The 57,031-nt window shown below is 71.2% G+C and carries 50 protein-coding genes, 7 tRNA genes and 1 pseudogene (1 of these 58 cut by a window edge); 43 read left to right on the forward strand and 15 right to left on the reverse strand.

Features of this window, described 5'->3' with window-relative positions; translation table 11 throughout:
* The 3 genes from cobT to ACFY0P_RS30930 all read left to right on the forward strand — a co-directional run.
* On the forward strand, nucleotides 1-3,274 hold the 3' portion of the coding sequence (cobT, locus tag ACFY0P_RS30920) for a nicotinate-nucleotide--dimethylbenzimidazole phosphoribosyltransferase (RefSeq protein WP_388920314.1). The gene continues 485 nt to the left of window position 1, outside the view; the window shows 3,274 of its 3,759 coding nt (coding positions 486-3,759); its start codon lies beyond the left edge, outside the window; its stop codon occupies nucleotides 3,272-3,274.
* 421 nt (nucleotides 3,275-3,695) lie between these two features.
* Nucleotides 3,696-4,928: a uroporphyrinogen-III C-methyltransferase gene (gene cobA, locus ACFY0P_RS30925; RefSeq protein ID WP_388920317.1), complete on the forward strand. Its 1,233-nt coding sequence runs from the start codon at nucleotides 3,696-3,698 to the stop codon at nucleotides 4,926-4,928.
* A 92-nt stretch (nucleotides 4,929-5,020) separates the two neighbouring features.
* Nucleotides 5,021-5,839 (forward strand): RNA methyltransferase, encoded by an 819-nt coding sequence (locus tag ACFY0P_RS30930; RefSeq protein ID WP_089103193.1) that lies wholly within the window; start codon nucleotides 5,021-5,023, stop codon nucleotides 5,837-5,839.
* A gap of 6 nt (nucleotides 5,840-5,845) precedes the next feature.
* On the opposite strand, the gene ACFY0P_RS30935 is transcribed toward ACFY0P_RS30930, so the two are convergent.
* Entirely contained in the window at nucleotides 5,846-7,186 is a 1,341-nt protein-coding gene (locus ACFY0P_RS30935) for a protein kinase (RefSeq protein ID WP_388920857.1), read from the reverse strand.
* Nucleotides 7,187-7,382: 196 nt separating this feature from the next.
* On the opposite strand from ACFY0P_RS30935, the gene ACFY0P_RS30940 reads away from it, so the two are divergent.
* From ACFY0P_RS30940 to ACFY0P_RS30955, 4 genes are all read left to right on the forward strand, one after another.
* Nucleotides 7,383-7,658: a hypothetical protein gene (locus tag ACFY0P_RS30940; RefSeq protein WP_294001445.1), complete on the forward strand. Its 276-nt coding sequence runs from the start codon at nucleotides 7,383-7,385 to the stop codon at nucleotides 7,656-7,658.
* Nucleotides 7,659-7,867: 209 nt separating this feature from the next.
* Entirely contained in the window at nucleotides 7,868-8,044 is a 177-nt protein-coding gene (locus ACFY0P_RS30945) for a hypothetical protein (RefSeq protein ID WP_123978469.1), read from the forward strand.
* 412 nt (nucleotides 8,045-8,456) lie between these two features.
* Entirely contained in the window at nucleotides 8,457-9,380 is a 924-nt protein-coding gene (locus ACFY0P_RS30950) for a phosphotransferase family protein (RefSeq protein WP_388920322.1), read from the forward strand.
* A gap of 121 nt (nucleotides 9,381-9,501) precedes the next feature.
* Entirely contained in the window at nucleotides 9,502-9,807 is a 306-nt protein-coding gene (locus tag ACFY0P_RS30955; RefSeq protein WP_351958815.1) for a zf-TFIIB domain-containing protein, read from the forward strand.
* A 50-nt stretch (nucleotides 9,808-9,857) separates the two neighbouring features.
* On the opposite strand, the gene ACFY0P_RS30960 is transcribed toward ACFY0P_RS30955, so the two are convergent.
* The 5 genes from ACFY0P_RS30960 to ACFY0P_RS30980 all read right to left on the reverse strand — a co-directional run bounded on the left by ACFY0P_RS30960 (nucleotide 9,858) and on the right by ACFY0P_RS30980 (nucleotide 10,328).
* Nucleotides 9,858-9,929 (reverse strand) — tRNA-Val (locus ACFY0P_RS30960).
* A 34-nt stretch (nucleotides 9,930-9,963) separates the two neighbouring features.
* Nucleotides 9,964-10,035, reverse strand: a tRNA-Val gene (locus ACFY0P_RS30965).
* A gap of 35 nt (nucleotides 10,036-10,070) precedes the next feature.
* A tRNA-Val gene (locus tag ACFY0P_RS30970) sits at nucleotides 10,071-10,142 on the reverse strand.
* Nucleotide 10,143: 1 nt separating this feature from the next.
* Nucleotides 10,144-10,217 (reverse strand) — tRNA-Cys (locus ACFY0P_RS30975).
* Between the two features lie 38 nt (nucleotides 10,218-10,255).
* Nucleotides 10,256-10,328 (reverse strand) — tRNA-Gly (locus tag ACFY0P_RS30980).
* Nucleotides 10,329-10,506: 178 nt separating this feature from the next.
* Between ACFY0P_RS30980 and ACFY0P_RS30985 the strand changes: the two genes are divergently transcribed.
* The 3 genes from ACFY0P_RS30985 (at nucleotide 10,507) to ACFY0P_RS30995 (ending at nucleotide 13,437) form a co-directional block, all read left to right on the forward strand.
* Entirely contained in the window at nucleotides 10,507-11,577 is a 1,071-nt protein-coding gene (locus tag ACFY0P_RS30985) for a chorismate-binding protein (protein WP_388920325.1), read from the forward strand.
* A gap of 82 nt (nucleotides 11,578-11,659) precedes the next feature.
* On the forward strand, nucleotides 11,660-12,481 hold the full coding sequence (locus tag ACFY0P_RS30990; RefSeq protein ID WP_388920328.1) for an aminotransferase class IV: 822 nt from the start codon (nucleotides 11,660-11,662) through the stop codon (nucleotides 12,479-12,481).
* 131 nt (nucleotides 12,482-12,612) lie between these two features.
* On the forward strand, nucleotides 12,613-13,437 hold the full coding sequence (locus tag ACFY0P_RS30995) for a GNAT family N-acetyltransferase (protein WP_388920331.1): 825 nt from the start codon (nucleotides 12,613-12,615) through the stop codon (nucleotides 13,435-13,437).
* A 21-nt stretch (nucleotides 13,438-13,458) separates the two neighbouring features.
* Here ACFY0P_RS30995 and ACFY0P_RS31000 read toward each other — a convergent pair whose 3' ends face one another.
* Complete coding sequence (locus ACFY0P_RS31000) at nucleotides 13,459-13,977, reverse strand: DsbA family protein (protein ID WP_388920334.1); 519 nt, start codon at nucleotides 13,975-13,977, stop codon at nucleotides 13,459-13,461.
* A gap of 525 nt (nucleotides 13,978-14,502) precedes the next feature.
* Here ACFY0P_RS31000 and ACFY0P_RS31005 point away from each other — a divergent pair.
* Together ACFY0P_RS31005 and ACFY0P_RS31010 are read left to right on the forward strand one after the other, a co-directional pair.
* Nucleotides 14,503-14,958: a hypothetical protein gene (locus ACFY0P_RS31005; RefSeq protein WP_388920337.1), complete on the forward strand. Its 456-nt coding sequence runs from the start codon at nucleotides 14,503-14,505 to the stop codon at nucleotides 14,956-14,958.
* Between the two features lie 257 nt (nucleotides 14,959-15,215).
* Nucleotides 15,216-15,368, forward strand: coding sequence for a hypothetical protein (locus tag ACFY0P_RS31010; RefSeq protein ID WP_167450005.1), 153 nt, complete (start codon nucleotides 15,216-15,218; stop codon nucleotides 15,366-15,368).
* 87 nt (nucleotides 15,369-15,455) lie between these two features.
* On the opposite strand, the gene ACFY0P_RS31015 is transcribed toward ACFY0P_RS31010, so the two are convergent.
* A complete protein-coding gene (locus ACFY0P_RS31015; RefSeq protein WP_388920340.1) occupies nucleotides 15,456-16,016 on the reverse strand; it encodes a CGNR zinc finger domain-containing protein in 561 nt (186 codons plus the stop codon).
* Between the two features lie 271 nt (nucleotides 16,017-16,287).
* Nucleotides 16,288-16,701 (reverse strand): SsgA family sporulation/cell division regulator, encoded by a 414-nt coding sequence (locus ACFY0P_RS31020; RefSeq protein WP_004002642.1) that lies wholly within the window; start codon nucleotides 16,699-16,701, stop codon nucleotides 16,288-16,290.
* Nucleotides 16,702-16,892: 191 nt separating this feature from the next.
* Between ACFY0P_RS31020 and ACFY0P_RS31025 the strand changes: the two genes are divergently transcribed.
* The 10 genes from ACFY0P_RS31025 (at nucleotide 16,893) to ACFY0P_RS31070 (ending at nucleotide 26,223) form a co-directional block, all read left to right on the forward strand.
* Nucleotides 16,893-17,357, forward strand: a complete 465-nt coding sequence (locus ACFY0P_RS31025; RefSeq protein ID WP_388920343.1) for a TIGR02611 family protein — start codon at nucleotides 16,893-16,895, stop codon at nucleotides 17,355-17,357.
* Nucleotides 17,358-17,432: 75 nt separating this feature from the next.
* Nucleotides 17,433-17,504 (forward strand) — tRNA-Val (locus ACFY0P_RS31030).
* 895 nt (nucleotides 17,505-18,399) lie between these two features.
* A complete protein-coding gene (locus ACFY0P_RS31035) occupies nucleotides 18,400-19,686 on the forward strand; it encodes an ABC transporter substrate-binding protein (RefSeq protein WP_388920346.1) in 1,287 nt (428 codons plus the stop codon).
* 11 nt (nucleotides 19,687-19,697) lie between these two features.
* The gene (locus ACFY0P_RS31040) at nucleotides 19,698-20,660 is read left to right on the forward strand and encodes a carbohydrate ABC transporter permease (RefSeq protein WP_388920349.1); all 963 of its coding nucleotides are present in this window, start codon (nucleotides 19,698-19,700) and stop codon (nucleotides 20,658-20,660) included.
* The gene (locus tag ACFY0P_RS31045; RefSeq protein WP_388920352.1) at nucleotides 20,657-21,553 is read left to right on the forward strand and encodes a carbohydrate ABC transporter permease; all 897 of its coding nucleotides are present in this window, start codon (nucleotides 20,657-20,659) and stop codon (nucleotides 21,551-21,553) included. Before ACFY0P_RS31040 ends, ACFY0P_RS31045 begins: the two co-directional genes overlap by 4 nt.
* Before the next feature lie 4 nt (nucleotides 21,554-21,557).
* Complete coding sequence (locus ACFY0P_RS31050; protein ID WP_388920355.1) at nucleotides 21,558-22,160, forward strand: hypothetical protein; 603 nt, start codon at nucleotides 21,558-21,560, stop codon at nucleotides 22,158-22,160.
* 96 nt (nucleotides 22,161-22,256) lie between these two features.
* Entirely contained in the window at nucleotides 22,257-24,995 is a 2,739-nt protein-coding gene (locus ACFY0P_RS31055) for a Tat pathway signal sequence domain protein (protein ID WP_388920358.1), read from the forward strand.
* A 118-nt stretch (nucleotides 24,996-25,113) separates the two neighbouring features.
* The gene (locus tag ACFY0P_RS31060; protein WP_388920361.1) at nucleotides 25,114-25,560 is read left to right on the forward strand and encodes an SRPBCC family protein; all 447 of its coding nucleotides are present in this window, start codon (nucleotides 25,114-25,116) and stop codon (nucleotides 25,558-25,560) included.
* A gap of 39 nt (nucleotides 25,561-25,599) precedes the next feature.
* Nucleotides 25,600-25,674 (forward strand) — tRNA-Val (locus ACFY0P_RS31065).
* Between the two features lie 144 nt (nucleotides 25,675-25,818).
* Nucleotides 25,819-26,223: a nuclear transport factor 2 family protein gene (locus tag ACFY0P_RS31070; protein ID WP_388920364.1), complete on the forward strand. Its 405-nt coding sequence runs from the start codon at nucleotides 25,819-25,821 to the stop codon at nucleotides 26,221-26,223.
* Between the two features lie 33 nt (nucleotides 26,224-26,256).
* Here the strand turns inward: ACFY0P_RS31070 and ACFY0P_RS31075 are convergent, their stop codons facing one another.
* On the reverse strand, nucleotides 26,257-26,982 hold the full coding sequence (locus ACFY0P_RS31075) for a 3'-5' exonuclease (protein ID WP_388920367.1): 726 nt from the start codon (nucleotides 26,980-26,982) through the stop codon (nucleotides 26,257-26,259).
* Between the two features lie 168 nt (nucleotides 26,983-27,150).
* Between ACFY0P_RS31075 and ACFY0P_RS31080 the strand changes: the two genes are divergently transcribed.
* From ACFY0P_RS31080 to thrS, 3 genes are all read left to right on the forward strand, one after another.
* The gene (locus tag ACFY0P_RS31080; protein WP_388920370.1) at nucleotides 27,151-27,717 is read left to right on the forward strand and encodes a DUF4365 domain-containing protein; all 567 of its coding nucleotides are present in this window, start codon (nucleotides 27,151-27,153) and stop codon (nucleotides 27,715-27,717) included.
* The gene (locus ACFY0P_RS31085; protein ID WP_388920372.1) at nucleotides 27,714-28,940 is read left to right on the forward strand and encodes a hypothetical protein; all 1,227 of its coding nucleotides are present in this window, start codon (nucleotides 27,714-27,716) and stop codon (nucleotides 28,938-28,940) included. Before ACFY0P_RS31080 ends, ACFY0P_RS31085 begins: the two co-directional genes overlap by 4 nt.
* Nucleotides 28,941-29,060: 120 nt before the next feature.
* Entirely contained in the window at nucleotides 29,061-31,037 is a 1,977-nt protein-coding gene (gene thrS / locus ACFY0P_RS31090) for a threonine--tRNA ligase (protein ID WP_388920375.1), read from the forward strand.
* 27 nt (nucleotides 31,038-31,064) lie between these two features.
* Here the strand turns inward: thrS and ACFY0P_RS31095 are convergent, their stop codons facing one another.
* Nucleotides 31,065-31,724 (reverse strand): potassium channel family protein, encoded by a 660-nt coding sequence (locus ACFY0P_RS31095; protein ID WP_388920378.1) that lies wholly within the window; start codon nucleotides 31,722-31,724, stop codon nucleotides 31,065-31,067.
* Between the two features lie 67 nt (nucleotides 31,725-31,791).
* On the opposite strand from ACFY0P_RS31095, the gene ACFY0P_RS31100 reads away from it, so the two are divergent.
* Nucleotides 31,792-32,355 carry an HIT domain-containing protein gene (locus ACFY0P_RS31100; RefSeq protein WP_351960534.1) on the forward strand — a complete coding sequence of 188 codons (564 nt, stop codon included), beginning with the start codon at nucleotides 31,792-31,794 and terminating at the stop codon, nucleotides 32,353-32,355.
* 113 nt (nucleotides 32,356-32,468) lie between these two features.
* Here ACFY0P_RS31100 and ACFY0P_RS31105 read toward each other — a convergent pair whose 3' ends face one another.
* Nucleotides 32,469-34,112, reverse strand: a complete 1,644-nt coding sequence (locus ACFY0P_RS31105) for a hypothetical protein (protein WP_388920380.1) — start codon at nucleotides 34,110-34,112, stop codon at nucleotides 32,469-32,471.
* Between the two features lie 153 nt (nucleotides 34,113-34,265).
* On the reverse strand, nucleotides 34,266-36,464 hold the full coding sequence (locus ACFY0P_RS31110; RefSeq protein ID WP_388920381.1) for an elongation factor G-like protein EF-G2: 2,199 nt from the start codon (nucleotides 36,462-36,464) through the stop codon (nucleotides 34,266-34,268).
* Between the two features lie 223 nt (nucleotides 36,465-36,687).
* Between ACFY0P_RS31110 and pgsA the strand changes: the two are divergent.
* The 15 genes and pseudogenes from pgsA to ACFY0P_RS31185 all read left to right on the forward strand — a co-directional run bounded on the left by pgsA (nucleotide 36,688) and on the right by ACFY0P_RS31185 (nucleotide 52,494).
* Nucleotides 36,688-37,423, forward strand: a pseudogene (pgsA, locus tag ACFY0P_RS31115) (phosphatidylinositol phosphate synthase).
* On the forward strand, nucleotides 37,420-38,328 hold the full coding sequence (locus ACFY0P_RS31120) for a phosphatidylinositol mannoside acyltransferase (protein WP_388920383.1): 909 nt from the start codon (nucleotides 37,420-37,422) through the stop codon (nucleotides 38,326-38,328). The pseudogene pgsA and the gene ACFY0P_RS31120 overlap by 4 nt, the downstream one beginning before the upstream one ends.
* A complete protein-coding gene (locus ACFY0P_RS31125) occupies nucleotides 38,325-39,485 on the forward strand; it encodes a glycosyltransferase family 4 protein (RefSeq protein ID WP_388920384.1) in 1,161 nt (386 codons plus the stop codon). The genes ACFY0P_RS31120 and ACFY0P_RS31125 overlap by 4 nt, the downstream gene beginning before the upstream one ends.
* A gap of 164 nt (nucleotides 39,486-39,649) precedes the next feature.
* Nucleotides 39,650-40,201 carry a hypothetical protein gene (locus tag ACFY0P_RS31130; protein WP_388920386.1) on the forward strand — a complete coding sequence of 184 codons (552 nt, stop codon included), beginning with the start codon at nucleotides 39,650-39,652 and terminating at the stop codon, nucleotides 40,199-40,201.
* 104 nt (nucleotides 40,202-40,305) lie between these two features.
* Nucleotides 40,306-41,211, forward strand: coding sequence for a pyridoxal 5'-phosphate synthase lyase subunit PdxS (gene pdxS / locus ACFY0P_RS31135; protein WP_388920388.1), 906 nt, complete (start codon nucleotides 40,306-40,308; stop codon nucleotides 41,209-41,211).
* A gap of 20 nt (nucleotides 41,212-41,231) precedes the next feature.
* Entirely contained in the window at nucleotides 41,232-41,837 is a 606-nt protein-coding gene (gene pdxT / locus ACFY0P_RS31140) for a pyridoxal 5'-phosphate synthase glutaminase subunit PdxT (RefSeq protein WP_388920391.1), read from the forward strand.
* A gap of 52 nt (nucleotides 41,838-41,889) precedes the next feature.
* The gene (locus ACFY0P_RS31145; RefSeq protein WP_133025988.1) at nucleotides 41,890-42,642 is read left to right on the forward strand and encodes a YebC/PmpR family DNA-binding transcriptional regulator; all 753 of its coding nucleotides are present in this window, start codon (nucleotides 41,890-41,892) and stop codon (nucleotides 42,640-42,642) included.
* 199 nt (nucleotides 42,643-42,841) lie between these two features.
* Entirely contained in the window at nucleotides 42,842-43,381 is a 540-nt protein-coding gene (gene ruvC / locus ACFY0P_RS31150; protein ID WP_388920395.1) for a crossover junction endodeoxyribonuclease RuvC, read from the forward strand.
* Nucleotides 43,378-43,983 carry a Holliday junction branch migration protein RuvA gene (ruvA, locus tag ACFY0P_RS31155; protein WP_388920398.1) on the forward strand — a complete coding sequence of 202 codons (606 nt, stop codon included), beginning with the start codon at nucleotides 43,378-43,380 and terminating at the stop codon, nucleotides 43,981-43,983. The genes ruvC and ruvA overlap by 4 nt, the downstream gene beginning before the upstream one ends.
* A gap of 27 nt (nucleotides 43,984-44,010) precedes the next feature.
* Entirely contained in the window at nucleotides 44,011-45,084 is a 1,074-nt protein-coding gene (ruvB, locus tag ACFY0P_RS31160; protein ID WP_388920401.1) for a Holliday junction branch migration DNA helicase RuvB, read from the forward strand.
* Between the two features lie 524 nt (nucleotides 45,085-45,608).
* Complete coding sequence (yajC, locus tag ACFY0P_RS31165; protein WP_388920404.1) at nucleotides 45,609-46,139, forward strand: preprotein translocase subunit YajC; 531 nt, start codon at nucleotides 45,609-45,611, stop codon at nucleotides 46,137-46,139.
* 141 nt (nucleotides 46,140-46,280) lie between these two features.
* Nucleotides 46,281-48,086 carry a protein translocase subunit SecD gene (gene secD / locus ACFY0P_RS31170; protein WP_388920407.1) on the forward strand — a complete coding sequence of 602 codons (1,806 nt, stop codon included), beginning with the start codon at nucleotides 46,281-46,283 and terminating at the stop codon, nucleotides 48,084-48,086.
* A 3-nt stretch (nucleotides 48,087-48,089) separates the two neighbouring features.
* Entirely contained in the window at nucleotides 48,090-49,202 is a 1,113-nt protein-coding gene (gene secF, locus ACFY0P_RS31175; RefSeq protein WP_388920410.1) for a protein translocase subunit SecF, read from the forward strand.
* Nucleotides 49,199-49,738 carry an adenine phosphoribosyltransferase gene (locus ACFY0P_RS31180; protein ID WP_388920413.1) on the forward strand — a complete coding sequence of 180 codons (540 nt, stop codon included), beginning with the start codon at nucleotides 49,199-49,201 and terminating at the stop codon, nucleotides 49,736-49,738. Before secF ends, ACFY0P_RS31180 begins: the two co-directional genes overlap by 4 nt.
* A gap of 227 nt (nucleotides 49,739-49,965) precedes the next feature.
* Nucleotides 49,966-52,494: a RelA/SpoT family protein gene (locus ACFY0P_RS31185; protein ID WP_388920416.1), complete on the forward strand. Its 2,529-nt coding sequence runs from the start codon at nucleotides 49,966-49,968 to the stop codon at nucleotides 52,492-52,494.
* A gap of 73 nt (nucleotides 52,495-52,567) precedes the next feature.
* Here the strand turns inward: ACFY0P_RS31185 and ACFY0P_RS31190 are convergent, their stop codons facing one another.
* Together ACFY0P_RS31190 and ACFY0P_RS31195 are read right to left on the reverse strand one after the other, a co-directional pair.
* The gene (locus ACFY0P_RS31190) at nucleotides 52,568-53,797 is read right to left on the reverse strand and encodes a DUF349 domain-containing protein (RefSeq protein WP_388920419.1); all 1,230 of its coding nucleotides are present in this window, start codon (nucleotides 53,795-53,797) and stop codon (nucleotides 52,568-52,570) included.
* Between the two features lie 135 nt (nucleotides 53,798-53,932).
* Nucleotides 53,933-54,757, reverse strand: coding sequence for a peptidylprolyl isomerase (locus ACFY0P_RS31195; RefSeq protein WP_388920422.1), 825 nt, complete (start codon nucleotides 54,755-54,757; stop codon nucleotides 53,933-53,935).
* Nucleotides 54,758-54,935: 178 nt separating this feature from the next.
* On the opposite strand from ACFY0P_RS31195, the gene ACFY0P_RS31200 reads away from it, so the two are divergent.
* Nucleotides 54,936-55,646 carry an MBL fold metallo-hydrolase gene (locus tag ACFY0P_RS31200; RefSeq protein ID WP_388920425.1) on the forward strand — a complete coding sequence of 237 codons (711 nt, stop codon included), beginning with the start codon at nucleotides 54,936-54,938 and terminating at the stop codon, nucleotides 55,644-55,646.
* 11 nt (nucleotides 55,647-55,657) lie between these two features.
* Entirely contained in the window at nucleotides 55,658-56,920 is a 1,263-nt protein-coding gene (hisS, locus tag ACFY0P_RS31205; protein ID WP_388920428.1) for a histidine--tRNA ligase, read from the forward strand.
* Nucleotides 56,921-57,031 lie beyond the last annotated feature (111 nt).

A 57,031-nucleotide genomic window follows, 5' to 3' on the forward strand; every position in this document is an offset into this window, starting at 1 on the left:
GCTGCACGAGGCGGTACCGCCGTCCGCCGCGCCCTGGGGAGCGCCGCAGACCATTCCGCAGCCGGCACAGCAGGCCGTCCCGCAGGCCGCTCCGGTGGCCCAGGTGGCCGCACAGGCCCCGGCTGCCGAAACGGTTGCTCCGGTTGTTCCGGCTGCGGAGACGGTTGCTGTCGCGGCTCCCGCCGCCCCTGCCGCTCCCGCTGTTCCGGAGCCCGAGCCGCAGCCCGCGGTCGCCCACGAGCTCGGAACTCCCGACCTGACCCGCGCCGCCCAGGCGGCCGTCGCCCGGCTCGCCACGGCTGCCGTGGTCACGGGGGCCGCGGGCGAGCCGCAGGCACCGGCGCTCGGCCCCGGCGCGCAGCCCGAGTCCACGTACGGTCCGCAGGGCGCGGCCCAGCCGGTCGACGGCGGCGTTCCGGTGCCGGTGGCCGAGCCGGTGGCGCCGCCGGTCGTGCAGGCGCCGGACGTCGCTCAGGCGACGCAGGTTCCGGAGGCTCCGGGGACCGCCGAGGTTCCGCAGGCTCCGCAGGCGCCTGATGCGGTGCCGACGCAGGTGGCTCCGGCCGGCTTGGTGGGTCCGGAGGCCGTGCAGGCTCCCGGTGCCGACACGGCAGCGGACGGCGTTGCCGCGTCGGTGCCTGAGGAGGCCGGTCCTCAGCTCGCGGAGCCGGAGCCGGTCGCGGAGGCACCGGCGGCCGCGCCGGAGCCGCAGGCCGTGGCGCCGGTCGAGGTCGAGCAGGCCACGGAGCCCGTGGTGCCCGAGCCGGGCCCGGCGCCGGAAGCGGTCGCGCCGGAGGCTGTCGCGCCGCACGTCGTCACGCCGGAAGTCGTCGCGGCGGAAGTTCTCGCGCCGGAGGCTGTCGCGCCGGAGGTTGTCGCGCCGGAGGTTGTCGCGCCCGAGTCCGACCCGGCTGCGGAGGCCGTCGCGGCCGAGCCCGTCCAGCCGGTGCCCGCCGTGCCGGTGCAGCCCGAGGAGGCTGCCGCCGAGCGGGCCGCCCCGGCAGCCCCCGCGCCCGTCGCCGCCGAGGTCCCCCAGGCATCCCCGTCGGCGGAGCCGCTCACGCCGCACGTCCCGGAGGCCGAGCAGAACACCGAGCCCGCGTCGGCCGACGTCCCCGCGGTGGCTGTCGTACCGGCGGCCGGTACTCCCGAGGCACATCCCGCCCAGCCGGTCCAGGTGCCCCTCGCCGGCCCGCAGATCCAGGGCTCGGCGCCCGCCGCCGAGGAGGCCCCGGAGACCGCCGTCCCGACGGAACCGGTGCCGGACCACCCCCTGGGCGAGTTCGTCCCCGTCGACGGCCAGGTGCCGACCACCCCGCACCTCGCCCCCACCCCGCCCCACCCGCTGGTCCTCCCCGTCCAGGACCAGAGCGGACCGGCACTGCCCGAGCAGGCCGCGACGGTCCCCGCACCCCGTGAGGCCGAACCCGCTCCGCTGCCGGAGCACCTCGATGTCGTACAGCAAGCGGAGGACCTGGACACCAGGGCCGCCGACCAGGAAGAGAGCACGGCCCCCGTGGCAGAAGCACGTCAGTCCACCGGCCCGGCCGCGCCCGCCTACGACGACGCCGAGCGCGAGGCCGTCCTCAAGGTCATGCGTGAACGCCGTGACATCCGCAACGGCTTCCGCAGCGACCCCATCCCGCACGAGGTGCTGCTGCGCGTCCTGGAGGCCGCCCACACCGCGCCCTCCGTCGGCCACTCCCAGCCCTGGGACTTCGTCGTCATCCGCTCGGCCGACACCCGCCGCTCGATGCACGAACTGGCCATGCGCCAGCGCGACGCCTACGCCAAGTCCCTTCCCAAGGGCCGCGCCAAGCAGTTCAAGGAACTGAAGATCGAGGCGATCCTCGACACCCCGGTGAACATCGTCGTCACCGCCGACCCGACGCGCGGCGGCCGCCACACCCTCGGCCGGCACACCCAGCCGCAGATGGCGCCCTACTCCGCCGCCCTCGCCGTCGAGAACCTCTGGCTCGCCGCCCGCGCCGAGGGCCTCGGCGTCGGCTGGGTCAGCTTCTTCGACGAGCGCGAGATGGTCCGCGCCCTCGGGCTGCCCGAGCACCTCGAGGTCATCGCCTACCTGTGCGTCGGGTACGTCGACGAGTTCCCGGACGAGCCCGAGCTGATGCAGGCCGGCTGGTCCAAGCGCCGCCCGCTCTCCTGGGTGGTGCACGAGGAGACGTACGGCCGCCGAGCGCTGCCCGGCGAGGACCCGCACGACCTGCTCGCGGAGACCGTCGCCAGTGTCCGCCCGCTGGACGCCAAGGCGCTCGGCGAGGCCTGGGAGCGGCAGAAGCGGATGACCAAGCCGGCCGGCGCGCTCGGCATGCTGGAGATCATCTCCGCACAGCTGTCCGGCCTGTCCCGGCAGTGCCCGCCGCCGATCCCGGAGCCCGCGGCCGTCGCGATCTTCGCCGGCGACCACGGGGTGCACGCCCAGGGCGTCACGCCGTGGCCGCAGGAGGTCACCGCGCAGATGGTGGCCAACTTCCTCGGCGGGGGAGCGGTCTGCAACGCGTTCGCCGGCCAGGTGGGCGCCGAGGTCTGCGTGGTCGACGTCGGCGTCGCGGCCGAGCTGCCCGCCACGCCGGGTCTCCTCCCGCGCAAGGTCCGGGCCGGCACGTCCGACATGACGACGGGCCCCGCGATGACCCGCGAGGAGGCCAAGCAGGCCATCGAAGTGGGCATCGAGACCGCACGTGACCTGGTGGCCGCCGGCAACAAGGCGCTCCTCACCGGCGAGATGGGCATCGCGAACACGACCGCCTCCGCCGCGCTCATCTCCGTCTTCACCGGAGCCGACCCCGCCGAGGTCACCGGCCGCGGCACCGGCATCAACGACGAGACCCTCGCCCGCAAGACCGAGGTGGTCCGCCGCGCCCTGGAACTCCACCAGCCGGACCCGGCCGACCCGATCGGCGTCCTGGCCGCGATCGGCGGCTTCGAACACGCGGCGATGGTGGGCCTGTTGCTGGGTGGCGCCTCCCTGCGCACGCCGGTGATCCTCGACGGCGTCAGCGCCGGCGCCGCCGCCCTGGTGGCCCGCGCCATCGCCCCCGAGGTCCTCGCCGCCTGCATCGCCGGCCACCGCAGCGCGGAACCGGGCCACGTGGCAGCCCTGAACAAGCTGGGCCTGCGCCCCCTGGTCGACCTCGACCTCCGCCTGGGCGAGGGCACGGGCGCCCTGCTGGCCCTTCCGCTGGTCCAGAGCACAGCGAGGGCCATGCACGAGGTGGCGACCTTCGACTCGGCGGGCGTGACGGAGAAGTAGGCCGACGGCGGTCCCGCGTTCCTGCAACGGCCGGCTGGTCGTTATTCGCTGTGGCTGTGGCTGTGGCTGTGGCTGTGGCTGTGGCTGTGGCTGTGGCTGTGGCTGTGGCTGTGGCCGGTGGCCGATGGCCGATGGCCGATGGCCGATGGCCGATGGCCGATGGCCGATGGCTGCGGGCCGCGGGACGGCGGCGCCGGGTTCGTTGTCGGTCGACCGGGTGGTTGTGGGCAGTCGTTCCTCCCCCAGTGCCTTAAGGGCCTGGGAGGTGCCCCCAGGGCGGAACGGGTGGGCACAACCACCCACCGTCCTGCACCCGGCACCCGACGCCCAGCCATCGGACACCTGACCCGCCCACACCCGGCGCCACCTAAAATGCCCACGTCAGGGCTACCCATCGCCGCCGAAAGAGGAGCCGCACCTCATGGCCGAACACCCCGCCTACCCCGTAGGCCTCCGCCTCACCGGCCGCAAGGTGGTCGTCCTCGGCGGCGGCCAGGTAGCCCAGCGCCGCCTCCCCGCCCTCATCGCGGCCGGCGCCGACATCACCCTCGTATCCCCCGAAGCCACCCCCTCCGTCGAGGCGATGGCCGACGCCGGCGAGATCACCTGGGCCAGGCGGCCCTACCAGGACGGCGACCTGGGCGAAGCCTGGTACGCCCTGATCGCCACCAGCGACCCCGCCGCCAACACCGCCGCCTCCGCCGAGGCCGAGCGCCACCGCGTCTGGTGCGTGCGCTCCGACGACGCCGACCAGGCCACCGCCTGGACCCCGGCGACCGGCCACAGCGAGGGCGTCACGGTCGCCGTCCTCACCACGGACGCGCGCGGCCGCGACCCCCGCCACACCGCCGCCATCCGGGACGCGGTCGTCGAGGGCCTGCGCGACGGCACCCTCGTCGCCCCCCACCACCGCACCCGCACCCCCGGCGTCGCCCTGGTCGGCGGCGGCCCCGGCGACCCCGACCTCATCACGGTCCGCGGCCGCCGCCTGCTGGCCGCCGCCGACGTCGTCATCGCCGACCGCCTCGGCCCCCGCGACCTCCTCGCCGAACTCCCGCCGCACGTCGAGGTGATCGACGCCGCGAAGATCCCGTACGGCCGCTACATGGCCCAGGAGGCCATCAACAACGCCTTGATCGAACACGCCAAGCAGGGCAAGTCGGTCGTACGGCTCAAGGGCGGCGACCCCTACGTCTTCGGCCGGGGCATGGAGGAGGTCCAGGCGCTCGCCGAGGCCGGCATCCCCTGCACCGTCGTCCCCGGCATCTCCAGCTCGATCTCCGTGCCGTCCGCCGCGGGCATCCCGGTCACCCACCGGGGCGTCGCACACGAGTTCACGGTGGTCAGCGGCCATGTCGCGCCTGACGACGAGCGCTCGCTGGCCGACTGGCCGTCCCTCGCGAAGCTCACCGGGACCCTCGTCGTCCTCATGGGCGTCGACAAGATCGGCAAGATCGCCGAGACCCTGGTCGCGCACGGGAAGTCCCCGGAGACGCCCGTCGCCCTGGTCCAGGAAGGCACGACGGCCGCTCAACGCCGGGTCGACGCGACCCTCGCCACGGTCGCCGAGGTCGTCCGCGCGGAGGAAGTGAAACCCCCCGCGGTCATCGTGATCGGCGAGGTCGTGAACGTCGGGCCACGGCCGACCGCCTGAAAGGGCACCCGCGCGGGCATCGACGTAACCCCGGGTAACACAACCCGCCCCAGACCATTGGCACCCCACCCAGGACAAGGCAGTATCACCCTGTGGCCGATCTCATCACCGTTGAGGATCCCGACGACCCGCGCCTGCGCGACTACACGGGCCTGACCGACGTCGAGTTGCGCCGCAAGCGCGAACCGGCCGAGGGCCTGTTCATCGCCGAGGGCGAGAAGGTCATCCGCAGGGCCAAGGACGCGGGCTACGAGATGCGTTCCATGCTCCTGTCCGCCAAGTGGGTCGATGTCATGCGCGACGTCATCGACGAACTCCCGGCCCCCGTCTACGCGGTCAGTCCGGAGCTCGCCGAGAAGGTCACCGGCTACCACGTGCACCGCGGTGCCCTCGCCTCCATGCAGCGCAAGCCGCTGCCGACGGCCGCCGAGCTGCTGCGCACCACCCGCCGGGTCGTCGTCATGGAGTCGGTCAACGACCACACCAACATCGGCGCGATCTTCCGCTCGGCGGCGGCCCTCGGCATGGACGCGGTGCTGCTCTCCCCGGACTGCGCCGACCCGCTCTACCGGCGCAGCGTGAAGGTCTCGATGGGCGCGGTCTTCTCGGTGCCGTACGCCCGTCTCGACACCTGGCCCAAGGGCCTGGACTCGGTCCGCGAGGCAGGCTTCACGCTGCTCGCCCTCACGCCGGACGAGAAGGCCCGCAGCCTGGACGAGGCGGCCCCGCACCGGATGGACAGGGTCGCCCTGATGCTCGGCGCGGAGGGCGACGGCCTCTCCACGCAGGCCCTGGTCGCCGCCGACGAATGGGTGCGCATCCCGATGTCCCACGGCGTCGACTCCCTCAACGTGGGCGCGGCGGCCGCGGTCGCCTTCTACGCGGTGACCACCGGCCGCCCCGAGGCGTAGGACCCGCTACTCCCTGAGGGCCACGGCCTTCGCGGCTACGACACCGCCACCCGGCACACCCATCCCGTGCGCCGGGCCGGAACAGCCCTGGGCCAGCGCGATCCCGAGCGCCACCAGCAGGGTCACCACGACGAACACGAACAGCCGCTGGCGCAGCAGCCGCGGATTGGCCGGCCGCCGTCCGGCACCCGTGGGACGCGGCCCGGGACGGCCGCTACCACCGCGCGACGCGGGCCGGTTCCCGGTCCCGTTCCCGGGCCGGGTGCCGTTGCCGCGTGGGGCGGGTGTGGGGCGCGCGCCGTTCGGCCGGGACGGCACACCGCCGGTCGGGCGCGGGCCGCTGCCGCCGCGCGAGGGAGCGTTGCCCCGCACCGGCGCGCCCGACGCGCCTGCCGAGGACTGCGGCCGACGCTGGGTGCGGTGCGGATCCGGGTAGTTCGGGTAGGTCTCGGTGAGCCGCCCGGTGGGCCGGTCCGCCTCCGCGGCACGCGGCGCGGGCGGCCGTACGTCGGCCAGCCCCTGCGCCTCGCGCGCGGCGATCTCCTTCAGCCGGAGCGACAGCTGGAGCGTGCTCGGCCGCTCCTCCGGGTCCTTGGCCAGGCAGGCCCGCACCAGCGGAGCGAGCGCGTCCGGCACGCCGTGCAGCTGCGGCTCCTCGTGGACGACCCGGTAGAGCATGACCTCGGAACTGCCGTGCCCGAAGGGCGAGTCACCGGTCGAGGCGTAGGCGAGGGTCGCGCCGAGCGAGAAGACGTCCGTGGCGGGGGTGACGGCCGCCCCGCGCACCTGCTCGGGCGCGAGGAACCCGGGAGAGCCCACCGCCGTACCGACGTGGGTGAGGGTGGAGGCCCCGGTGGCCCAGGCGATGCCGAAGTCGATGATCCGCGGTCCCTTCGGGGACAGCAGGATGTTCGACGGCTTGAGATCGCGGTGCACGACCCCGGCCTCGTGCACGGCGACCAGGCCCTCGGACAGCGCCGCGCCGACCGCCGCCGCGTCCGCCGCGCCCAGCGGGCCGTCGTCGGCGACCTTGTCGTGCAGCGAGGGACCGGGCACGTACTGGGTGGCGAACCACGGGCGCTCGGCCTCCAGGTCCGCCGCGACCAGCCGTGCGGTACAGCCGCCCCTGATCCGCCGGGCCGCCGAGACCTCACGGGCGAAGCGGGACCGGAACTCCTGGTCCTCCGCCAGATCGGGCCGGATCACCTTCAGCGCGACCCGCTGCCCCTTCTTGTCGGAGCCGAGGTAGACCACGCCCATTCCGCCGGCGCCGAGCCTTCTGTGAAGCCTGAACGAGCCGACGACGCGCGGGTCCTCGCGCCTCAGGCGCATCATCGCCATGTTCATCCCCGCTGCCCGGTCCGTCTGACGTGGCACAGCTTACGTTTACCGGGCCGCCCGTGCGCAGAGGCCGCGCCCTCTCGGCACGATGGATTGTCAGTGCCGGGTGCGAGACTTGAGGAGTGGTCAGGAAGGCGCCGTTATCGGCTCCTTTGACCACCCCTCTGCTCCAACAAGCCGTCACAGAAGGGGGATTGATGCTGTGAAGGGTGACCGCGTGGAGATAGTCGTGGACGCCGGCGACACGACCCGTACGTACGAGGTGGTGGCGAGCAGGGCGGGCCGCCGGGTGGAGACAGCGGTACGGCGGGGGGTGGTGGAAGTGAGCGAAGTCACGCGCAACGGAGCCGTCGTCCGGACCGCCCGCTTCATGGCGACCAGGGTCCTGGCCCTCGTCGAGCAGCCGGTGCCCCGCGAGGACAGCTCGGAAAAACCGGGAAGGACCGGGCACCCCCTCCGGGAAGACCCTGAGGGGTAGGACGAGACGTAGGACCCGTCTCCACCCAGGGGAGTAGACCGCAGGTCACGGCTCATCCTCTCGGAGGCCCGCGATTCGGTACGAGGGCATGACGTCCGCGAGGTGGCACGCGCCTAGATTTGAGGTCAAGCGGCGGGTGCAGCACTCGTCCCCCGAGGTCAGACACCCGCCGCTGCCAACGACAACTGAGCACGGTCAGGAGAGGGACCATGGCCCTTACGGCACAGCGGACACACACCACCCGCCCCCGCCGGCAGGGCCGCCGCCACCCACTGGTGGCGACGCTGATGGCCCTTCCCCTGGCGGTCCTGCTCCTCGTCGTCTTCGACGGCTGGGAGACAGTGGCCACACAGGCGTCGTCCGTGGGAGTGATGCTGGGGCGCTGAGCGGCGACCCCAGGCCCGGAAGAGCGGTCCGGGCGGGGACATCCACCCATGAAACCCCGTGGGGACGGGGGTGCGGCGGACGGCAAAATGCCGGCGCAGCTGGGGAGCTGCGCCGGCATTGCTTTTTTGTGCAGCAGCAGCAGCGTGCGTGCGTCGTTCGTCTGCAGGCCGGTGGGGGGTGGTCGCGCACGCAGTTCCCCGCGCCCCTGAAAACGCAGCAACTGCGGGCAGTCGTGCCGCCGGGGCGGGCGGCACGGGTGGGCGCTGGGGATCCCCCTGGCCGAAGGCTGGGGGAGGCACCCCGCAAGCGCGGGCAAGCGACACCCCGCTGCCCCGGCCCCAGGCTGTGAACCCCGGCCCACCGCACCCACGTACCCTCACCGCAGCGCAGCCGCACCTCCCGGGGGACCGCATGACCGCAGACGTACTGCCCCAGCTGACCGCCGAGGTCACAGCCGCCGCCCACCCGGACGCAACCCCCTGCCGCTGCGGCGCAGGCACCTCCACCCTCGCCCACCGCCCCGACACCACGGTCCTCCGCCACGCGGCGACCGTCGGCAAGGCCCACGCCCCCGACACCGACCCCACCGCCCTCACCCTCCGCCTGGCCATTGCCACCCGCCTCCCCGACGTCTTCCTCCCGCCCCTCGCCCCGGCCCCCGCCGCCTTCGTCGGCGACCGCCCCGTCACCCTCTGGCCGTACGGCGCCCCCGTGGACCCCGACGCCCCGGAGGCCGCCCCCTGGGAAGCCGCCGCCACCCTCCTCGCCCTGCTGCACCGCGCCCCGCCCACCCCCGCCGCGCCCCCGATGCGCGGCCCCGCGAAGGCGGCCCACGCGATAGCCCGGCTCAGGCAAGCCCTCGCGGACGCGGGCGCCCACCCCGCCGCGCCACCCGTCCTCCGCGCCTGGTCCGCGCTGCCCGCCTGGGCCCGCGCCGAGGCCCCGATGTGCGGCCCCGGCACCCTCTGCCACGGCGACCTGCACCTCGGCCAGCTGGTCCGGCACCCGGCGCCGGACGGCCCGTGGCGCCTCATCGACGTGGACGATCTCGGCGTGGGCGCCCCCGCCTGGGACCTGGCCCGCCCCGCGTCCTGGTACGCCTGCGGCCTCCTCCCGCCCGACGAGTGGACCCGCTTCCTCGGCGCCTACCGCGCGGCCGGCGGTCCGGCCGTGCCGCGGGACGGCGACCCCTGGCCCGCCCTGGACGTCCCGGCCCGCGCCCTCACCGTCCAGACCGGTGCGCGCTACCTCGCGAAGGCGATCGCGGCGGATCGCCCCCTGGACGAGGTGGAGCAGTCCCTGGTCGACGCTTGCGCCCGAATGGCCCCGGAATGACCGTTCGTCCGGCCCGGTTGGCACCCGATTCCCCGAAGTAGGCTGCAACCGGCCAGGGTCGGACGGAGTCTGTCCTGGAAGAACGTGAAGCAGTTTTTACCGGCGAGGAGTTGAGCCGACCATGCAGTGTCCGAAGTGTCATGCGCCGATGCACACCTACAACCGCAACGGCGTCCAGATCGAGCAGTGCAGCGGCTGCCGGGGCATCTTCCTCGACTACGGCGAGCTGGAGGCGCTGACGCAGCTGGAGGCGCAGTGGTCCAAGCCCGTCCCGCCGCCGGCTCCGCAGGCGTACCCGGCCCCGCCCGCTCCGGCCTGGGGCGCCCCGCACGGTGGCGGTCACCACGGCGGCGGTCACGGCGGGCACTACGGCGGCCACGGTCACCACGGCCACAAGAGCTGGGCGCACATGCTCTTCTCCAGCTGAGCGCACGAAGAAGCCCCGGCCGTACGAGACGGCCGGGGCTCTTTGCTGTGTGGACGATACTGGGATTGAACCAGTGACCTCTTCCGTGTCAGGGAAGCGCTCTCCCGCTGAGCTAATCGTCCTCGGGGCCATGATCCGAGAATCACGGGCACTGCGTGCGCGATACTGGGATTGAACCAGTGACCTCTTCCGTGTCAGGGAAGCGCTCTCCCGCTGAGCTAATCGCGCGGGGTAAGATCCATGGCCTTCCGACCAAGATCCAGTGGACGATACTGGGATTGAACCAGTGACCTCTTCCGTGTCAGGGAAGCGCTCTCCCGCTGAGCTAATCGTCCTTGGAGGTGGAGACGGGATTTGAACCCGTGTAGACGGCTTTGCAGGCCGTTGCCTCGCCTCTCGGCCACTCCACCAGGAGTGTAGGGGATCGGGAAGACCCCTGGTTCCTGCGAGCGGACGACGAGGCTCGAACTCGCGACCTCAACCTTGGCAAGGTTGCGCTCTACCAACTGAGCTACGTCCGCCTGTCGTTTCGGTCCGCTCTCGCGTCCCGGCGACGTGTTGAACTCTAGCGGATTCCCGGGCCAGCACAAAAACGCGTTTGCGCAGCGTGCTGCGCCGGTCCCGACGGATGAGGTGGTCAGGGCACCCTTGACGACATGCCCGGGTCACCCCCAGGACACCCGCCATAGACTCGACGACGTGCTCCATCGTCCTTCTCATCACCCTCCTCTCGCCCGGTTCGGCGACCGCGTCGCCACCGGCCTCCTCGACGTGACCAGCGATCCCGCGGCCCTCGACTCCTCCGGTTTCTGGGCCGTCTGCGCGGATTTCGAGGGCCGGCTGACCTGCGCCCGCTTCGGCGACGTACGGAAGGAGCCGGTGCCCGCACCGGTGCCGGGCCGGTGGCGGGGTCCGGCGGTGGGTGACTGGACGTCGTCCCTCGACCACGCCGCGTACACGGCGGCGGTGCGGCGGATCCGCACGTACATCGCGGCCGGCGAGGTCTATCAGGCCAACCTCTGCCGCGTGCTGTCCGCGCCTGTCGCCCCGGACGCCGACGTGGACGCCCTGACCGCGCTGCTGGCCCGAGGCAACCCGGCGCCGTATGCCGGAACGATTCGCCTCCCCGCGCACGGGGTGGAGACAGCCACCGCTTCGCCCGAGCTGTTCCTGCGCCGGACGGGGCGGACCGTCGAGAGCGGGCCCATCAAGGGGACCGGCCGTACCGAGGCGGACCTCCTGGAGAAGGACTACGCCGAGAACGTGATGATCGTGGACCTGGTCCGCAACGACATCGGGCGGGTCTGCGCCACCGGCACCGTGACCGTCCCCGACCTGTGCGCCGTGGAGAAGCACCCGGGGCTGGTCCATCTGGTCTCCACGGTCCGCGGCGAACTGCGCGCCGACGCCGGCTGGCCCGAACTGCTCGCCGCGACCTTCCCGCCCGGTTCGGTCACCGGCGCGCCGAAGTCGAGCGCCCTGCGGATCATCGAGGCCCTCGAGACCACGCCACGCGGCCCCTACTGCGGCGGCATCGGCTGGGTGGACGCGGACCGGGGCCTCGGCGAGCTGGCCGTCGGCATCCGCACCTTCTGGATCGACCGGTCCGCCGACGGTGACGGGGACGCGCTGCGGTTCGGCACCGGCGCCGGGATCACCTGGGGTTCCGACCCGGAGGGTGAATGGCGGGAGACCGAGCTGAAGGCCGCCCGGCTGCTCGCGGTAGCGTCGGGTACGTACGACGTGAACGAGGGGGGTCCCGGGTGCTGAGCCGGCCCGGGGGACACCCCCGAACCCCCGGCCGGTCCGCCGCAACCGACGCATCCGGCGCTGACTTGTGAGGTAGAGAGCAGTGAAGATCTGGTTGGACGGCGGGTTGCAGGACGTCGAGTCGGCGCGTGTCTCCGTCTTCGACCACGGGCTGACCGTGGGGGACGGCATCTTCGAGACGGTGAAGGCGACCGAGGGCCGGCCCTTCGCGCTCACCCGGCACCTCGACCGGCTGACCCGCTCGGCCCGGGGCCTCGGCCTGCCCGACCCCGACCACGACGAGGTCCGCCGGGCCTGCGAGGCGGTCCTGGCGGCCAACCCGATGCCGCTGGGCAGGTTGCGCATCACCTACACCGGCGGCCACGGCCCCCTCGGCTCCGACCGCGGCGACCGCGGGCCCACCCTGGTGGTCGCCGTGGGCGAGACCGGCCGCCGTGCCGACTCCACCGCCGTGATCACGGTCCCCTGGACCCGCAACGAGCGTGGCGCGCTCACCGGCCTGAAGACCACCTCGTACGCCGAGAACGTCGTCGCCCTGGCCCGCGCCCACCAACACGACGCCTCCGAGGCCCTGTTCGCCAACACGGTCGGGCAGCTCTGCGAGGGCACCGGCTCCAACGTCTTCGTCGTCCTCGACGGCGAGATCCACACCCCGCCGGTCGCCTCCGGCTGTCTGGCCGGCATCACCCGTGCCCTGACGATCGAGTGGACCGGCGCCCGCGAGACCGACCTGCCCCTGGATGTCCTGGAGCGGGCCGACGAGATCTTCCTCACCTCCACCCTGCGCGACGTCCAGGCCGTGCACCGCGTCGACGACCGCGAACTCCCCGGCGCCCCCGGCCCGGTGACCGCCAAGGCCATGCGCGTCTTCGACGAGCGGTCGGGCGACGACCTGGATCCCTGAGAGACCTCCCAGGGGCTTTGGCCGGACAGGGCTCTAGGACAGGGCTCTAGGACTGGGGCTTTAGGACTGGGGCTTTAGGACTGGGCTTTATTGGGCTGACGTCGGCGTGCCGGGCGGGTAGAACACCCCTGATGACGACGACCCTGCGGCCGACCGAGCCGCTCCAGCACGGCGCCGACGGGGCGCTGTCCCGGCACTTCCAGGTGTGCGTGAACAGCAGGCCCGTCGGCGCCCTCCACCTCGGCACCTCGCCGAATCTCGGCGCCCGTGTGGCCCGGATCGTCGACCTGCGCATCGAGGAGCCCGACCGCCGCCGGGGCCGGGGCACCGTGGCCGCGCTCGCCGCGGAGGAGGTGGCGCGCGGCTGGGGCTGCCGGCAGATCGAGCTGAGCGTCCCGGCCGCCGCGGAGCCGGTACTGCGGCTCGTCACAGCGCTCGGCTACGTCCCGCGCAGCCGCAGGATGGAGAAGCGCCTCGGCGACACCCCGCCCGCCCTGCCGGCCGGCAGCTTCGGCCGTGCCATGGCCGAGGGCGAGTTCGAGGAGTGGCTCGCACACGAGTCCGAGACGTATGCGCGCACGTGGATCCAGGGGGGCCTGCCCGAAGCCGAGGCACGGGAGAAGTCGCGGCGCGACCACGAGCGGCTGCTGCCGCGCGGGCTCGCGACCGAGGACGTGCGGCTCACCGTCCTCGAACACGAAGGGACACGCGTCGGCACCCTGTGGCTGGCCTTCCGGAAGGACCAGGCCTGGGTGTACGACGTGACGGCCGACGCCGCCCACCGCGGCCAGGGGCACGGCCGCACCCTCATGCTGCTGGCGGAGACCCAGACGATCGCCGCCGGCAGACCCGTCCTCGGCCTCAACGTGTTCGGGGGCAACACCCCGGCCGAACGGCTCTACGAGTCGCTGGGGTACGCCACGGTCTCCTGCGTCCTCTACAAGAACCTGATCTGAGGCCCGGTCACGCCCGCCCGGTCACTCCTGCCCGGCGAGCAACCGGTCGGCGATCTCCGTCACGCGCTCGCGCAGGCCCTCCTGGCTCTTGCCGCCGTCGAGGCGTTCGCCGCCGATGACATACGTCGGGGTGCCGGTCACGCCGATGGCCTTGCCCTCGGCCTGGTCGGCGTCCACGATCAGGATGTGCCGGCCGTCGACCAGCGCGGTGTCGAACTCCTCGGCGTCCAGGCCCAGTTCACCGGCCACCTGGACCAGGAACGGCTCGCCCTCGCGGTCCAGCTCCTCGACCCGGCCGAGGACCGCCTCGACGTACTCCCAGCCCTTGCCCTGCTCCAGGGCCTCCTCGGCGGCCTGTGCGGCGGCGAAGGCGTGCTTGTGCTTCTCCAGCGGGAAGTGCCGCAGCCGCAGCTCCAGCCGGTCACCGTACCGGGCGCGCAGGGCACGGAGGTCGCCCAGGGCGCTGCGGCAGTCGGAACACTGGAGTTCACACCAGACGTCGAGGACCAGGGCGTCGGTGCGCGCGGGGGAGTCGTTCATGCCGACCAGTCTTCCAGGCCACGCTCCGTCCACCCAATCGAGACGGCGGGGTGGCCGGCCACGGGACCGGGCGGCGGCCGGGGCCGGCGCGGCGGCCTGCGGAACGTGCGCGGCGGGTGGCGGTACGTGCGGCGGCGGGTGGCCGGGAGGGGCTGTGGACGGCACCTGGGAGGGGCGGGAGGCGCCGTGGACGGCAACCGGGACGGGCGGGAGGCGCCGTGGACGGCAACCGGGACGGGCGGCCGTCGGTGATCCGGACCGGCGGCGGCCGGTGACCGTGACCCGTGGCGGCCGTCAAGCGGTACGGGCATGGGCCGGAAGGTACGGGCACAGGCCTCGGTGGGAGTGGTCGTAGCTCGTCCCTGGGGTGGAGGTGACCCGGAGAGGACCCCGAGATGCCCCTGATTGTCGGGCCTGGACATGGATCGCACGGGCCGGGCGGTGCACGATGGAAGGGGCGAAGCAGCGCGCGCACTCCGCCCGACGCCCCGCCCGCCCGCCCGACCCAGCCCGCAGGAGGACCGGATGATCGCCGAGACAGTCTGTTCCGCCGTGTCCGCGGCAGGCCTGGGCATCGCCGTGGTCACCGCCTATCGCAAGCGGTACCTGGCAGCGGCCCGCATCGCCGCCTACTCCCTCGTCCCCATCGGCCTCGTGATGACCGGCGTGGTCGGCTGGCTCGCCGACACCGCCTTCAGCCCCACCGCCTGGGCGGGCTTCGTCGTGCTCGGCGCGGCCTGGGCCCTGTTCACCACCACCCGTGCCGTGGAGCGCCGGCGGGGCGGCACCCGTGGCAGCCGTGCCGAGCGCAAGGCGGCCTCCCGGGGCGCACAGCGCGACGCCGTCGCCCCCGCCGCCCCGGCACCGTCCCTGAGTCCGGCCACCCGCCCGGCGGCCAGGCCCGCGGCGGCGCCCCGCGGCACCGATTCGGGTGACGACTTCAGTGACATCGAGGCCATCCTCAAGAAGCACGGCATATGACACGCCGCGGCGGCGGGCGGGGCGCGGTCGACGGCGCCTGGCAGCACGTCGGCGCGGCCCTGTTCAGCCGGGTTGCGGGCGCATGCATATGACATTCACATGAGGCATTGAAACGACACAGTGCGTCTGTGGCGCGCACGGAAGTGTTCAGAGGGTGGGCGGAAGCGAAACGGACATCGCGGAATTCGGCGAACTCCCGCCCATTCCGGGCGTGTTGATCGCGCGGCGGGTGCCCGCTGGGACATCATCGCCGCGAGATGCTGGACACGAAACAGAGCGAGGCCGCGCCGCCGAAGGACGAGCCGCGCGGGTGCCTCTTCGCCCTTTCCCAGCCACCGCTGATGATCTTCCTAGCGGTGATCGGGTGTCTGCTCCTCATGGCTGCGCTGCACGACCTGCTGTGGCTGTGAGCCGTACCCGCCAGTCCCGGCGTCACCCGCCGGGACCGGCGTCGGCATCGACGCACCCCCGCCTCAGGCACCCCGGCGCCCCCGGGATCAGCCCGCCGCCTCCTTGCGGCGTGCCCGATAGGCGGCGACATGCAGGCGGTTTCCGCAGGTCCGGCTGTCGCAGTAACGGCGCGAACGGTTACGGGAAAGGTCCACGAAGGCGCGTCGGCAGTCCGGGGCCTCGCAGCGCCGCAGTCGCTCCTGCTCCCCGGCGACGACGAAGAACGCGAGCGCCATCCCGCAGTCGGCGGCGAGATGGTCGGCCACCGAGGCGCCGGGCGCGAAGTAGTGCACATGCCAGTCGTAGCCGTCGTGGTCCGTGAGCCGGGGGGTGGTGCCCGCGGCCGCGACCAGCTCGTTGATCATTCCGGCGGCGGTCCGGGCGTCCGGAGCGGCGAAGATGCCCGCGAACCGTCCGCGGATCTTGCGTACTGCCGACAGATCGAACTCCGACAGCATGCCCACGTCGCTGATGTCGTGGTTTCGTACGAATTCCTGGAGGGCTGCGACATCGGGCAGTCCGTCCGCCGCCGCGTCGTCCTCCGGCACCGTGTTCACCAGATCCACCACGGCGTCTAGGGAACACCGGGTGTCGTGGGTGATCAGCACGTTTCGCTCCCTGGCCTGAGGGTCGGGCGGGCGCCCGCCGATGGTGGCCGATGGTAGCGACATACGGGGGCCCCGCACCGTGCCCTGTCCCACTCGTGACTGTCCGGTACAACGCTCACCGCCCCCCGGCGGTTCCACGAGCACGCGGACACACCGGTGCCGCCCCGTGACCGAACACGGTGGCGGCTCCGGTGCTGCCGTATGCGGTTGTCTAGGCCCGAGCCGTCTCCCCGAGTGGACGGCGCCGGGCGGCTTTCGGGGGGGCGTGCCCTCAGCTTTCCGCCAGGATGTGGGAGAGCTCCTGATCGAGATCGAAGTGGCGGTGTTCCGTGCCGGGGGGCACGGCGGCGTCCGTTCGCTTCAGGAAGGACTCCAGAGCCCGCGCCGGGGCTTCCAGCAGGGCCTCCCCTTCCGGAGAGCTCAGGGCGATGCATACGACGCCCTGACCGTGACTGCGGGACGGCCAGACGCGGACGTCGCCGGTGCCGGTGGGGCGATGCAGCCCCTCGGCGAGGAGGTCGCGGGCGAACACCCACTCGACGGTCTCCTCGGCTCCGGTGTGGAAGGTGGCGTGCACGGCGTAGGGGTCGGCCGTGTCGTACCGCAGGCCTGCGGGGACAGGCAGGGAGGACTCGCTCGACACAACGAGGCGCAGGTGCAGCTCGCAGCTGACCGTGGTGTTCATAAGCGCCAGGGCCTTTCGCTCAGTGTGCGCTCGGGGATTCGCACGTCGGCGAAATCGACATGCCACCTACGGTGCCGTTGTAAACCCCTCTGAGTGTTTTGCGTGTGTTTACGTAACTCTTCCGGCCGAGAACCTGGACGCGATCTACGACCATTCCGGTGACCGGAATCGCTCGGGTAGGGTTTGGTCGTATGAATACGGGGAGTAACGAACCGGGCGAGGCCGCCGCGGCCTCGGACGGGAGCGAGGTGGACGGGACGACCACGGACCGGGCACGCGACGAGCGGGGGCTCGGATCGCGGGCACCCGAGTTCGTCAAGGCGCGCCGGGTGCTGCACCTGAGCTGGCAGGTCGGGGTCTTCGCGATCGGTCTGGCGGTGGTTGCCGTGGGCATCGTCCTGCTGCCGCTGCCCGGGCCCGGCTGGGTGATCATCTTCGCCGGCATGGCGATCTGGGCCACCGAGTTCGTCTGGGCCCAGCTGGTGCTGCGCTGGACGAAACGCAAGGTCACGGAGGCGGCCCAGAAGGCCCTCGACCCCAAGGTGCGCCGCCGCAACCTCACGCTCACGACGATCGGCCTGGTGATCGTGGCCGCCGGGGCCGGGATCTACCTCTCCAGGTTCGGGATAGTGATGCCCTGGAAGATCGAGGAGTGATCCGGCCGCCGGTCGCGGCCCCCGGCGACTGGTCGGGGGCACCCCCTGACATGGGGTAATGTTCTTCCTGCGCCCGGGCGATTAGCTCAGTGGGAGAGCGCTTCGTTCACACCGAAGAGGTCACTGGTTCGAACCCAGTATCGCCCACCCGGAACCACGGCCCACCTGCGAGAGAGCAGGTGGGCCGCGGTTGTTTCTGTCGGGGGGGCCTGCAGTCGTTTCGGGGCTCAGGGCGGCGCTCCGGCGACCACGGCCACCTCGCGCGGCGCGACTGCGGCGAGGGTCGGGCGGGGGAGGGGCCGCGCCCCGGTGAGGGCGGCGAGCGGCCTGCAGCCCTTGTCGTTCAGGTGCGGTGGCGGCGAGCAGGGCGGCGCCGCGGCTCGTCGGCGCAGCCCCGGAGCCCGGACACCCGAGCCGCGCAGCGGGGCTCCGGCCGGGTGAGGGCATGGGCGGCGGCCCCATCGTGCGCTGTGCGGTGCGCAAGGACTGCTGCTTCGCTCGCGGTCGTGGCGGCGACCGCGGTCGGTACGTGGCCTGTCCCCGTGCCGCTGTGCCGGTGCGTGGGCGCCTGGGCGTCGTCGGCCGGCCGTGGCACGGATCTGCGGTGTTCCTCCAGGCGGCCGACGGTGAACTTCCCGCCCCCGGCCCCTGACGGTGCCGCGTTCCCGGCCGTAGTGGTCGGAGGTATACGCGCCCGCACGCCCTGCGCCCGCGCCCCCAAGCGCCGGCCCCCGGGCCTCGGTCAGCCCCACGCGCCCCTCGCCGCGCCCTCCGCACCGCTCACCGAAGCCAACCCGTAACCCCCGCCTCCCGTAGGTCACTTCGCGTTCGACCCGCCGACCGTACGTCCCTCACCAGCGACGTCACCCGCCCCGCATGCCCCGGGGTCTCACCGCCCCGCCCCGCCCCGCCACCCCCACCCTCAAGAAATTCCTGTCCGAATCATTGACGCCTCATCGGCCCCTCCGTAACTTGTGCCAGCAAGCGCTTACTTGAAACGATTCATGCAGGCGTCGGCGACGCTGCGGGGAGGGGCCCGACTGTGGGAACCGGCAGGAATGTGGAGAGGCGGACCGTCCTGAAGGCGGCCGGAGCCTCGGCGGCCGCGCTCGGGCTCGCCGCGACGGCGGGGTGCGGCGGCGGCAGCGGTTCCGGGGACGGAACGGTGACGATCCGTTACTCGTGGTGGGGTGCCGAGGAGCGCGCACAGAAGATCAACAAGACCATCGCGCTCTTCGAGAAGAAGTACCCGAAGATCAAGGTCAAGACCGACTTTCAGACGTATGCGTCGTTCTGGGAGAAGTTCCAGACCCAGGCGGCGGGCGGAAATCCCCCGGACGTTTTCCAAAATGCCGTCACCTTTCTCCGGAAGTACGACAAGCGAGGAATTCTCCTCGACCTCAGGTCGCAGGTTCAGGCGGGAAATCTGAGCCTGGATCACTTCCGGGCCGGGGTGACGAAGGTCGGCGAGGTCGACGGAAAGCAGCTCGGAATCCCCGTCGGCTCCAACACCATGGCGCTGGTCATCGACAAGAAGGTCTTCGAGAAGGCCGGCGTCGAGCCGCACACGGGCTGGACCTGGGACGACTACTTCAAGGCCCTGAAGACCATCCATGACAGGACGAAGGTCGCGGGGGACACCGGCTACTTCAGCATCATGTACCTGTACGACCTCTACCTTCGCCAGAACGGCAAGGCGTTCTACACCGACGACGGACTCGGCTTCGACAAGGCCGACCTGACGGAGTGGTGGGCCGACGGCTACAACCGCGTCAAGGCCGGCCTCGTCACCGACCCGAAGGTCGTCGCCCAGGACCAGCCCAAGTCCTCCCTCTCGGCCGGCCACGGCGCCTCGGAGTTCACCTGGGACAACTTCACCGTCCGCTACTCCTCCGAGGGCAGCAGCACCTACGGCCTCGCCCCGATCCCGACCGTGGACGGCAAGCACACCGGCCAGTACCTCGCCTCCCTGATGCTGAGCGCCTCCGCCCGCACCGCTCACCCCAAGGAGGTCGCGCAGTTCATCGACTTCATGGTCCACGACCCCGAGGTCGGCAAGATCATGGGCTACGACCGGGGCATCCTCGCGAGCACCGAGCAGTACACGGCGTACCAGCCGACGGACGCGGTGAACAAGGAGATCGCGCAGTACGAGGACGACACCGCCAAGGCCGGCGTGCTCGGCACGATCACCCCGCACCCCTCCGGTGCCGACACCATCGAGGCCGCCTTCCTGCGTATCGGCGGCGACCTCGGCCAGGGCAAGACCAAGGTCTCCGACGCGGTGAAGCAGTTCTTCACCGAGTCCGAGGCCGCCTTCCAGGCCTGATGGGACCCGCCGTGACGCTCGTCAAGGACTCCCTGTCCGCCGCCCGCAGGACGCGTTCGGCCGCCTCCGCCACCACGGGGCGGCGGCCGGGCCGCCGGCGCGAGAACCTCGCCGGCTACCTCTTCATGTCCCCGTGGATCGCGGGCTTCCTGCTGCTGACCGCGGGCCCGATGGCCGCCTCCCTCTACTTCGCGTTCACCGACTACAACCTCTTCAACACCCCGAAGTGGGTCGGGCTCGACAACTTCACCGCGATGTTCCACGACCCCCGCTGGCAGAAGTCGGTGGAGGTGACCGCGAAGTACGTGGTCATCGGCACCCCGTTGAAGCTGCTGCTCGCGCTCGGGGTGGCGATGCTCCTCGCCCAGAGCCGGCGCGGCCAGGCCTTCTACCGGGCAGCGTTCTACGCCCCCTCGCTCATCGGGGCGAGCGTCTCGGTCGGCTTCGTCTGGCGGTCGCTCTTCTCGGACGACGCGATCGTGGACCGTACCCAGACCTTCTTCGGCTGGCACGTCGGCGGCTGGGTCGGCAACGCCGACTGGGTGCTCTACAGCCTGGTCGCCCTGACCGTGTGGCAGTTCGGCGCGCCCATGGTCATCTTCCTGGCGGGTCTGAAGCAGGTGCCGAGGGAGTTGTACGAGGCGGCCGAGATGGACGGCGCCGGGCCGCTGCGCAGGTTCTGGAACATCACCCTGCCGATGATCTCCCCGGTGCTGTTCTTCAACGTGCTCCTGGAGACCATCCACTCCTTCCAGGTCTTCGGCTCGGCCTACGTCGTCTCCAACACCTACTGCGGTCCGGCCGACGCCACCCTCGTCTACACCTGCTACCTCTACCAGCAGGGTTTCCAGAACGCCCGGATGGGCTTCGCCGCCGCGATGGCCTGGATGCTGCTGCTGGCCGTGGCCCTCGTGACCGCCGTCCTCTTCTGGTCCCAGAAGAAGTGGGTGCACTACGAGGAGGACGCCCGATGAGCGCGACCACCACCAAGCCGGCTCCCGCGGCCACGGCCAGGCAGCCCCTGCTGAGCCGCCGCCGGACCGGATCCCTCGGCTGGCACCTCGGCGCCCTGCTGATCCTCGCGGTCATCCTCTACCCGGTGGTCTGGGTGATCGGTGCCTCCTTCAAGCCCAGCAAGGACATCATCAACAGCCTCCAGCTGTTCCCGGCCCACCCGATCCTGTCCAACTTCAAGGGCCTCGCCGACGGCATAGCGGACATCAGCATCTGGACGTTCTTCCAGAACTCCCTCTTCTACGCCGTCGGCGCCGTCATCGGCGTGCTGGTCTCCTGCTCCCTCACCGCGTACGCCTTCGCCCGCGTCCGGTTCGCCGGCCGCAACCTGCTCTTCTCCCTGATGATCGGCACCCTCCTGCTGCCGTACCACGTACTGCTGATCCCGCAGTACGTGATGTTCCAGAAGCTGGGCTGGATCAACACCTACGCCCCGCTGCTGATCGGCAAGTACCTCGCCACCGAGGCGTTCTTCGTCTTCCTGATGGTGCAGTTCATGCGCAATCTGCCCCGGGAACTGGACGAGGCGGCCCGGCTCGACGGCTGCGGGCACCTCCGCATCTACTGGTCGATCGTGCTGCCGCTGTGCCGGCCCGCCCTCATCACCAGCGCGATCTTCACCTTCATCAACGCCTGGAACGACTTCATGGGCCCGCTGATCTATCTCAACGAGCCCGGCAAGTACACGGTCTCGCTGGGCCTGATGATGTTCCGCGACTCCGACGGCGTGGCCGCCAACTACGGTGGGATGATCGCCATGTCCCTCGTCGCGCTGCTGCCCGTGCTGCTGTTCTTCCTCGCCTTCCAGCGCTATCTGATCGACGGAATGGCGACCTCCGGACTGAAGGGCTGAGGCCGTGGCCGACGACGTACGGGCAACGACACGGACCACGACCCCGAACTTCTCCGAACGGTTCGGTGTCTTCGCCGAGTGCCTGCTCACCGGGGTGTGGATCGCGGTCGCGTCCCTGGGTGTCGTCACCTACCCGGCCGCCTTCGCCGCCGGCGCCCGGCATCTGCGCCGCCGCACCGGTCAGGTGAGCGGCGGCTGGCGGGAGTTCGTCGTGGACTTCCGGGCCGCCGTCCGCCGGGGCTGGCTCGTCGGGCTCGCCGGCTGGGTCGCGGTCGCCGTCGCCTGGGTGGATGTCCGGGCCGTGCGGGCGGGGCTGCCCGGCGGGCCGCTCGTCGGGGCCGTGGGCCTGTTCGCGGTGATCGGCCTCGCGGTCGCCGGGCTGCGCGCGGCAGCCGTCTGGTCGCCCGGCGGCCGCTGGCGGACCCTGCTCGCGGCGGCCGGGCGTCGTACCGTCCTCGACCCCGGCGGATCCTTCCTGCTCGTCGGGGGAGCGGTCCTCGTGGTCTGTTCCGCCCTGCTCATCGCGCCGCTGGCGGTGCCCGTGCTGGGCGCCGTCGCGGCGGCGGCCGTCGCCGTGGAGGAGCGCCACCGGCGCCGCCACGGCTGACCGGCCTCGCAGCAGGGGGCGGCGCCTCGGGCGCCGCAGCTGCCGCTGTCATGCCCCTGACTACTCCCATGCTCGCTCGGAAAGGAAAGGCGGACCATGTCTCCCATCCCCCGCAGGTCCCTCCTCAAGGCGGCCGCCGTCGCCGGCGCCGCCGCCCAGTTCAGCTGGGCGCTGGGTGCGAAGGACGCGCAGGCCGCACCCCGAGCCGAGACCACCGACGCGGACCCGGTGACCCTGGACTGGCTGGAGGACGGCGGCCTCGGCGCCGCGCCCGGTTCCACCGTCGGCGTGCCCTGGCCGATGGGCGCCTTCCGGGAGGACCAGACCTTCGCGCTGACCGACGAGGACGGCGCGGACGTCGCCGTCCAGTCCTGGCCGATCGCCTACTGGCCCGACGGCTCCCTCAAGTGGACCGCCCACGCGGTCGGCTCCGGCGCCGGCAAGCTCACCCTGGCGGCAGGCGAACCGGCCGCCCCCGCCCAGCAGGTCACCGTCGACCAGCGCGGCGGCACGATCGACGTCTCCACCGGCGTGATCGCCGTGAAGATCGGCAAAGACGGCTCGACGATCGTCAAGTCCGTCACCCGCGGCTCCACCGAGATCGCCAAGGACGGCCGGCTGGTCCTCATCCGCCAGCCCGAGATCGAGGACGAGGACCAGGGCACGGTCAGGACCGAGCGCTTCGACGGGGCGATCGACTCCGTCACCGTCGAACAGGAGGGCCCGGTCCGGGCCGTGGTCCGCATCGACGGCAAGCACCGCAAGGGAAGCCGCAGGTGGCTGCCGTTCTCGATCCGGCTCTACTTCTACGCGGGCGCGGACTCCTTCCGGATGGTCCACACGATCACCTACGACGGCACCCAGGAGCCGGGCAGGGCGAGCGGTGACTTCATCCGCGGGCTCGGGGTCCGCTTCAGCGTGCCGATGCGCGACGAGGCGTACGACCGGCATGTGCGGATCGGCGGTGAGGGAACGGGCCTGCTGCGGGAGGCCGTCCAGGGCATCACCGGCCTGCGCCGCGACCCGGGCGCGTCCGTCCAGGCGGCCCAGTACGCCGGGCAGAAGCTCGCCGACCCCGCGACCTGGGACCAGCGTGTCACCACCCGTCTCCAGTACATCCCGCACTGGGGCGACTACAGCCTCGCCCAGCTCTCCGCCGACGGCTTCACCCTGCGCAAGCGCACGAAGAAGGGGTACGGCTGGATCGCGGCCGGCGGCGGCAAGCGGGCCTCCGGGTTCGGGTACGTCGGCGGGGCGAGCGGCGGACTCTCCTTCGGCCTGCGCGACTTCTGGGAGAAGTTCCCGGCCCAGCTCGACATCCGCGACGCCCACACCGACACGGCCGAGGTCACCCTCTGGCTCTGGTCGCCCGAGGCCCAGCCGATGGACCTGCGCTTCTACCACGACGGCATGGGCCAGGACACCTACGCCAAGCAGCTCGAAGGCCTCAACATCACCTACGAGGACTACGAGCCCGGGTTCGGCACCCCGTACGGCATCGCCCGCACCTCCGAACTCCTCTTCTGGGCCAACGAGTCGACCCCCTCGGCGGACGTCCTGGCCGAACAGGTCGCGGCCGTACGGACGTTGCCGCAGCTCGCCGCCCCGCCCAGGCAGCTCATCAAGGCCAAGGTCTTCGGGCCCGGCCTCTACTCCGAACCCGACCGCTCCACCGCCGCCAAGGCGAAGATCGAGGACCATCTCGACTTCCTCTTCACCTACTACAAGGACCAGGTGGAGCAGCGCCGCTGGTACGGCTTCTGGGACTACGGCGACTTCATGCACACCTACGACACCGTGCGCCACCAGTGGCGGTACGACGTCGGCGGCTACGCCTGGGACAACTCCGAGCTCTCGCCGGACCTCTGGCTCTGGTACGCGTACCTCAGAAGCGGCCGCTCGGACATCTTCCGGTTCGCCGAGGCACTCACCCGGCACACCGGCGAGGTCGACGTCTACCACATCGGCCAGTGGGCAGGCCTCGGCACCCGGCACGGCATCCAGCACTACGCCGACAGCGCCAAGCAGCAGCGCATCTCCAACACCACCTACCGGCGGTTCTACTACTTCCTCACCGCCGACGAACGCGTCGGCGACCTCATGGCCGCCAACGTCGACTCCGACGAGACCTTCCTCGTCCTCGACCCGCAGCGCAAGGTCCGCACCGACCCCTACACCCCCGACCGGCACGCCCTGTCGATCGGCTTCGGCACCGACTGGAGCGGCCTGGTCTCGGCCTGGCTGACCGAGTGGGAGCGCAAGGGCCCCCAGTGGGAGAAGGCCAAGGCCCGCGTCCTGTCGACCATGGAGGGCATCGCCGCCCAGCCGAACGGCTTCGTCCAGGGCAGCGGCCTCTACGACCTGGACACCGGCAAGTTCGCCACCGCCACCACCCCGGTGGTCTCCGTCTCCCACCTCTCGGCCGTCTTCGGCCTCAACGAACTCTGTGCCGAACTCATCTACCTGGTCGACATGCCGAAGTTCAACGAGGTGTACTTCGACTACTGCCGCTACTTCAACGCCACCAAGGCGGAACAGGCGGCACGCTACGGCGCCAACTTCGGGACCCTGCTGCTCTTCCAGGGCCACTCGCGCCTCGACGCGTACGCCGCCGTACAGACCGGCGACGCGACGCTCGCCAAGCGGGCGTGGACGAAGTTCTACGACTCGGACGGCTACACCGAGTCCTCGCCGTGGAAGACCGAGCCGCTCACCGGCCCGGTCACGCTCGTCGCGGGCAGCGAGGCGAGCTGGGTGTCCTCCAACGACACCGCGCTGTACGGGCTCGCCGCCATCGAGAACCTGGCCCTGCTCGGCGACGGGATGCCCTCGTAGAGGCGGGGGAGCGCCGTCGCACGGGCGGCGGCGCTCGTACCGCCGAGTGTGGTCCAGGTCACTCCACGCGGGCATGAGTACGCGTACTCAGATCCGCGGTCTGCGACAGACTGCGGCCATGGACTGGAACCACTACCGTTTCCGCAGCCTGTGGCCCCTCCCGGTACCGCTCACCACCGTGTACGAGGCGCTGCGGAAGGTGGAGGAGTACCCGCTCTGGTGGCCCCAGGTGCGCTCGGTGAACCGGCTGGACGACTCCGTCGCCGTCCTCACCATCCGGTCGTTCCTCCCGTACGACCTCACGTTCACCGCACGCGAGGCGCGGCGCGACCCCGAGGCCGGCGTGCTGGAGATCTCGATGACCGGTGACATCGAAGGCTGGGCGCGCTGGACGATCACCGCCGACGGTGCCGGCACCCTCGCCCGCTACGACCAGGTCGTCGACGTCCACAAGCCGCTGCTGCGGCGACTCGCCCTGCTGGGGCGGCCGTTCTTCCGGCTCAACCACCGGCTGATGATGAGCTCCGGGCGGCGCGGACTGCTCAGCCACCTCCAAGCGGTTTGAACGAAACCCGCCGGTACCTGTATCGTTCTCTGCGTTCCCGGGCGATTAGCTCAGTGGGAGAGCGCTTCGTTCACACCGAAGAGGTCACTGGTTCGAACCCAGTATCGCCCACCACCGGGAAGGCCGGTCCGCAGCAGCGGACCGGCCTTTTTGCCGTTCCGGGATCCGGCCGAACGGTGGACTCGGCGGCCCGCGCCCGCCCGCCCGGCCGGCCGCGTCGGGGTGCCCAGGCCGGCAGCGCCACGGAAGGGCGGTGCCATGGATGCTGACTCCCGGATCAGGTCCGCGATCGAGGAGCACTGGCGGGCATCGGAACGCGGGGGCATCGAAGCCGAGCACGCGGTCTACGCCGCGGACGCGATCCTGGACCACCCGCAGTCGGGCGAGCGCTTCCGGGGGCGCGAGGCGATCGCCGCGCAACGCGGCGGGCACCCGGCCGACCGGCACTTCACCGTCCAGCGGATCACCGGCCGCGCGAACCTGTGGGTGAGCGAATGCGTCATCACCTACGACGGCGTGCCCTCGTACCCGGTGAGCATCATGGAGTTCGCCGATCAGCGCGTGGTGCATGAGACGCAGTACTTCGCCGACCCGTTCGGCGCGCCGGCCCGGCGGGTCGCGCTCGCGGAGCCGATGCCGGGACGGACCATCACGAGAGCCTGATCGGACGGGGCGCCGGTCACGGCGCCCCGTCCGTCACGCCGCCGTCGGCAGATCCGGCCGCAGCGGCCAGTACGTGTTCACCGTCTCCGGCGTGCCGCTGCGGGTGAACCACGCCTGGAGGCCCCGCGCCTGCGCCGCGTGCCAGGTCGCCTGCAACGTGTGCAGCTCGGCCGGGGTCAGGCGCTCCAGGCGGGCCGCGAATCGGCGGCCCAGCGCCCGTACGAGCTCCAGGGACGCGAGCGCGTCCGCGCCCGCGTCGTGCGCGCCCTCGAGGGTGACCTCGTAGTGCGCGCACAGGTCGGTCAGGGTCCGGCGGCCCTTGCGGTAGCGGTCCAGATGCTTGTCCAGGACCCGGGGGTCGAGGACGAGCAGGGGGCTCGCCTCGAACCAGCGGTCCAGTGCGGACGCCCGGTGCCGGCGCAACTCCCGGTCCAGAAGCGTCAGATCGAACGGCGCGTTCATCACCACCAGCGGGCGGTGCATCGCCGCGTGCTCGGCCAGTTCCTCGGCTATCTCATGCATCACCGGCGCCGGCCAACGGCCGTTGCGCTGCAGGTGTTCCTCCGTGAGCCCGTGCACCGCCGTCGCCGCTTCCGGCACCGGCACACCCGGGTTGACCAGCCAGCGGGTCACCCGGGGCCGGGTGCCCGGGGCGTCCTGGACGACGACCGCGGCGGACACGATGCGGTCGGTCTCCACGTCCACGCCCGTGGTCTCCGTGTCGAAGGCCGCCAGGGGCCCCTCGTACCAGCACGTCATGCCAATACAACTCCTCGTTCACCCACGGCAGGTGACGTTCCGTCTTCTGCCCGTTTGGTGATACCCGGGCCGTTTGCGACGTACGCCGGAAGGACACAACAGGAGTGCGGGTCTTTGCAGTTCAGCGGCCCGCCACGGGGAAACTCCTGGCTGGGAAGGCTGTTGGTCATGGCGATAGCGCAGCCCGAACGGGGCGGGCTGCTGCCCGAACGTACGGGCCCCCATCGCGGCACACTCGCGACCACCGCCTGCATGGAGACACTGCAGGTGGGCTATCTGCATGCCGTCGCGGCGGCGGCCGGCTGCTCGCTGTCGCAGCCGTTCCCGGACAACGGCATCGACTGGCACGTCAGCCACGGCTCGCCCGGTCACACCGTCGACGACGAGGTGACGATAAAGGTGCAGCTCAAGTGCACGTACCAGATCGCACCGAACCCGCCGGGGCGCTTCTTCTCCTTCACGCTGGACAACGACCACCTGCGCAAGCTCGCCCGCACACCGGTGTCGGTGCACAAGATCCTGGTGGTGATGCTGGTACCGCGCTCCCAGGACGACTGGCTGCGCGCCAGCCACGACCGGCTCGATCTGCGCCACTGCTGCTACTGGGTCAACCTGGCAGGGCACCCGGTCACCGGCCGGCACCGGACCACCGTGCGGGTTCCGACCTCGCGCATCTTCGACGACCGGGCGCTCTGCGAGATCATGACGCGGGTCGGGACGGGAGGCAGGCCATGAGGCACCGTCCGTACGAGGAGCAGCTGCGGGAGGTCCGGCCGCATCCCGACGACCCCCACTGGAACCGTCCCCCCGAGCCCGCCGAGGTCGACCCGGCCGTGCTCGGGGCCCTGCTGCGCCGGCACGGCTGGCAGCGGCGCGGGGGAGCACCGGGGCGCTACGGCCGCTGGACCCCACCCGGGCCGGGCAGCACCGGCACCAGCCTGCTGGTACCCGAGAGCCGCGCCTTCCCGGACAGTGACGACCTGCTCGGAGAGGCGCTCACCGCTCTCGTCCGCAGCGGTACGCCCGCCGCGCGTGAGGTGCTGGTCGGGCTCGCCGTCCCCAGCGACGAGATCCGCTGGTGGCGGGACGTGCCGAGCGGACCGGCGGATGCCGCGTCCTGGACGGTCGAGGAGCAGCTGCGCACCGCCGCCCGGCAGACCCTGCTGGCCGGTGCGCTCGCCACCCGCGCGCGTGCCGGGTACTACGGCGCCCGGCACAAGCGCGCGGCCGCCGCGATGCTGGAGTCCGTCCTCGTCGGCTCGGCGGACGCCGGGCGCGGCCTGGCCGCCTTCGTGCCCGTCGGCACCGGCCGGCCCCTCGCCGTACGCCTCCACCAGGCCCTCTACGCCGCCCGCGAGGCCATCGACTACCAGCGGGCCACCGGCGGCATGGACGCCTTCGACGGCGCCGTCGAGGCGGGCGTGAGCCGGGAGCTCACCGACGCCCTCGTGACGCTCGTCCGCGGCACGGAAGGCGCCCGCGTCTCCGTCGAGTGGGCGCCGGGCGCCGGCGTCCCCGACGACTGCGCCGCCACCACTGAGCCCATCGAGTTCTCACCCGGCGACCTGCCCGTGCTGCGCGAGGCCGGCGCCCGCTACCTGCGCGACGAACCGTCGGTCGCGGTCCGGATCACCGGCACCGTCGTCCGGATGCGCCGCTCCGAGCCGCGCGGCGAGGGTGCGGTACGGCTGCGGGTGATCGCCGGGGCCGAGGTGCCGTACGTCCGGGTCACCCTCGACGAGGAGGACTACCGGATCGCCGGCCAGGCCCACCTCGTCGGACTCCCGGTGCGCCTGCACGGGCGGCTGGAGAGCCGGGGCGGCTTCCGGCGGCTGACCGGCGCCTTCGGGGTCGCGCCGGTCCAGGTGGACGAGGCCGAGCGGGACCGGCTGATGAAGTCGCTCCAGGAGAACCTCGACTTCTTCGAGGAGGCGTGCAGCGGCGACGACTGCGACTGACCGGGAACCGCTCTTCACAAAGGGTGACCGTTTCGCAGTCGGTGGGGCCGGGTCGGTACGATCCGGTATTGCGCGCGCTCCTGGTATGGCGCCGCATCCACCTTCAGTCAGGAGAGACCGGTGTCAGACGTCCGTGTGATCATCCAACGCGATTCCGAGCGGGAAGAGCGCGTGGTGACGACGGGCACTACGGCCGCCGAGCTCTTCGCCGGCGAGCGCTCGATCATCGCCGCCAGGGTGGCCGGTGAGCTCAAGGACCTCGCGTACGAGGTGAAGGACGGCGAGACCGTCGAGGGCGTCGAGATCTCCTCCGAGGACGGCCTCAACATCCTGCGCCACTCCACCGCGCACGTCATGGCCCAGGCCGTCCAGGAGCTCTTCCCCGAGGCCAAGCTGGGCATCGGCCCGCCGGTCAAGGACGGCTTCTACTACGACTTCGACGTCGAGAAGCCCTTCCACCCCGATGACCTCAAGGCCATCGAGAAGAAGATGCAGGAGATCCAGAAGCGCGGGCAGAAGTTCGCGCGCCGGGTCGTCACGGACGAGGAGGCCCGCGCCGAGCTGGCCGACGAGCCGTACAAGCTGGAGCTGATCGGCCTGAAGGGCTCGGCGTCCTCGGACGACGGCGCGGACGTCGAGGTCGGCGCCGGCGAGCTGACGATCTACGACAACCTGGACGCCAAGACGGGCGAGCTGTGCTGGAAGGACCTCTGCCGCGGTCCGCACCTGCCGTCCACCCGCCTGATCCCGGCGTTCAAGCTGATGCGCAACGCGGCCGCCTACTGGCGCGGCAGCGAGAAGAACCCGATGCTCCAGCGCATCTACGGCACCGCCTGGCCGTCCAAGGACGAGCTCAAGGAGTACCTGGACTTCCTCGCCGAGGCCGAGAAGCGCGACCACCGCAAGCTGGGCAGCGAGCTGGACCTGTTCTCCATCCCGGAGCAGATCGGCTCCGGCCTCGCCGTCTTCCACCCCAAGGGCGGCGTCGTCCGCCGCGTGATGGAGGACTACTCGCGCCGCCGGCACGAGGAGGAGGGCTACGAGTTCGTCTACACCCCGCACGCCACGAAGGGGAAGCTCTTCGAGACGTCCGGGCACCTGGACTGGTACGCCGACGGCATGTACCCGCCCATGCAGCTCGACGAGGGCGTGGACTACTACCTCAAGCCCATGAACTGCCCGATGCACAACCTGATCTTCGACGCGCGCGGCCGGTCCTACCGTGAACTGCCGCTGCGCCTCTTCGAGTTCGGGACCGTGTACCGGTACGAGAAGTCGGGTGTCGTGCACGGTCTCACCCGGGCCCGCGGCTTCACCCAGGACGACGCGCACATCTACTGCACCAAGGAGCAGATGGCGGAGGAGCTCGACAAGACGCTCACCTTCGTCCTGAACCTGCTGCGCGACTACGGCCTCACCGACTTCTACCTGGAGCTGTCCACCAAGGACCCGGAGAAGTTCGTCGGCTCCGACGAGGTCTGGGAGGAGGCGACCGACACGCTCCGCGCGGTCGCCGAGAAGCAGGGCCTCCCGCTCGTCCCCGACCCGGGCGGCGCCGCCTTCTACGGCCCGAAGATCTCCGTGCAGACCAAGGACGCCATCGGCCGCACCTGGCAGATGTCGACCGTCCAGCTGGACTTCAACCTGCCCGAGCGCTTCGACCTGGAGTACACCTCCGCCGACGGCTCCAAGCAGCGCCCGGTGATGATCCACCGCGCCCTGTTCGGCTCCATCGAGCGGTTCTTCGCGGTGCTCCTGGAGCACTACGCGGGCGCCTTCCCGGCCTGGCTGGCCCCGGTCCAGGCGGTCGGCATCCCGATCGGTGACGGGCACGTCGAGTACCTGCAGAAGTTCGCCGCCGAGGCGAAGAAGCAGGGCCTGCGGGTCGAGGTGGACGCGTCGTCCGACCGCATGCAGAAGAAGATCCGCAACGCCCAGAAGCAGAAGGTGCCCTTCATGGTCATCGCGGGCGACGAGGACATGGCGGCCGGTTCGGTCTCCTTCCGCTACCGCGACGGCTCGCAGGAGAACGGCATCCCGTTCGACGAGGCCATCGCCAAGATCGTGAAGGTGGTCGAGGAGCGGACCCAGGTCTGATCCGCCTCCGGCAGGGGCCCTCGGAGATCAGTTCTCCGGGGGCCTTCGCTCGTCCTCGCTCAGCGAGAACCGCTGCAGCATCCACGACGAGAACGACCCGGTGACCGTGCCCAGCAGTGCCAGACCGCAGGCCATCAGCCCCGCGGCGATGAACCGCCCCAGGGTGGTCACCGGGACGTAGTCGCCGTAACCGACCGTGGAGAGGGTCGAGCAGGTCCACCAGAGGGAGTCGCCGAAGGTGCGGATGTTCGCGTTCGGGGCCGAGCGTTCGGCCTGGTAGACGGCGAGGGCACCCGAGAAGCCCAGCAGTGAGATCGACAGCGCCGAGTAGGCCGCCACACGCGCGTGCAACGCCATCCGGGGTTCCCCGTGCCGGCGCTGGATCGACTCGTACGTCCGCACGACCCGCACCGGCCGTAGCAGCGGCAGCACGAGGACGACCGTGTCCAGCCAGTGCCGCCGTACGAACCGCGGCCCCTCGCCGCTGAGCCGCCAGCGCACCGCGTAGTCGACGGCGAACAGCGCCCAGGCCGTGTACATCAGCGACAGGAACACGGCGTGCGCGGCCTCCGGCAGGTTCGGCTCCAGCACATGCACCGCGTACGAGCCGAGGAAGACCAGCGACGCGATGCCGAGCGGCAGGTCGGTCCTGCGGTCCCAGCGGTTCAGCCGGCTGTCGTCGTGCATCCGTCCAGCTTCTCCGCCGGGCGCTTTCCCCCGGCCCCGGCGACACGCCGCGAACGGGCGAAGCCATATGCTGCCTAGCATGACGAGTGAGCCGGAGCAGCAGATCGGAGTGGGGACGCAGGACGCGTTCCAGCGCCTGTGGACGCCCCACCGGATGGCCTACATCCAGGGTGAGAACAAGCCGACCGGCCCGGGAGCCGACGACGGCTGTCCCTTCTGCTCGATCCCGGCCAAGTCCGACGAGGACGGGCTCATCGTCCGGCGCGGTGAGCACGTCTACGCGGTGCTCAACCTCTACCCGTACAACGGCGGCCATCTGATGACGGTCCCGTACCGTCATGTCGCCGACTACACGGACCTGACCGGCCCGGAGACGGTCGAACTGGCCGAGCTGACCAAGCAGGCGATGACCGCGCTGCGCACGGCGTCCGGCGCCCACGGCTTCAACATCGGCATGAACCAGGGCACGGTGGCGGGCGCCGGCATCGCGGCCCACCTGCACCAGCACATCGTGCCGCGCTGGGGCGGCGACACGAACTTCATGCCGGTGGTGGGCCACACGCGGGTACTGCCGCAGCTGCTGGCGGACACCAGGAAGATGCTGGCCGAGGCCTGGCCGACGTCACACTGAGCAGCCCGTCCGGCGATTGAGGACGAGGCCGTTCAGGCCGAAGCGGGGGTCCGCGGGCGGCAGCCCCCAGGGCGGGTGCCCGCACCCGGCCCTTCGGCCGAACCGCCGGGGGCTCACGCGTCGTACGTGTCGGCCTTCTTCGGTGACGCCTCCTGGACCGACCCGCTGAGCGCTCCCGCCCGCGCGTTGAACTTGTCCATGTTGACGTCGTGATCCTTGAGCACGGTGAACGCGGCCCGGTGCACCGCCCGGAGGACCGGCGTGGCCGCGCGTAGCGCGTCGTCGGCCATGAAGCGGTGCTTCCAGGGCTGGTCGGCCCAGGCGTGCCGGAGGCCGAACGGCTCGGGCAGGCCTATGGAACCGCCGAGCCACTTCAGCAGCGGTGGATACCAGCTGATCGCCGCCCGGGCGGCGAGCCGCACCACCTCGTCCGGGGTGACCAGGGGCAGCTTGACGGTCCGGGTCTCCCAGAACCGGACGGTCTTGGCGACCGTCTTGGTGGGGGCCTCGGGCTTGCCGCTGAACAGGCCGTTGACCGGACCGAGGGCGTGTCCGGTGACCTCGATCCGCAGGGTCTCCTTCAGCACGGTCACGGTCGCCATCATCGTGATGATCAGGCCGCCGTCCCACAGGTGCGGCCACTGCACGCCCAGGTAGTGCCGTTCGCCCTTGCCGAAGTGGTTGTTGTTGCAGATCCGCTCCACGTCGGCGGGTCCCACCTGGTAGTCGGTCCCCTCGGGCCTGGAGACCTCCTTGGCGCCCTCGCCGACATGGGTGACGATCCAGTGCTTGACCTGCGGTGTCGGGAAGCCGCCGGTCTTCAGGTGCTGCCGGTGCAGCACGCTCAGTTCCTTCTCGATCTCCCGGACCACCGTCCAGGCGCGGAACTCGTGGACGCCCTTGACCGGATCGAGCGGAACCAGCTCCTCGGCCAGGTGCCAGGAGCCCCAGCGGGTGCCCATGCCGAGTATGCCCTTGGGGCCGGCGTAGAAGACCGAGTTGGACTGCTGCTCGGCGCTGAGCCGGGCCAGGGACTGGCGAAGTTGCTCGGCCGCGGCCTGGTCGGGGCTGGTGGGCACCGCCTCGGGGACCTTAGCGCCGACGCTGCCGCCGGAGAGCAGACCGTCCCAGGCCTCGCGCAGATCCCGCGCGGTGCGCTCGCAGAGCCGCTTGGCCAGGAACCAGCCGACGACGGGGAGCACGACGCAGCCACGCGCGTACCAGCCCCAGAAGCCGGCGAGGGGCATCCGGATCAGGAAGACGACCGCGAGGACGCCGACGGCGGCCAGCAGGGCGCTGCCGAGCCCGGAGACCCGCTTGTTGTCGGCCTTCAGCATGGTGGCGCGGAGCTGGAAGACCGCCAGCCAGACGAGCAGGCCGGGCAGGAAGAGCACGCCGAACAGGAACATGACGGCGGTGAGCCTGGTGTCGCGCTCCCGGCGGATGCGGTTGGCCGCGAGGCAGTGCTCGACGACCATCTGGGGCTCGCTGCCGAAGGACTGGATCAGGGGTTTGCGGCCGACGCCCAGCATGCGGTCGATGACCGCCTGGGAGTATGCCTCACCGAAGTTGGGCCGGAATATCTTCGCCCACTTGCGGCCTTCCTTGACCTCGGACTGGTGCCACTCGTTGTCGGCCTTCTTGATCTCCTCCATCGGCGTGTCCCGGTAGGCCGCCGAGGCCAGGGCATAGGTCGGTGCCTGCGCCTCGCCGCCCGGCCTGGGCACCTGTGGCCCGAAGAAGTCCTCGAAGCTCATTCCCGCCCCCACTTGCCGCCGTCCCGCTTCTGCGGCCTTCCCGACTTCCGTACTCCGCACACCTGTTGATCAAGTACTCAGAGTATCCCCAGCCACTGACAGGCGTTCGGCGGACGGCCGAAGCCGCCCGCCGAACACTCCCCGTGACACCGATCAGGAGGCTTCCTTGGCCTGTTCGCGAATCTTCTCGGCGATCTGCGGTGGCATCGGCTCGTGCCGCACGTACGAGCGGCTGAACCGGGCCGTGCCGTGCGAGAGGGAGCGCAGGTCGACCGCGTACCTGCCGATCTCGAACTCCGGTACCTCGGCCTTGATGAGGGTGCGCCCGCCGCTGGTCTGCTCGGTGCCGAGCACCCGGCCGCGCCGCCCGGACAGGTCGCTCATCACCGCGCCGACGTAGTCGTCGCCGACCAGCACGGACACCTCGGCCACCGGCTCGAGCAGATGGATCTTGGCGTCCGCGGCCGCCTCCCGCAGGGCCAGCGCGCCCGCCGTCTGGAAGGCGGCGTCGGAGGAGTCCACCGAGTGCGCCTTGCCGTCGAGCAGGGTGACCCGTACGTCGACCAGCTGGTAGCCGGCGGCGACTCCCTTGACGGCCTGGGCCCTGATGCCCTTCTCGACCGACGGGATGAACTGCCGGGGCACCGCGCCGCCGACCACCTTGTCGACGAACTCGATGCCGGAGCCGCCCGGCAGGGGCTCCACCTCGATCTCGCAGATCGCGAACTGCCCGTGCCCGCCGGACTGCTTGACGTGCCGGCCGCGCCCGGCGGACTTCCCGGCGAACGTCTCCCGGAGGGACACCTTGTGCGGGACGACGTCGACCTGGACGCCGTACCGGCTGCGCAGCCGCTCCAGGGCGACGTCCGCGTGCGCCTCGCCGAGGCACCACAGCACCACCTGGTGGGTGTCCTGGTTCTGTTCGAGCCGCATGGTCGGGTCCTCGGCGACAAGGCGGGCGAGGCCCTGGGAGAGCTTGTCCTCGTCCGCCTTGCTGTGCGCCTCGATGGCGAGCGGCAGCAGCGGGTCGGGCATCTCCCACGGCTCCATGAGCAGCGGGTCGTCCTTGCCGGAGAGGGTGTCGCCGGTCTCCGCGCGACCGAGCTTCGCCACGCACGCCAGGTCACCGGCGATGACGTGGGTGACCGGCCGCTGCTGTTTGCCGAACGGCGTGGACAGGGCGCCGATCTTCTCGTCGACGTCGTGGTCCTCGTGGCCGCGGTCGGCGAGGCCGTGCCCGGAGACGTGGACCGTCTCGTCGGGACGCAGCGTGCCGGAGAAGACCCGGACCAGCGAGACCCGGCCGACGTACGGGTCGGACGCGGTCTTCACCACCTCCGCGACCAGCGGGCCACCGGTGTCGCACGGTTTGATGTCGCGTGGCTTGCCGTCGATGGTGGTGACGCCCGGCGTGGGGTGCTCGAACGGTGTCGGGAAGCCACCGGTGACCAGCTCCAGCAGCTCGACCGTGCCGAGGCCCTGACGGGCGCCCTCGGCGGCCGGGGCGGCGGCCAGGACGGGGAAGAAGGCCCCACGGGCCACGGCCCGCTCCAGGTCCTCGATCAGCGTCTTGAGGTCGATCTGCTCGCCGCCCAGATAGCGGTCCATGAGGGTCTCGTCCTCGCTCTCCGCGATGATCCCCTCGATGAGCCGGTTCCGGGCGTCCTCGATGTCCGGCAGCTGGTCGGGGCCCGGCTCGGACTCCTTGCGCTCCCCGGTGGAGTAGTCGAACAGCTTCTGCGTGAGCAGCCCGACCAGGCCGGTCACGGGCGCGTGCCCGTCCGGACCCTGCGGGCCGTGCAGCGGCAGGTACAGGGGGAGTACGGCGTCGGGGTCGTCGGCGCCGAACGCCTCGGCGCACACCCGGGTCATCTCCTGGAAGTCCGCGCGGGCGGCCTCCAGGTGCGTGACGACGATCGCCCGCGGCATCCCGACGGCCGCGCACTCCTCCCACACCATCCGGGTCGAGCCGTCCACCCCGTCCGAGGCCGAGACGACGAAGAGGGCCGCGTCCGCGGCGCGCAGACCGGCCCTCAGCTCACCGACGAAGTCGGCGTATCCCGGGGTGTCCAGGATATTGATCTTGATTCCGTTCCAGTCGACCGGTACCAGCGACAGCTGTACGGAGCGCTGCTGCCGGTGCTCGATGTCGTCGTAGTCCGAGACGGTTCCGCCGTCCTCCACCCGGCCCGCCCGGTTCACCGCTCCCGCGGTCAGCGCGAGCGCCTCCACCAAGGTGGTCTTGCCCGATCCGGAGTGGCCGACCAGCACCACATTCCGTACAGACGCGGGGTGGTCGGCCGCCCTTGCCCTGCCGGCGGCTCCGGGGTGTTCCTTGACCTTGTCGCCCATGGTTTTGCCTCCCGTGCACGGTGAGGTCTCTGTGGGCGCGGGCGAGCAGGGCGGGGCCGCGTGCGGTGGCGGCTCCGATGACGCCCGCGGTTATTCGAGCTTTCCACTCCCGTCACGGTGCGTCCATACGAAGGACGTGATCGTGCCCGCGGGACCCTTCCCACCCGGCCGCCGGTCCCGTCTGAGAGTGCCCGCCCGTCGCACACACGCGCGCGTGGCTACGATGGGCCAGCCGGGGTGGCCAGCAGGGGCCGCACGGCGCAACGACCGTCGGGAAGGCCATGCTGAACAAGTACGCGCGTGCATTCTTCACGCGTGTCCTCACACCGTTCGCCACGTTTCTCATCCGCCGGGGCGTGAGCCCGGACGCGGTCACGCTCCTCGGCACGGCCGGAGTGGTCGCGGGCGCGCTGGTCTTCTTCCCCAGGGGCGAGTTCTTCTGGGGCACGATCGTGATCACGCTGTTCGTGTTCTCGGACCTGGTGGACGGCAACATGGCCCGCCAGCTGGGCCGCACCAGCCGCTGGGGCGCCTTCCTGGACTCCACCCTTGACCGGGTCGCCGACGGCGCGATCTTCGGCGGCTTCGCCCTCTGGTACGCGGGCAACGGGAACGACAACGTCCTCTGCGCGGTCTCCATCTTCTGCCTGGCCAGCGGCCAGGTGGTCTCGTACACCAAGGCGCGCGGCGAGTCGATCGGGCTGCCGGTGGCCGTCAACGGTCTCGTGGAGCGCGCCGAGCGCCTGGTCATCTCGCTGGTGGCGGCCGGTCTGGCCGGCTTCCACAAGTTCGGCGTCCCGCACATCCAGATCCTGCTGCCGATCGCCCTGTGGATCGTCGCCGTGGGCAGCCTGGTCACCCTGGTCCAGCGGGTCGTCACGGTCCGCCGGGAGTCCGCCGAGGCGGAGGCGGCGGCCGAGCGCGAGAAGGCCTCGCACGGGAGCGAGGCCTCCCCGTGACCGCCGCCGACCGGGTCACCGACGCTCTGTACGGTCTCGGCTGGAGCACCGTCAAGAAGCTCCCCGAACCGGTCGCGGTGCGCCTCGGCAACTCCATCGCCGACCTCGCCTGGAAGCAGCGCGGCAAGGGCGTCCAGCGGCTCGAGTCGAACTACGCGCGCGTGCTGCCCGACGCGGGCCCCGAGCGGCTGCGCGAGCTCTCCCGCGCGGGCATGCGCTCGTACCTGCGCTACTGGATGGAGTCCTTCCGGCTGCCGTCCTGGAGCGAGGACCGGATCCGCGCCGGCTTCGTCCCCAAGGACGTCCACCACCTCACCGACGGCCTCGCCTCGGACCGCGGTGTCATCCTCGCGCTGCCGCACCTGGCCAACTGGGACCTGGCCGGCGCCTGGGTCACCACCGAGCTGAAGACCCCGTTCACCACGGTCGCCGAGCGCCTCAGGCCCGAGACCCTGTACGACCGTTTCGTCGCCTACCGCGAGGGCCTCGGCATGGAGGTCCTGCCGCACAGCGGCGGCACCGCCTTCGGCACCCTGGCCCGCAGGCTGCGCGACGGCGGCCTGGTCTGTCTGGTCGCCGACCGCGACCTGTCCGCCTCCGGCATCGAGGTCGGCTTCTTCGGCGACACCGCGCGGATGCCCGCCGGACCCGCCCTGCTGGCCCAGCAGACCGGGGCGCTCCTCCTGCCCGTGACGCTCTGGTACGACGACACCCCCGTCATGAAGGGCCGGGTGCACGCCCCCATCGAGGTACCCGAGTCAGGTGACAAGGCGTCGAAGACGTCTGTCATGACACAGGCGCTGGCCGATGCCTTCGCCACCGGGATCGCCGACCATCCGGAGGACTGGCACATGCTGCAGCGGTTGTGGCTCGCGGACCTCGACCCCGCGAAGGGACCGTCGTGAGGATCGGCATCGTCTGCCCCTACTCCTGGGACGTCCCGGGTGGCGTCCAGTTCCACATCCGCGACCTCGCCGAGTACTTCATCCGCCTGGGCCACGACGTCTCCGTGCTCGCCCCCGCCGACGACGACACCCCGCTCCCGCCCTACGTCGTCTCGGCCGGCCGCGCCGTCCCGGTGCCGTACAACGGCTCGGTGGCCCGGCTCAACTTCGGCTTCCTGTCCGCCGCGCGGGTGCGCCGCTGGCTGCACGAGGGCGCGTTCGACGTGGTCCACATCCACGAGCCGACCTCACCGTCCCTCGGCCTGCTGACCTGCTGGGCGGCCCAGGGCCCGATGGTGGCGACCTTCCACACCTCCAACCCGCGCTCCCGCGCGATGATCGCCGCGTACTCGATCCTCCAGGCGGCCCTGGAGAAGATCAGCGCCCGGATCGCGGTCAGCGAGTACGCCCGCCGCACCCTGGTCGAGCACCTCGGCGGCGACGCGGTCGTGATCCCCAACGGCGTCGACGTCGACTTCTTCGCCAATGCGGAGCCGCGCCCCGAGTGGGAGGGCGACACCATCGGCTTCATCGGCCGCATCGACGAGCCCCGCAAGGGCCTCCCGGTCCTGATGAAGGCCCTGCCCAGGATCCTCGCCGCCCGCCCGCAGGCCCGGCTCCTGGTGGCAGGCCGGGGCGACGAGGAGGCCGCGGTCGAGTCCCTTCCCGCCGAGTTGCGCCCCCGTGTCGAGTTCCTCGGCATGATCAGCGACGAGGACAAGGCCCGCTTCCTGCGCAGCCTCGACCTGTACATCGCGCCCAATACGGGCGGCGAGAGCTTCGGGATAATCCTGGTCGAGGCCCTGTCGGCGGGCGCCCCCGTCCTCGCCTCCGACCTCGACGCCTTCGCCCAGGTCCTCGACCAGGGGGCGGCGGGCGAACTCTTCGCCAACGAGGACGCGGACGCGCTGGCGGAAGCCGCGGTACGGCTCCTGGCGGACCCGGAGCGCCGGGCCGGGCTGCGCGCACGCGGCAGCGTGCACGTACGGCGCTTCGACTGGTCCACCGTGGGCGCGGACATCCTGTCCGTCTACGAGACGGTGACGGCGGGCGCGGCGGCGGTGGCGGCGGACGAGCGGTCGGGGCTGCGGGCACGGTTCGGGCTGGCGCGGGACTAGACGCCGAGCGCTTCGCTGGGAGCGCCGCGATGTGCCGGTGCCGTCTGACGGGTGCGGCGCCGTCGTGGCTGGTCGCGCAGTTCCTCCCCCAGCCTTCGGCCGGGGGTGCCCCCAGCGCCCCTTTGGGGCGCGCTGCCGCGAGCGTCTCCTATAGCGTTCCGCCCGTGAGCGCTTCCCTGATCTGGACCCTCTGGATCCTCGCTGCCCTTGTGGTGGTCGGCCTGTACCTGAGTTGGACCGCAGGCCGCCTCGACCGGCTGCACGCGCGGATCGACGCCGCCCGTGCCGCTCTCGACGCCCAGCTGCTGCGGCGGGCCTCGGTGGCCCAGGAGCTGGCGACCTCGGGGGTGCTGGATCCCGCCTCATCGATCGTGCTGTACGAGGCCGCGCACGCCGCCCGGCAGGCAGAGGAGGAGCAGCGGGAGGTGGCGGAGAGCGAGCTGAGCCAGGCGCTGCGGGCCGTCTTCGAGGACCCGCAGCAGGTCGAGGAGGTCCGGGAGGCACCCGGCGGCGACGCCGCCGCGAGCGAGCTGGCCGAGGCCGTGCGCCGGGTCCCGATGGCCCGCCGCTTCCACAACGACGCCGTCGGCGCGGCCCGCCGGCTGCGCGAACACCGCAAGGTCCGCTGGTTCCGGCTGGCCGGACACGCTCCCTTCCCGCTGGCCTTCGAGATGGACGACGAACCGCCTGCCGCGCTGGTGGAGCGCACGGCCTGACCGGAAAACGATCCACCGCCTTCCCATTGGCCCTTGCTGTGGACTGGTCCGCTCGCGTTTCCTCGGTGTTTGCAGAAACCCTCTTTCAGCGAGTGAGGTCACCCGTGTCCACCAGTGAGAACCAGACCCCCGAGACCGGCACCGCCCGTGTGAAGCGCGGCATGGCCGAGCAGCTCAAGGGCGGCGTGATCATGGACGTCGTCACGCCGGAGCAGGCGAAGATCGCCGAGGACGCGGGCGCCGTCGCCGTCATGGCCCTGGAGCGGGTCCCGGCCGACATCCGCAAGGACGGCGGCGTGGCCCGGATGTCCGACCCGGACATGATCGAGGGCATCATCGAGGCCGTCTCGATCCCGGTCATGGCCAAGTCCCGGATCGGTCACTTCGTCGAGGCCCAGGTTCTGCAGTCGCTCGGCGTCGACTACATCGACGAGTCCGAGGTCCTCACCCCGGCCGACGAGGTCAACCACTCCGACAAGTGGGCCTTCACCACCCCCTTCGTCTGCGGCGCCACCAACCTCGGTGAGGCCCTGCGCCGGATCGCCGAGGGCGCGGCCATGATCCGCTCCAAGGGCGAGGCCGGCACCGGCAACGTCGTCGAGGCCGTCCGCCACCTGCGCCAGATCAAGGGCGAGATCGCCAAGCTGCGCGGCTGCGACAACAACGAGCTGTACGCCGCCGCCAAGGAGCTGCGCGCCCCCTACGAGCTGGTCAAGGAGGTCGCCGAGCTCGGCAAGCTGCCGGTCGTGCTGTTCTCCGCCGGCGGCGTCGCCACCCCGGCCGACGCGGCCCTGATGCGTCAGCTCGGCGCCGAGGGCGTCTTCGTCGGCTCCGGCATCTTCAAGTCCGGCGACCCGGCCAAGCGCGCCGCCGCCATCGTCAAGGCGACCACCTTCTACGACGACCCGAAGATCATCGCGGACGCGTCCCGCAACCTCGGCGAGGCCATGGTCGGCATCAACTGCGACACCCTCCCCGAGTCCGAGCGCTACGCCAACCGCGGCTGGTAAGGCCAAAGGGTTTCGCACACATGACCGACGCACCTGTCATAGGCGTCCTGGCCCTCCAGGGCGACGTACGGGAGCACCTCATCGCCCTGGCCGCGGCCGACGCCGTGGCCAGGCCGGTCAGGCGCCCCGAGGAACTCGCCGAGGTGGACGGCCTCGTCATCCCCGGCGGCGAGTCCACCACCATCTCCAAGCTCGCCGTCCTGTTCGGCGTGATGGAGCCCCTCCGTGCGCGCGTGCGGGCCGGAATGCCCGTCTACGGCACCTGCGCGGGCATGATCATGCTCGCCGACAAGATCCTCGACCCGCGCTCGGGCCAGGAGACCGTCGGCGGCATCGACATGATCGTGCGCCGCAACGCCTTCGGGCGGCAGAACGAGTCGTTCGAGGCGGCGGTCGACGTCAGCGGGATCGACGGCGATCCTGTAGAGGGCGTGTTCATCCGCGCCCCCTGGGTCGAGTCGGTCGGCGCCGAGGCCGAGGTGCTCGCCGAGCACGGCGGCCACATCGTCGCGGTCCGCCAGGGCAACGCGCTCGCCACGTCGTTCCACCCGGAACTGACCGGCGACCACCGTGTGCACGCCCTGTTCGTCGACATGGTGCACGCGAACCGGGCGACCGAGTCCTAGTAGGATCTCTGGCGTTCGTTGTTTGGATGGGTTACGCGAAGGAGACAGGCAGATGTCCGGCCACTCTAAATGGGCTACGACGAAGCACAAGAAGGCCGTGATCGACGCCAAGCGCGGCAAGCTCTTCGCGAAGCTGATCAAGAACATCGAGGTCGCGGCCCGCATGGGCGGCGTCGACATCGAGGGCAACCCGACTCTCTACGACGCCATCCAGAAGGCGAAGAAGCAGTCGGTTCCGAACAAGAACATCGACTCCGCGGTCAAGCGCGGCGGCGGTCTCGAGGCCGGCGGCGCCGACTACGAGACCATCATGTACGAGGGCTACGGCCCGAACGGCGTCGCGGTGCTCATCGAGTGCCTCACCGACAACCGCAACCGCGCCGCCTCCGACGTGCGTGTCGCCATGACCCGCAACGGCGGCTCGATGGCCGACCCCGGCTCGGTGTCGTACCTCTTCAACCGCAAGGGCGTCGTGATCGTCCCCAAGGGCGAGCTGTCCGAGGACGACGTGCTCGGCGCGGTCCTGGACGCGGGCGCCGAGGAGGTCAACGACCTCGGTGAGTCCTTCGAGGTGCTCAGCGAGGCCACCGACCTGGTCGCGGTCCGCACCGCCCTCCAGGACTCCGGGATCGACTACGACTCGGCCGAGGCCAACTTCGTCCCGACCATGCAGGTCGAGCTGGACGAGGAGGGCGCCAAGAAGATCTTCAAGCTGATCGACGCCCTCGAGGACAGCGACGACGTCCAGAACGTCTTCGCCAACTTCGACGTCAGCGACGAGGTCATGGAGAAGGTCGACGCGTAACGCCGCCGCGGGCTGAGCGGATTCGGCGGGCCGGAGGGACACGTCCCACCGGCCCGCCGCTGTTGTCAGTGGCAGCGACTAGCCTGGCGCTGTCCGTAGATCACCGCCACGGACCGCAACCATCAACCGAGCAACCACGACGGTTCGGCCGGGTCCGCGAGAGCGGCGGCGGTGTGGCCGCAAAGAGGGGAGGGGCGCGGTGCGTGTACTGGGGGTGGACCCGGGACTGACCCGGTGCGGTGTCGGTGTCGTCGAGGGTGTCGCGGGCCGGCCGCTCACCATGGTCGGCGTCGGGGTCGTACGGACGCCCGTCGACGCCGAGCTCGGCCAGCGCCTCGTCGCCATCGAGCAGGGCATCGAGCAGTGGCTGGACGAGCACCGGCCCGAATTCGTCGCCGTGGAGCGGGTGTTCAGCCAGCACAACGTACGGACCGTGATGGGCACCGCCCAGGCCAGCGCCGTCGCGACGCTGTGCGCCGCCCGCCGGGGCATCCCCGTCGCCCTGCACACCCCCAGCGAGGTCAAGGCCGCCGTCACCGGCTCCGGACGCGCCGACAAGGCCCAGGTCGGTGCCATGGTCACCCGGCTGCTCCGGCTCAGCGCCCCGCCGAAGCCCGCCGATGCCGCCGACGCCCTCGCGCTCGCCATCTGCCACATCTGGCGCGCCCCCGCGCAGAACCGACTCCAGCAGGCCGTCGCCCTGCACGCAGCAAACGCAACGAAAGGCCGTACGGCATGATCGCCTTCGTCAGCGGCCCGGTCGCCGCCCTCGCCCCGGACTCCGCGGTCGTCGAGGTGGGCGGGATCGGCATCGCCGTCCAGTGCACCCCCAACACCCTGTCCGGGCTGCGCATGGGCCAGCCGGCCAAGCTCGCCACCTCGCTGGTCGTCCGCGAGGACTCGCTCACGCTGTACGGCTTCGTGGACGACGACGAGCGCCAGGTCTTCGAGCTGCTCCAGACGGCGAGCGGGGTCGGTCCGCGGCTCGCCCAGGCGATGCTCGCCGTGCACAGCCCGGACGCGCTGCGCCGCGCCGTCGCCACGGGTGACGAGAAGGCGCTCATCGCCGTCCCCGGGATCGGCAAGAAGGGCGCGCAGAAGCTGCTGCTCGAGCTCAAGGACCGGCTCGGCGAGCCGATCGGCGCTCCCGCGATCGGGGCTCCGATCAGCCAGGGCTGGCGCGACCAGCTGCACGCCGCCCTGATCGGCCTGGGCTACGCGACCCGGGAGGCCGACGAGGCCGTCACCGCCGTCGCCCCGCAGGCCGAGGCCGCCGGGGGCACCCCCCAGGTCGGCCAGCTGCTCAAGGCGGCCCTGCAGACCCTCAACCGCGCCCGCTGACCCCACCACCGCTGAGGCACATCACTTATGAACCGGGACGACACGACCGACACCGGCGCCGACGGGGAGCGGTTGGTGGGCGCCGTCGCCGACCGTGAGGACCAGGCCGTCGAGGCGGCCCTGCGCCCCAAGGACCTGGGCGAGTTCATCGGCCAGGAGAAGGTCCGCGAACAGCTCGACCTGGTGCTGCGCGCCGCACGCGCGCGTGGCGCCACCGCCGACCACGTGCTGCTCTCCGGCGCCCCGGGCCTCGGCAAGACCACCCTCTCCATGATCATCGCCGCCGAGATGGGCGCCCCGATCCGCATCACCTCGGGCCCCGCCATCCAGCACGCCGGCGACCTGGCCGCGATCCTCTCCTCGCTCCAGGAGGGCGAGGTCCTCTTCCTCGACGAGATCCACCGCATGTCGCGGCCCGCCGAGGAGATGCTGTACATGGCGATGGAGGACTTCCGCGTCGACGTCATCGTCGGCAAGGGGCCGGGTGCCACCGCCATCCCCCTGGAGCTGCCCCCGTTCACGCTGGTCGGCGCCACCACCCGCGCGGGTCTGCTGCCGCCCCCGCTGCGCGACCGCTTCGGCTTCACCGCGCACATGGAGTTCTACGAACCGCGCGAGCTGGAGCGGGTGGTGCACCGCTCGGCCAACCTGCTCGACGTCGAGATCGAGCCGGCCGGTGCCGCCGAGATCGCCGGCCGCTCGCGCGGCACGCCCCGGATCGCCAACCGGCTGCTGCGCCGGGTCCGCGACTACGCGCAGGTCAAGGCGGACGGACTGATCACGCGCGAGATCGCGCACGCGGCGCTCGCCGTGTACGAGGTGGACGAGCGCGGCCTCGACCGGCTGGACCGCGCGGTCCTGGAAGCCCTGCTCAAGCTGTTCGGCGGCGGCCCGGTCGGCCTGTCCACCCTCGCCGTCGCGGTGGGGGAGGAGCGCGAGACGGTCGAGGAGGTCGCCGAGCCCTTCCTGGTACGCGAGGGCCTGCTGGCCCGCACCCCACGCGGCCGCGTCGCCACCCCCGCCGCCTGGGCCCACCTGGGCCTGACCGCGCCGCGCGGCTCGGCGGGCGGGACCGGCCAGCAGGACCTGTTCGGCACCTGACACCGACAAGGCGAGGGCCCGGGCTTCGGGTGTGCGGGTATCCGGGCTTCGGGTGTGCGGGTATCCGGGCTTCGGGTCTGTGGACATCCGGGGCTTCGGGTGTGCGGGCATCCGGGCCCGCGGGTATCCGGGCTTCGGGGCTGCGGAAAACCGGCCCCCGGCCCCGGAAACCCGGTGCCAGAGCCCGCGCGCGTCCGATGCCCGGCCCTGCGCCCCTCCGGTTCCCGAACCGTTGCCGATGAGAACGCCCCCGGGGCCCGCCGTATCCCGGGAGCGGCCCCGGACTCGCGCCCCTCGCTGCCCGGACGGGCCGCCGCCCGCCGACCAGGCCTCCGCCACAGACGTGATCGCTTCGTGACGGCGGGGCATTGGCGGGCCCAGGAACCCAGGTGCCATGCTGAACGTTGTTCCATGCGCGCGGGCTCGCTTAGACTCCGCCGATGCCGCCTTCGCGGGCGGCGCCGACCACACCCCCATCATCCAGGCCGCTCACCGCCGCGGCTGCGCGAAGGAAATTCCGTCCCGTGAATAGCTTGCCTCTTCTCGTGTTCATCGTCCTCATCGCGGCCATGTTCCTGATGACGCGTTCCACCAGGAAGCGTCAGCAGCAGGCCACGCAGATGCGGAACGAGATCCAGCCCGGCAACGGGGTCCGCACCATCGGGGGCATGTACGCGACGGTCAAGGAAGTCAACGAGGACACGGTCCTCCTCGACGCCGGCCCGGGCGTCGAGCTCCTCTTCGCCAAGAACGCGATCGGCGCCATCCTCACGGACGACGAGTACAACCGCATCGTGCACGGCATCGAGCACGACCTGAAGTCCGACGCCGACGTGGTCCCGGACGACGCCTCCTCCCTCACCGAGACCGACGACGAGCCTGCCGACGCTGCCGCCGCCTCCGACGACAAGGCCGTCGACCTCGGGAAGAAGGACGCCGCCGAGGACGAGGGCGAGGCCGCGGAGAAGACCGACGGGCCGGCCGAGTCCGCGACCGCCGAGGCGAAGGCCGACGAAGAGCCGAAGAAGACCGACGGCGACTCCGACGCGAAGTAGCCGTGTCCCGGGGAGCGGTGCGCACATCCCACGCGCACCTCGCACCCCGGGCGCGTCCGTTTCCCGCACGGGATCCCGACACCATGTCATGGCCGACCGCACCGACCAGGCGCGCGGCGGCCCGAGAGGGAGTACGAGAAGGTGGCAGCACCTAAGAGGGGCCGGAGCGCGAGCGCCCAGAGCAAGCCAGGGCGCTCGCTGGCCCTCATCCTGATCGCCATCGTGGCGCTCACCGGCGGAATGTTCGCCTCCGGAAACACCACTCCGCGTCTCGGTATCGACCTGGCCGGTGGTACGAGCATCACGCTGCAGGCGAGGAACGAGCCGGGCCAGCCCAACGCGATCAACAAGACCAACATGAACACCGCGGTCGAGATCATGAACCGCCGTGTCAACGGTCTGGGCGTGTCCGAAGCGGAGGTCCAGACCCAGGGCACCAGCAACATCATCGTCAACATCCCCAAGGGCACGAACTCCGCAGAGGCCCGCCAGCAGGTCGGCACCACCGCGAAGCTGTACTTCCGCCCGGTCCTGGCCCAGGAGGCCAGCGGCGCCGCAGCGTCGAGCGCCTCCCCGAGCGCGTCCGCCAGCGGCAGCTCCACCGCCTCACCGAGCGCCTCCCCGTCGAGCAGCGCGTCGACTTCCCAGAAGGCGACCGGGTCGTCCGCCTCGCCGTCCTCCTCGGCCACCTCGCAGGGCCGCGCGGTCACCGACGCCCTGAAGGCCGGCTCCACGCCGTCGTCCTCGGCGTCCGCCTCCTCGTCGGCGAGCCCCTCCGCCACCTCCTCGGCCGACGCGAGCGCCTCTGCCAGCGCCTCCGCCGCGGCCTCGAAGCTGGAGGCCGAGTACACCGCGCTGGACTGCACCAAGGCCGCGCAGCGCGCCACCGCCGGCAAGAGTGCCAAGCCGACCGACACCACCGTGGCCTGCGGCAAGATCGGCGACGCCTGGTACAAGTACGTGCTCGGCCCGGCCCGCGTCGACGGCACCGACGTCAAGAAGGCCCAGGCCGTCTTCGACACGCAGGGCGCCGCCGGCTGGCAGGTCCAGATGACCTTCACCGGCAGCGGATCCAAGAAGTTCGCGGACGTCACCGGCGAGCTCGCCAAGAACACCACCCAGCCGACGAACGAGTTCGGCATCGTCCTCGACGGCGAGGTCGTCTCCAGCCCGACCGTGAGCCAGTCCATCACCGGCGGCTCGGCGGAGATCTCCGGCAGCTTCACCCAGCAAGAGGCCCAGAGCCTCGCCAACGTGCTGTCGTACGGCGCGCTCCCGCTCTCCTTCAGGACGGAGAGCGTCACCACCGTCACCGCCGCCCTCGGCGGTCAGCAGCTGCACGCCGGCCTGCTGGCCGGTGCCATCGGCCTCGCGCTGGTCATCATCTACCTGGTGGCCTTCTACCGCGGCCTGTCGCTGATCGCGATCCCCTCGCTGCTGGTGTCCGCGATCCTGACCTACACGATCATGTCGCTGCTCGGTCCGACGATCCACTTCGCGCTGAACCTGCCCGCCGTCTGCGGTGCGATCGTCGCGATCGGTATCACGGCGGACTCGTTCATCGTGTTCTTCGAGCGCATCCGGGACGAGATCCGCGAGGGCCGCACGCTGCGCCCCGCCGTCGAGCGGGCCTGGCCACGCGCCCGGCGCACCATCCTGGTCTCCGACTTCGTGTCGTTCCTGGCCGCCGCCGTGCTGTTCATCGTGACCGTCGGCAAGGTCCAGGGCTTCGCGTTCACGCTCGGCCTGACCACCGTGCTCGACGTGGTCGTCGTCTTCTTCTTCACCAAGCCGCTGATGACGCTCTTCGCCCGGCGTAAGTTCTTCGCGAGCGGCCACAAGTGGTCCGGGCTCGACCCGAAGGGCCTGGGCGCCAAGGCCCCGCTGCGCCGCACCCGCCGTCCCGCCGGCCCCGTCGCCGGCCCTGTCGACCCGAAGGAAGCGTGAGCGATGTCGAAACTCGGCAACCTCGGCGCCCGACTCCACCGCGGCGAGATCAGCTACGACTTCGTCGGCAAGCGCAAGATCTGGTACGGCATCTCCATCCTGATCACCATCACGGCCATCGTCGGCCTGGCGGTGCGCGGCCTGAACATGGGCATCGACTTCCAGGGCGGCGCCGTCTTCACCACCTCCAAGACCAGCGTCTCGGTGTCCCAGGCGGAGACCTACGCGAAGGAGGCCTCCGGCCACGACGCGGTCGTGCAGAAGCTCGGCACGGGCGGTCTGCGCATCCAGATCGCCGGCATGGACACCGAGAAGTCGGACGCGACCAAGGCCAAGCTGGCCACGGACATGAAGGTGGACCCCGAGTCCATCAACTCCGACCTGGTCGGCCCCAGCTGGGGTGACGAGATCGCCAACAAGGCCTGGGAGGGCCTCGGCATCTTCATGGTCCTCGTGGTGATCTACCTGGCGATCGCCTTCGAGTGGCGGATGGCGCTCGCGGCCCTGGTCGCGCTGATCCACGACATCACCATCACGACCGGTATCTACGCCCTGGTCGGCTTCGAGGTCACGCCCGGCACCGTCATCGGTCTGCTGACGATCCTCGGTTACTCGCTCTACGACACGGTCGTCGTCTTCGACAGTCTCAAGGAGCAGACGAAGGACATCACCAAGCAGACCCGCTTCACCTACAGCGACATCGCCAACCACTCGATCAACGGCACCCTGGTCCGTTCGATCAACACCACGGTGGTCGCGCTGCTGCCGGTCGCGGGCCTGCTGTTCATCGGCGGCGGCTTCCTCGGCGCGGGCACGCTCAACGACATCTCGCTGTCGCTGTTCGTCGGTCTCGCCGCCGGTGCCTACTCGTCGATCTTCATCGCCACGCCACTCGTCGCCGACCTCAAGGAGGCCGAGCCGCAGATGAAGGCGCTGAAGAAGCGCGTCCTCGCCAAGCGCGCCCAGGCCGCCGCCGAGGAGGAGATGGCCGAGGCCCGGGTGGGCGGCTCCGGCGAGGGACCCGAGGACGCCGCTCCGGCCGTCGTCGGCCCCCGCAACCAGCCCGCCTCCCGCAACCGGGGCGGTCGCGGCCGCCCGTCGGGGAAGCGCCGGTGACCGACATCAAGGAGCTGCTGCTCAGCCGTATCCGGGACGTCGAGGACTACCCGGAGCAGGGCGTGATGTTCAAGGACATCACCCCGCTCCTGGCGGACCCGGCCGCGTTCACCGCGCTCACCGACGCCCTCGCGGAGATCGCCGAGCGCACCGGCGCCACCAAGGTCGTCGGTCTGGAGGCCCGGGGCTTCATCCTGGGTGCCCCGGTCGCCGTCCGCGCCGGCCTCGGCTTCATCCCGGTCCGCAAGGCGGGCAAGCTCCCCGGAGCCACCCTCCGCCAGGCCTACGAGCTGGAGTACGGCTCGGCCGAGATCGAGGTGCACGCCGAGGACCTCGGGTCGGACGACCGGATCCTGATCGTCGACGACGTGCTCGCCACCGGCGGCACCGCGGAGGCCGCGATCCAGCTGATCCACCGCGCCGGCGCCGAGGTCGCGGGCGTCGCGGTCCTCATGGAGCTGGGCTTCCTGGGCGGCCGCGGCCGCCTGGAGCCGGCCCTGCGGGGAGCGCCGCTGGAGGCCCTCCTCCAGGTCTGAGCGCCGTACGACCGACGGAACGGCCGTCCCCTCGGGGGCGGCCGTTCGCGTTCCCGAGGGGCCCGGGCAACCCGCAGGACACCCCTGTGGAATCCCACGGCAGCCTCCGGTGTTTCTCCCGTATACGGTCCTCCGTCCGGCCTGCAGGCGATGACATGGCCCAGGATCGCTACCATGGGCACTCCGGAGCCTGACCGGGGGACCCGGATCGCGCACGAGGAGCCCTCTTGCCAGACGAGGCCCAGCCACTGACAGCCGCCAAGCCCGAGTCCGCCTCGGCGCCCGCGGCCAAGCCCGCGCCGACCGTGTCGCAGACGAAGAACGACACCCGTGGGTCGGTCGAGCACGCCCAGTCCGCGCCCGCCGAGAAGTCGGCCGAGGCCTCGCGCCCCAAGCCGTCCCCGCCCGAGCGCTCCGCCGCTCGCCCCAACGCCGGCACACCCCCGCGCTCCGGCTCCTCCAACCGCGTCAGGGCCCGCCTCGCCCGCCTCGGCGTGCAGCGTGCGAACCCGTACAACCCGGTTCTGGAGCCGTTGCTGCGCATAGTCCGCAGCAACGACCCCAAGATCGAGAACGCCACGCTCCGCCAGATCGAGCGCGCCTACCAGGTCGCCGAGCGCTGGCACCGCGGCCAGAAGCGCAAGAGCGGCGACCCGTACATCACGCACCCGCTCGCCGTGACCACCATCCTCGCCGAGCTGGGCATGGACCCGGCCACCCTGATGGCGGGCCTGCTGCACGACACCGTCGAGGACACCGAGTACGGCCTGGAGGACCTGCGCCGCGACTTCGGCGACGTCGTCGCGCTGCTCGTCGACGGCGTGACCAAGCTGGACAAGGTCAAGTTCGGCGAGGCCGCGCAGGCCGAGACCGTGCGCAAGATGGTCGTCGCCATGGCCAAGGACCCGCGCGTCCTGGTCATCAAGCTCGCCGACCGCCTGCACAACATGCGCACCATGCGCTACCTCAAGCGCGAGAAGCAGGAGAAGAAGGCGCGCGAGACCCTCGAGATCTATGCGCCGCTCGCCCACCGGCTGGGCATGAACACCATCAAGTGGGAGCTGGAGGACCTCGCGTTCGCGATCCTCTACCCCAAGATGTACGACGAGATCGTCCGGCTGGTCGCCGAGCGCGCCCCCAAGCGGGACGAGTACCTCGCCATAGTGACCGACGAGGTCCAGTCCGACCTGCGCGCCGCCCGCATCAAGGCGACCGTCACCGGCCGGCCGAAGCACTACTACAGCGTCTACCAGAAGATGATCGTCCGCGGCCGGGACTTCGCGGAGATCTACGACCTGGTGGGCATCCGCGTCCTGGTGGACACCGTCCGCGACTGCTACGCGGCCCTGGGCACCGTCCACGCGCGCTGGAACCCGGTTCCGGGGCGCTTCAAGGACTACATCGCGATGCCCAAGTTCAACATGTACCAGTCGCTGCACACGACGGTCATCGGGCCCAACGGCAAGCCGGTCGAACTCCAGATCCGCACCTTCGACATGCACCGCCGCGCCGAGTACGGCATCGCCGCGCACTGGAAGTACAAGCAGGAGGCCGTCGCCGGCGCCTCCAAGGTCCGCACCGACGTGCCCAAGTCGTCCGGCAAGGGCAAGGACGACCACCTCAACGACATGGCCTGGTTGCGGCAGTTGCTCGACTGGCAGAAGGAGACCGAGGACCCCAGCGAGTTCCTGGAGTCCCTGCGCTTCGACCTGTCCCGCAACGAGGTCTTCGTCTTCACGCCCAAGGGCGACGTCATAGCACTCCCGGCCGGGGCCACCCCCGTCGACTTCGCGTACGCGGTCCACACCGAGGTCGGCCACCGGACGATAGGCGCCAGGGTCAACGGCCGTCTCGTCCCGCTCGAATCGACGCTGGACAACGGCGACCTGGTCGAGGTCTTCACCTCCAAGGCGACCGGCGCCGGACCGTCCCGCGACTGGCTCGGCTTCGTCAAGTCCCCGCGCGCCCGCAACAAGATCCGCGGCTGGTTCTCCAAGGAACGCCGGGACGAGGCGATCGAGCAGGGCAAGGACGCCATCGTCCGCGCGATGCGCAAGCAGAACCTGCCGATCCAGCGCATCCTCACCGGCGACTCGCTGGTGACGCTGGCGCACGAGATGCGCTACCCGGACATCTCCTCGCTGTACGCGGCGATCGGCGAGGGCCATGTGGCCGCGCAGAACGTCGTGCAGAAACTGGTGCAGGCGCTCGGCGGCGAGGAGGCGGCCACCGAGGAGATCGACGAGGCGGTCCCGCCGACCCGCACCCGCGGCCGCAAGCGGCGCACCAACCAGGACCCCGGCGTGGTCGTGAAGGGCGTCGACGACGTCTGGGTCAAGCTGGCCCGGTGCTGTACGCCGGTGCCCGGCGACCCGATCATCGGCTTCGTCACGCGCGGCAGCGGTGTATCGGTTCACCGCAGCGACTGCGTCAACGTCGAGTCACTGTCCCGCGAGCCCGAGCGCATCCTCGACGTCGAGTGGGCGCCCACCCAGTCCTCGGTCTTCCTGGTCGCCATCCAGGTCGAGGCCCTGGACCGGTCCAGGCTCCTCTCCGACGTCACCCGCGTCCTGTCCGACCAGCACGTCAACATCCTCTCCGCGGCCGTCCAGACCTCCCGCGACCGGGTGGCCACCTCCCGCTTCACCTTCGAGATGGGCGACCCCAAGCACCTGGGTCACGTCCTGAAGGCCGTACGGGGCGTGGAGGGCGTGTACGACGTCTACCGGGTCACCTCGGCGCGCAACCGGTCGTAGCGGCAGACAGGCATACGACGAGAGGGGCCCCGTACGGCGTGTACGGGGCCCCTCTCGATGTGGACGGGATAACTTAGCCGCCGAACTCCTGGAGGCCCTTCAGGGCCTGGTCCAGGAGCGCCTGGCGGCCCTCCAGCTCACGCTCCAGCTTCTCCGCCTTCGACGTGTTGCCCTGGGCGCGGGCCTGGTCGATCTGCGTCCTCAGCTTGTCGACGGCGGCCTGCAGCTGGCCGGTCAGGCCCGCGGCACGCGCGCGAGCCTCCGGGTTGGTCCGGCGCCACTCGGCCTCCTCGGCCTCCTGGATCGCCCGGTCGACCGTGTGCATCCGGCCCTCGACCTTCGGACGCGCGTCGCGCGGCACATGGCCGATGGCCTCCCACCGCTCGTTGATCGAGCGGAAGGCGGACCGCGCCGACTTCAGGTCCGTGATCGGCAGGAGCTTCTCGGCCTCCGCGGCCAGCTCCTCCTTCAGCTTCAGGTTCTCCGTCTGCTCCGCGTCCCGCTCGGCGAACGCGGAACCGCGCGCCGCGAAGAACACGTCCTGGGCGCCGCGGAAGCGGTTCCACAGGTCGTCCTCGTGCTCGCGCTGGGCGCGGCCCGCGGCCTTCCACTCGGCCATCAGCTCGCGGTAGCGCGCGGCCGTCGGACCCCAGTCCGTCGAGTCGGACAGCGACTCCGCCTCGGCGACCAGCTTCTCCTTGGCCTTGCGGGCGTCCTCGCGCTGTGCGTCGAGCTGCGCGAAGTGCGCCTTGCGACGCTTGGAGAACGCCGACCGGGCGTGCGAGAAGCGGTGCCACAGCTCGTCGTCGGACTTGCGGTCCAGGCGCGGCAGGCCCTTCCAGGTGTCCACCAGGGACCGCAGCCGCTCACCGGCCGCCCGCCACTGGTCGGACTGGGCCAGCTGCTCCGCCTCGACGACCAGGTCCTCCTTGGCCTGCCGGGCCTCGTCGGACTGCTTGGCACGCTGCGCCCTGCGCTCCTCGCGGCGCGAGTCCACGGTCTTCACGAGCTCGGCCAGCCGGGTCCGCAGCGCGTCCAGGTCACCGACCGCGTGGTGCGCCTCCACCTGCTCGCGCAGGTGGTCGATGGCGGCCTGGGCGTCCTTCGCGGACAGGTCGGTGGTCTTTACTCGCTTTTCGAGGAGGCCGATCTCGACAACCAGGCCCTCGTACTTGCGCTCGAAGTAGGCCAGCGCCTCCTCGGGGGAGCCGGCCTGCCAGGAACCGACGACCTGCTCGCCGTCGGCCGTACGCACGTACACGGTCCCCGTCTCGTCGACGCGGCCCCACGGGTCGCTGCTCACAGCGCCTCCTCCACATGATGCCCGCGAGGGGCCTCAGCGCCCCCGGGCATCGTCCACAGTTTCGTCACGGCCAACATAGGCGACCGGCGGGTTGCCTGTCCGCATCCCGCGCGACCGAAATTTCGCAGTTCGTGGTCAGGATTTCGTGACCGTGGCCTTGTTGATCACGACCGTCGCGTTCGGGGCTCCGTCACCCTGTCCCGTGCTCTCACCCGCGGCGGCGATTTTCTTGAGGACCTTCAGTCCGGAGGCGTCGACGGTGCCGAACGGGGTGTAGCTGGGCGGCAACTGACTGTCCTGGTAGACCAGGAAGAACTGGCTGCCACCGGTGTGCTTCTGGCCCGTGTTGGCCATCGCGACCGTACCCGCCGGGTAGACACCGCCCTTCAGGCTCGTGTCCTTCAGGTTCTCGTCAGGGATCGTGTACCCGGGACCGCCGCTTCCGGTACCCGTCGGGTCGCCGCACTGCAGCACGTAGATGCCGTTGGTGGTGAGCCGGTGGCACTTCGTGTGGTCGAAGTAGCCCTTCGAGGCGAGGAAGTCGAACGAGTTCACGGTGTGCGGGGCCGCCGACGTCTTCAGCGCGATGCCGATGTCGCCGCAGGTCGTCGACAGCGTCATCGTGTACTTCGCCGACGTGTCGATCGTCATCGCCGGCTCCTTCTTCCAGCTCAGCTTCTTCACCGAGCCGGCCGCGGCCTTCTCACACGGGTCGGGTGCCTTGCTGGGCGAGGCGGAGGCGCTGGGAGTCGTCTCCGAGCTGGCGTTCGCCTTGTCGTCGTTGCCCTTCAGCGCGCCGGTCGTGTACAGCGTGACACCCACGATCACGAGCACGCCGAGCACCGACGCGATCACCGAGTTGCGCATGCGTGTCTTGCGCCGTGCGCTGGTACGCCGCTGCTGCTGCCGCAAGAACTTCTCCCGGGCGAGCTGACGCCGCCGCTGCTCCTGGCTGACCACCGGGTTCTCTCCTCATGCGTGTCGTATGTCGACCGGTACGCGTGCGTCCTGTGCGCTGTGTGAGCCGACCACTGCGTGTAGCCCCGTACCGTATATGGGTTCGCTGAGGAAACGGCAGCGCCGGTAGGCTCTGGACCACAGCTTGCAGCCACCCGAACCGACACAACGAAGGACGATCGTGCTCATTGCCGGGTTCCCCGCCGGGGCCTGGGGGACGAACTGTTATCTCGTCGCCCCTGCCGCCGGTGCGGAGTGCGTGATCATCGACCCCGGCCACCAGGCCGCCGAAGGCGTCGAGGAAGCACTGAAGAAGCATCGGCTCAAGCCCGTCGCCGTCGTCCTGACCCATGGCCACATCGACCACGTGGCCTCGGTCGTCCCCGTCTGCGGAGCGCACGACGTACCGGCGTGGATCCACCCCGAGGACCGGTACATGCTGAGCGACCCCGAGAAGGCGCTCGGCCGGTCCATCGGCATGCCGCTGATGGGCGAGCTGACGGTGGGGGAGCCGGACGACGTCTTCGAACTGACCGACGGCGCAAAGCTGGAGCTGGCCGGACTCGAATTCTCCGTCGCGCACGCGCCGGGCCATACCAGGGGGTCGGTGACCTTCCAGATGCCGGAGACGGCCGACATTCCTTCGGTCTTCTTCTCGGGCGATCTGCTCTTCGCCGGCTCCATCGGACGCACGGACCTGCCGGGCGGCTCCATGGACGACATGCTGGCCTCGCTGGCCCGCGTGTGCCTGCCGCTCGACGACTCCACCGTGGTGCTGTCCGGCCACGGCCCCCAGACGACCATCGGCCAGGAGCGCGCCACCAACGCCTATCTGCGGCAGGTGGCCGCCGGCCAGGGAGCGCAAGCCGACGCTCCCCGACGAGGAATGTGACGAGAACTTCCGTGAGCACCTTTCAGGCCCCCAAGGGCACCTACGACCTGATCCCGCCGGAGAGTGCCAAGTACCTGGCCGTCCGCGAGGCGATCGCCGCGCCGCTGCGCAACTCCGGCTACGGCTACATCGAGACCCCGGGTTTCGAGAACGTCGAGCTCTTCGCGCGCGGTGTCGGTGAGTCCACCGACATCGTCACCAAGGAGATGTACGCGTTCGAGACCAAGGGCGGCGACAAGCTGGCCCTGCGTCCCGAGGGCACGGCCTCCGTGCTGCGCGCCGCTCTGGAGGCGAACCTCCACAAGGCCGGCAACCTCCCCGTCAAGCTCTGGTACTCCGGCTCCTACTACCGCTACGAGCGTCCGCAGAAGGGCCGTTACCGCCACTTCTCGCAGGTCGGTGCCGAGGCGATCGGTGCCGAGGACCCGGCCCTGGACGCCGAGCTGATCATCCTGGCCGACCAGGCGTACCGGTCGCTGGGGCTGCGCGACTTCCGCATTCTGCTGAACAGCCTGGGCGACAAGGAGTGCCGCCCGGTGTACCGCGCGGCCCTCCAGGACTTCCTGCGCGGCCTGGACCTGGACGAGGACACCCTGCGCCGGGCCGAGATCAACCCCCTCCGCGTCCTGGACGACAAACGGGAGTCGGTCCAGAAGCAGCTGGGCGACGCGCCGCTCCTGCGCGACTACCTCTGCGACGCGTGCAAGGCGTACCACGAGGAGGTCCGGGAGCTGATCACGGCGGCGGGCGTCGGCTTCGAGGACGACCCGAAGCTGGTCCGCGGCCTGGACTACTACACCCGTACGACCTTCGAGTTCGTCCACGACGGCCTGGGCTCCCAGTCGGCGGTGGGCGGCGGCGGTCGCTACGACGGCCTCTCCGAGATGATCGGCGGCCCCGCGCTGCCGTCCGTCGGCTGGGCGCTGGGCGTCGACCGCACGGTGCTGGCGTTGGAGGCGGAGGGCGTCGAACTCGACATCCCGTCCGCCACCAGCGTCTTCGCGGTTCCGCTCGGCGAGGAGGCGCGTCGCGTGCTCTTCGCGAAGGTCACGGAGCTGCGCCGGGTGGGCATCGCGGCGGACTTCTCCTACGGTGCCAAGGGCCTCAAGGGCGCCATGAAGAACGCCAACCGCAGTGGCGCCCGCTACACGATCGTCGCCGGCGAGCGGGACCTCGCCGAGGGTGTCGTGCAGCTGAAGGACATGGAGTCCGGCGAGCAGTCGGCGGTGGGCGTCAACGAGATCGTGGCGGAGCTGGAGTCCCGCCTGGGCTGAGACCGCGGCAGACCGCGGCAGACCGGGGCGGCGAGGGGCGTTCATCGCCCCCGCCGCCCCTACCCGTCCCTTCTCCAGGGGCTGCGCCCCTTCGACCCCGACCTGTTGCCC

Source organism: Streptomyces sp. NPDC001714, assembly GCF_042892755.1.
Taxonomy (GTDB): domain Bacteria; phylum Actinomycetota; class Actinomycetes; order Streptomycetales; family Streptomycetaceae; genus Streptomyces.

Coding starts and splice junctions, on each gene's coding strand:
- cobA (WP_388920317.1), top strand. CDS start 3,696: ATGGCCGAACACCCCGCCTACCCCGTAGGCCTCCGCCTCACCGGCCGC.
- ACFY0P_RS30935 (WP_388920857.1), bottom strand. CDS start 7,186: ATGAACATGGCGATGATGCGCCTGAGGCGCGAGGACCCGCGCGTCGTC.
- ACFY0P_RS30945 (WP_123978469.1), top strand. CDS start 7,868: ATGGCCCTTACGGCACAGCGGACACACACCACCCGCCCCCGCCGGCAG.
- ACFY0P_RS30950 (WP_388920322.1), top strand. CDS start 8,457: ATGACCGCAGACGTACTGCCCCAGCTGACCGCCGAGGTCACAGCCGCC.
- ACFY0P_RS30955 (WP_351958815.1), top strand. CDS start 9,502: ATGCAGTGTCCGAAGTGTCATGCGCCGATGCACACCTACAACCGCAAC.
- ACFY0P_RS30995 (WP_388920331.1), top strand. CDS start 12,613: ATGACGACGACCCTGCGGCCGACCGAGCCGCTCCAGCACGGCGCCGAC.
- ACFY0P_RS31000 (WP_388920334.1), bottom strand. CDS start 13,977: ATGAACGACTCCCCCGCGCGCACCGACGCCCTGGTCCTCGACGTCTGG.
- ACFY0P_RS31005 (WP_388920337.1), top strand. CDS start 14,503: ATGATCGCCGAGACAGTCTGTTCCGCCGTGTCCGCGGCAGGCCTGGGC.
- ACFY0P_RS31010 (WP_167450005.1), top strand. CDS start 15,216: ATGCTGGACACGAAACAGAGCGAGGCCGCGCCGCCGAAGGACGAGCCG.
- ACFY0P_RS31020 (WP_004002642.1), bottom strand. CDS start 16,701: ATGAACACCACGGTCAGCTGCGAGCTGCACCTGCGCCTCGTTGTGTCG.
- ACFY0P_RS31025 (WP_388920343.1), top strand. CDS start 16,893: ATGAATACGGGGAGTAACGAACCGGGCGAGGCCGCCGCGGCCTCGGAC.
- ACFY0P_RS31045 (WP_388920352.1), top strand. CDS start 20,657: ATGAGCGCGACCACCACCAAGCCGGCTCCCGCGGCCACGGCCAGGCAG.
- ACFY0P_RS31055 (WP_388920358.1), top strand. CDS start 22,257: ATGTCTCCCATCCCCCGCAGGTCCCTCCTCAAGGCGGCCGCCGTCGCC.
- ACFY0P_RS31060 (WP_388920361.1), top strand. CDS start 25,114: ATGGACTGGAACCACTACCGTTTCCGCAGCCTGTGGCCCCTCCCGGTA.
- ACFY0P_RS31070 (WP_388920364.1), top strand. CDS start 25,819: ATGGATGCTGACTCCCGGATCAGGTCCGCGATCGAGGAGCACTGGCGG.
- ACFY0P_RS31075 (WP_388920367.1), bottom strand. CDS start 26,982: ATGACGTGCTGGTACGAGGGGCCCCTGGCGGCCTTCGACACGGAGACC.
- ACFY0P_RS31080 (WP_388920370.1), top strand. CDS start 27,151: ATGGCGATAGCGCAGCCCGAACGGGGCGGGCTGCTGCCCGAACGTACG.
- ACFY0P_RS31085 (WP_388920372.1), top strand. CDS start 27,714: ATGAGGCACCGTCCGTACGAGGAGCAGCTGCGGGAGGTCCGGCCGCAT.
- ACFY0P_RS31095 (WP_388920378.1), bottom strand. CDS start 31,724: ATGCACGACGACAGCCGGCTGAACCGCTGGGACCGCAGGACCGACCTG.
- ACFY0P_RS31100 (WP_351960534.1), top strand. CDS start 31,792: ATGCTGCCTAGCATGACGAGTGAGCCGGAGCAGCAGATCGGAGTGGGG.
- ACFY0P_RS31105 (WP_388920380.1), bottom strand. CDS start 34,112: ATGAGCTTCGAGGACTTCTTCGGGCCACAGGTGCCCAGGCCGGGCGGC.
- ACFY0P_RS31110 (WP_388920381.1), bottom strand. CDS start 36,464: ATGGGCGACAAGGTCAAGGAACACCCCGGAGCCGCCGGCAGGGCAAGG.
- pdxT (WP_388920391.1), top strand. CDS start 41,232: ATGACCGACGCACCTGTCATAGGCGTCCTGGCCCTCCAGGGCGACGTA.
- ACFY0P_RS31145 (WP_133025988.1), top strand. CDS start 41,890: ATGTCCGGCCACTCTAAATGGGCTACGACGAAGCACAAGAAGGCCGTG.
- ruvA (WP_388920398.1), top strand. CDS start 43,378: ATGATCGCCTTCGTCAGCGGCCCGGTCGCCGCCCTCGCCCCGGACTCC.
- ruvB (WP_388920401.1), top strand. CDS start 44,011: ATGAACCGGGACGACACGACCGACACCGGCGCCGACGGGGAGCGGTTG.
- secF (WP_388920410.1), top strand. CDS start 48,090: ATGTCGAAACTCGGCAACCTCGGCGCCCGACTCCACCGCGGCGAGATC.